Origin of the sequence: Myxococcus sp. MxC21-1 (genome assembly GCF_032612255.1) — a bacterium.
Taxonomy (GTDB): domain Bacteria; phylum Myxococcota; class Myxococcia; order Myxococcales; family Myxococcaceae; genus Myxococcus; species Myxococcus virescens.
In genome coordinates this window covers 683,228-740,410 of sequence record NZ_CP123278.1, presented here as the reverse complement: position 1 = coordinate 740,410, position 57,183 = coordinate 683,228, and the positions used below count along the sequence as shown (strand labels likewise).

Genomic DNA, 57,183 nt, shown 5'->3' with positions numbered 1-57,183 from the left:
GGCCCACTCCCCATCGTGGGGTGCCCAACGGCCTCACGCCACCCCATCCGCGGCGGAATGCCCACCGCATCACGTCCTGAAACGTCAGCCCCGGGGGGTATGCTTCATCCCATCGCCGCTCCGGATGCGGCACGGAGGGTCGGTCATGGCGGACATCGCGGACGGGGAGCAGGTCTCGGTTCAGGGCTCGGGTTCCAAGCCCTACATCCTCAAGAACACCGGCGGTGTGTATTCGTGCTCATGCCCGGCCTGGCGCAACCAGTCGGTGGCCATCGAGCGGCGCACCTGCAAGCACCTGCGCCGCGTGCGCGGAGACGCCGCGGAGAACGCGCGCATCGGCGGTGACGCGTCCGGCGCGCCCGCGGCCCTCGCGTCCGACGAGGAGCACGTCGGCCAGTGACGACACCAAGGCCCCGCCCCTGCTGCTGGCCCAGTCGTGGGAGAACGACGTGGACCTCACCGGCTGGTGGATGAGCGAGAAGCTGGACGGCGTGCGCGCGTACTGGGACGGGAAGCAGTTCTGGTCGCGGCTGGGCAACGCGTTCCTCGCGCCGGAGTGGTTCACCGCGGGGCTGCCGGACTTCCCGCTCGACGGTGAGCTGTTCGGCGGGCGCAAGCGCTTCCAGCGCACGGTGAGCATCGTCCGCCGACAGGACCGCAGCGACGATTGGAAGGAGCTGGCCTTCGTCGCCTTCGACGCGCCCGGCGTGGAAGGCACATTCGAGGCGCGGCTGGAGCGCTGCCGGCAGTGGATGGAGGAGGCGAAGCCCGCGTATGCGCAGTGGCACGCCCACGCGCGCTGTAACGGCACGCCGCACCTGCGCGCGGAGCTGGCGCGCGTGGAGTCGCTGGGTGGAGAAGGCCTCATGCTGCGCCAGCCCGGCTCTCGCTACGAGGCGGGCCGCTCCCACACGCTGCTCAAGGTGAAGAGCTTCAAGGACGACGAAGCGCGCGTGGTGGGACACGTGGCGGGCGCGGGCCGCCACAAGGGCCGCCTGGGCGCGCTGGAGGTGGAGCTGCGCAACGGCACGCGCTTCAGCGTGGGCACGGGCCTGTCGGACGCGGAGCGCGCAGCGCCGCCCCCGTGGGAGCCATCATCACCTTCCGCTACCAGGAGCTGTCCAACGACGGCGTGCCACGCTTCCCGTCGTACGTGGGTGTGCGCGTCGACGCCGCCCCCTTCGCCGCGAGCTGAGGCCAGCCGTCCCACGGCAGGAGTCACCGGTCCGCTGGTCGACGGAGCGGCGCCGCATTGCCACCTGACAGACGGTGCGTGCCCGGGGTGATGCGCGCCCGGGCGCCGCCCTGGTGTCTGCTTCAGGGAACCATGCACTGCGAGCTCTGTCTGACCGAGCATCCCCACGATGTGGCGTGTGGCGGCGAGCCCTGGACGCAGGTGTATCTGTCCACGGGCGACGCGGAAGCCCCTCCCGCGGACCTCACGGGCCAGACGTTGGGAAGTTACCGGCTGGTCCGCCGGCTGGGCGCGGGAGGGATGGGCACCGTCTACCTGGGCGAGCAGACGCGCATTGGCGCACGGGTGGCGGTGAAGGTGCTGCACCCCCACCTGGGCCGGGACGAAAGCCTGCGCGCGCGCTTCTACGCGGAGGCACGCACGGTCAACGTGGTGGGCCATCCGAACATCGTCCACATCTTCGACATCAACGAGGCGCCCGGCGGCATCCACTACTTCGTCATGGAGTACCTGGAAGGCGTGCCCATGTCGCACCTGCCCCGGCCCATGGTGCCCGCCGCGTTGGTGTCGCTGCTGGCGCAGGCGTGTGACGCGCTGGACGCGGCGCACCGGTGCGGCGTGGTGCACCGGGACTTGAAGCCGGACAACCTCTTCGTAGTGCGGCACGCGGGTGAGCCGCCGTCGCTGCGCGTGCTGGACTTCGGCGTGGCCAAGGCGCGCCGCCCCCACCCGGGTGAGGATGAGACGGCGGCGGGCATCGTCCTGGGCACGCCGGCGTACATGGCGCCCGAGCAGTCCGCGGGGCAGCCGGTGGACGGACGCGCGGACATCTACGCGCTGGCGGTGACGGCCTACTACCTGTCCACGGGGCAGCTCCCCTTCGAGCGGGGGCAGATGGTGGAGCTGGCGCTGGGCACGGGCCCGGTGGGCGCGCCGCCGCCGCACCTGCTGGTGCCCGGGGTGCCGCCCGCCTTGTCGGAGGTGCTGCTGCGCGCGCTGTCGCGCCGCTGCGAGGACCGCTACGCCACCGCGCTGGAGTTCAAGGAGGCCCTGCTGCTGGCCGCCGCCCAGCCATTGACGGACGCCCTGTCCCCCCAGACGCCGCCGCCGCGCAGCCACACGCCGGTGCCGTCCCTGGCGTGGCTGGACATGGAGGACCCGGCGACGGAGCCCAACGCGCTCACCCCACCCCTGACGTGGGTGGCGCGGGTGCGGCGCCGCTCCGGCGCGGGCGACGTGGAGGTGCTGTGCACGGAGCTGAGCCGGGGCGGACTCTTCATGTGCTGCGCGGACCCCTTCCCACGCCTGTTCAACCGACTGGAGTTCACCCTGCTGCTGGCCGGCGAGCTGGTGGAGTGCGCGGGCGAGGTGGTGCGCCACGTGGACGCCGCCCAGGCGCAAACGTGGGGCATGTTGTCCACGGGCGTGGGCGTGCAGTTCATCAACCCATCCGCCCGGCTGTGCGAGCTCATCCGCCGCGTGCAGCCCCACCGGCTGACCACGCCCGCGTCCACGTTGATGCGCGCGGAGGTGGTGCTGTGACGCGGGCCGCGCGTCACTTCACCGTGAAGGGCCGTGAGGCACCGGAGTAGGGCCGCACGTTGCCGTCCCAGCCCGACTTCCAGTTGCCTTCGTGGACGAGCCGGTACGTGCCCGGCACCGTGTCGTCGGGGATGCCCCACGTCACGGTGACGTGGGAGCACGCCAACGTGGGCACGCAGTTCTCGCGCCGCCACTGGTAGCGCGTGGCCGGGTCCGCGTCGGTGGCCACGTCCGTCCAGGTGCCGTCCGGCTCGCGCCGCTGCACGCGCAGGAAGGTGCCCTCCAGGCGCAAGTCATTCTTGGGATGCCCCCCAGAAGGTGGCGCTCGCCGTGTCGCCGCGCGAGTACGTGGGCCGCGCGTCGGTGACGACCTCGCCGAAGTCCACCCACAAGAGCTTGTCGTCGAACACCACGCCGGGTTGCAGGCTGAGCTGCTCCTTGCGCAGGTCCCTGGGCGTGGGCCCGGGAGGCACACCGGCGCCGTCCCGCAGCGACGTGGCCAGCAGGTGGAAGTTCTGCTGGAGGGCCGCGAGCGTCCACGGGCCAAAGTGCGTGGAAGCCCCTTCGTAGTCCTGGCGCGCGTACTCCTCGCGGGTGGTCACGTAGCCCGAATAGGCATTGGACAGGCCCGCGATGACGACGTCCGTCACGCCCGCGGGCGCCAGCGCCGTCTCCACGGTGTCGCGCAGGCGGCGTCCGGCCATGGTCGTCAGCTCGAAGGGCACCGCCACCAGCGCCAGGTTGCCGATGGTGACCAGTTGCAGGGGCAGCACCTCCGGCGTCCACGGGAAGGGCCGCATGCTGCCCGTCTCCAGGACGATGGGCTTCTCCGCCTGGCACGGCGTGGTGGCGAGCGAGCAGCTGAACTGCCCCCAGGCATTCTGGCCGGCGGCGCAGGTGACGCCCTCCACGCCGACGCCCGGCCCGTCCTCCGCCCCCGCCAGCATGGACACGCCGATGGCGGCCGGGCAGGTGGCTCGCGGCGCGCCGTCCGCGAAGGCGGGCGCCACGTCCACCGCGTCCATCTTCACGTAGACGTGCCGGTAGTCCACGCCGCCCGTGAGCGGCGTCTTCGCCTCCGCCCACAGCTTCGCGGCGAAGTCGTACTGCTTGCGGCCGGAGAGGTCCGTGTCGTCGAAGTCATTGGCACCGCCGCCGTTCGTGCCTCCCAGGATGTTGGGCGTCACGTCGCCCTCGTTCGCGTTGGCGAAGGCGGCGACGAACGTGTCCCCGGCCCCCTGCGCCTGCTCGGCGAGGTACGAGGCCAGGCCCTTGTTGTCGCCACTGATGAGCGTGTTGCCGTTGCCCATGGACGTGGCGTGCACCGCGAACCAGTTGATGAGCCCCACGTCGGTGCCATCCGCGCGGGTGAGACGCAGCAGCGTCATCCGCGTGTCCACGTCGTGCGCGTAGCGGGCGCGCTCCTCGGCCGGGTTGAGCAGGTAGGCGTTGGGAGAGCGGTTGCGGCTGGCCCCGAACAACTCCCCCGACGACAGGCGCAACGTGCCCTCGGCGAGCCGCTCATGCGCCCGGACGATGGACGCGACGATGCCGGAGACGATGGCCTCGAAGTTCTGCGGCGAGAAGCCCAGCGTGGTGAGGTTGTAGAAGGTGTAGTGCGAATAGCCCCCGGGCCCGGAGTGGGTGTGGGTGGCGCTCAGCAGCACGTTGTCGTCGGTGTACAGGTCGCCATAACGCGCGCGCAGCCGCTCCACGACCTGCTGCTTCACCGCCTGGAACACCATGCCCAGGTCCGCGCTGACGAAGGCCACCCGCTTGCCGTTGCAGGGCGAGGCGATGACGAACGCGCGCGAGCGCAGCCGCTGGTGGATGCCGGTGGTCTGCTGCTCCAGCATGCCGTAGCCCATCATCCCCACCTCGGCGGCGGGACCGGTGATGTCGGCGCTGCCCGCGCCCAGCAGGAAGTCCCGCGCGTCTTCGCACGCGCCCGTCAGGCCGGACGCGGAGGACTCCGGATGAGGGGAGGTCCGCCAGGGCTGGCTGGCCGCCTGGGCGCCCGTCGCGAGCACGAGCGAGAGCGCCAGCAGATGCCGGACGAAGTGGGTGCGCATGGCCTGCCTCCAAGGCGCCAGGGGACATCCCCCGGGGTGGAAGTGGATAACGCTTCAGGGCGGGCGTGCAGTACCGGAAGAACGAGCCGTCGAGAGAGCTACAGTTCGCGCGAGGGCCGGAGGTGACACCGGCCGTCTCAGCGCTCACGCGCCCGGCCGGTTCGCCGGGGCCTTGGGCGGCGCGGCGCTGAGCGCCACGCGGAAGGTGGTGCCGGCGCCCACCGACGACTCCACGGAGATGTGGCCGCCCAGCGCCGTCACAATCGTGTCACAGATGGACAGCCCCAGGCCGGTGCCCAGGCCAGAGGACTTGGTGGTGAAGAAGGGGTCGAAGATGCGGCGCAGGTGCTCCGGGGGGATGCCCTGGCCCGTGTCGCTCACCACCACCATCACCCGGCCGCCCACCTCCGTGCGGGTGGTGAGGCGGATTTCGTTCGCCTCCGAATCGCCCTCTTCGATGGCGTGCGCGGCGTTGATGAGGAGGTTGAGGAACACCTGGAACAGCTTGCCCTCGTTGCCACGGACGAGCGGCACCTCTCCGTAGTCCTTCACCAGCCGGGCGCGGGCGCGCACCACGCTGGCGGCCATCTGCGTCACGGATTCGAGCACCGCGTGGACGTCCACCGACTCTTCCTTGCCGTCCTCCACGCGGGAGAAGACGCGCAGCTGGCGGACAATCTGGCGCATGCGCTCGGCGCCCTCGCGGGCGTCGTCGAGCACCTGCCGCAGCTCCACCATGTCCTCCGGGGAGAGCATCCGTGGACGCACGCCGCCCACGGCGCTGTGGAGGAAGTCCAGGTTGGACAGCACGTAGGCCAGGGGGTTGTTCAGCTCGTGGGCGATGCCGGCGGCCAGGAGGCCCATGGAGGCCATGCGGTCGGTCAGCATGAGCTGCGCCTGGGTGCGCTTGCGCTCGGTGAAGTCTCGCGCCACGGTGATGCGCGCGGGCGAGCCGTCCAGCACCACGGCCAGCGTCACCAGGTCCGCCACCACCACCTCGCCGTCGCTGCGCACCAGCGGCATCTCCACCACGCGCGCCGCGCTCTTGCCCTCCAGCGCCTGGCTCAGGTGGAGCTGCGCGGCCCCCGGTCCTCGGGGCGGACCAGGTCCAGCATGTGGCGGCCCACCAACTCCGAGGCGTCGCGGAAGCCCAGGTACTGCACCAGCGCCGGGTTGACGGAGAGCAGCACGCCGTCGCCCACGTGCACCAGCACCGGGTCCGGGAAGGCCTCGATGAGCAGGTGGACGCCGGCCTCGGTGCGCCGCAGCGTCGTCTCCGTGCGCATGCGCAGCGCGTTGGCCGAGCGCTGCTCCAGCGCCAGGGACAGCGCGCCCGCCGCGCCCGACAGCAGGTTCACCTCGATGGGGCCCCAGGACTCGGGTTCGCGGCAGTTGTCGAAGCCGATGACGCCGAAGAGCTGCCCGTGGACGTGCATGGGCAGCAGCAGCACGGAGCGGACGCCCTGCGCCTCCAGCATGGGCGCCAGCAGCTCCGAGAAGTCGCGCGGCTGGCCCTGCACCGGCTCGCCGCGCTGCAGCTTTTCGGACTGGTGGGGCCGCAGGGCCGCGTCGAAGGGCAGGCCGTGCATGTTGGGGTCCTCCAGGTTGGGAGGAATCCCCGGCTCGCACCACTCCGCGCGCTGCGACGCCAGCAGCGCGCCGTCCTCGGCGAAGTGCATCTCGAAGACATAGACGCGGCTGGCGGCGGACACGTGGCCCAGCGGCTCGACGACGGCGCCGTAGAGGTCGTCCGGCAGCTCGTGCCCCATCATCCGCCGCTGCACCTGCACCATGGCTTCCAGGTAGCGCTCGCGGGTGGTGACGGCCTCCTCGGCGGTGCGCCGCGACGTCACGTCCAGGAGCGTCCCCATCACCTCGCCCGGCAAGGTGGCCAGGGCCCGGGCGGACAGCTCCACCCAGCGGATGCCCTGGCCGCCGCCCGTGTCCACGCGCACTTCCTGACGCGAAACGGGGGTGCCGGGCGTGTACGCCAGCAAGGCCTGGGCGCGCTCGCGGTCCTCCGGGTGGATGGCCTCCAGGAGCGCGCGGCCCCGCCACGCGGACACGGGCGTCCCGGTGAGCCGCTCCCAGGCACCGCCCAGCACCGTGAGCCGCCCCTGCGCGTCGAGCTGGAACACCACCTCATGCAGCAGCTCGGACAGGTGCCGGAAGCGCTCGGACTCCACCTGGCTCCCGGCGTGTGACGCCTGCGACTTCATGGGAGGGAGCAGCTCACACGCCATGTCGGCGGGAGCCGTCCCTGAAGCCTTCCCGGGAGCGTCCATGACCGCCGCGTCCCGTTGCTCGTCTGCCACGTGCTGGCCTCCCTCGCGCCTCATCGGAGAGGGGCCGGAGTCCTGACAGCACCTACGGCTGCCGGGAGCGAATCCAGACCCTGCGGTTCCCCTCCCGGAGCGACGTCGACCCGAAGCATATTGGGTCTCAATAACTGGAAGTCAATGAATGCGGGAGAAGTTCACGCTCCGTCTTCGGGCTCCCATCCACCCGGAGCACCTGAGCGGGGCCGCTGCCGCCGGTCCCCTACGACGCGGGCCGGCACGCCCGCGACAATGGCCCACGCCGGCACATCCCGGGTGACGACGGCCCCCATGGCCACCACGGCGTGGTCCCCCACGGTGACACCGTCCGTGATGCCGGCATTGGCCCCCACCCACACGTCCGCGCCGATGACGAGCCCCCGCGAGGTGACGGGTTGCTCGCGCACGGGCCGGTCCGGGGCAATGCCGTGGTCGAAGCCGTAGAGGGTGGCCCCGGTGGCGATGCGGGTGCCCTCGCCGATGCGGATGCCCGCGGCGCCGCCGTCCAGGCTCGCCCGGGCGTTGATGCTCACCCGGGGCCCGAGTGTCACAGGGCCGTGGAGGAAGACATCCGCGGCGATGCTGCACCCGGGGCCGATGGAGACGGTGCGTCCGGGTTCGGCGAAGATGCGCGCCTCCGGGGCGATGAAGCACCCCTCCGCGATTTCCACCGTCTCCAGTTCGCGCAGCAGCGCCTGCACCTCGCGCTGCCAGGCATCCGCCCATTCGCGGTGGCGGGGCTTGAGGACGAAGTAGAGCCACGGCATCCAGGAGAGCCGGCGCTTGTGCTGCTCACGGCGAAGCGCGTCCAGGTCCACGCCCCTTCCCTATCATGCTCCGGTGGCCAGCCGGGTGGGTTCCCAGGTGAAGCGGCAGCGCTCGCGCTCCCGGGCAATGGCCTCCACGTCTCCGGCCTCGGGCTCCAGGCGCGACACCATGTCGCTCGCCTCCCATGCGTAGGGCTGACCGTTGAGCAGGACATGGCCGTCCACCACCGACTGGGAGACCTCCAGGAGGGGCAACTGTCCCAGGTCGCGCAGCAGCGCCTCGAAGCGCCCCTGCCGCGCCGGGTCGAGGAAACGAAAGCGCGAGCGCGCCAGCGCCGCCGGTGGAACCACATGGGACGGAAGGCCACGCCGGCCAGGACGAGACGCCGGGCCATCACGAGCAACATCTCCGTCGCCTCGCGCGCCGGCCCAGGCCCGGCACGTCCTGGCCGGGGAGCCGCGAGCGCCCCTCTCTGAAGCGGGCGCGCGGGTGGCGCAGGCTGAGCCAGTTGACGAAGAGGAAGGGCTCCCCGCCAGCACGCGGCGCTCCACGACGCAGTCCACCAGCTGGTGCTCCTGGCCCGCGGCCCAGCCGTGCACCTCCATCCGGTCCCCCTCTCCCACGGAGCCCACCTCCACGCGCAGCCGGCTGTAGCCGAGCCGCTCCACGTAGGAGAGGATTCCGTAGCGGAAGAAGGCGTACTCGAGCGCCTGCGCCGTGTAGTAGCCGAGGATGCGCGGCTGGCGCTGGCCGCCGCTCAGGCCGAGGGCGCCCTCCAGGTCCTCCTGGGTGATGGGCTCGTCCAGCGGCGTCGCGCCCTCGCGCGTCAGTGAGCGGGCGATGCGCCGATACCGCGCGCTCAGCGGGTCGTAGCGCGCCCTGATGCGGCGACGGCCCTGCCCCGCGAGGACGAGCACGGTGCCCGCGAACACCTTCCACGCGTCGCGGTGATAGCCCCCGCCTGGAAGCCAGACGCTGGGGATGCCACGCAGGGCACGCGCCAGGGCCCGGTCCCTGCGACGGGCGCCGTCCAGGGACAGGCCCACGCGGCCGAAGCGGTCTCCCGCGAGCACGTCGCTGCCCGCGATGACGAAGGCCACGTCCGGCCGGGGCATGCGCTCCAGGAGTCCGTCGAGCAGGGCGGTACGTCCTGTCGTCCGTGTGCTCGGGGACGCGCGTCTCATCCACTTCGGGCGACAACGCGCCCCAGTCGCTGCCGGACAGCGAGCCAATCCAGGCCCGCTTCTGTCCCGCCAGACACTCCGCCGTGCCATCCGGCGGGTGGGCATCCAGGTCGAGCACCACGGCCTGCCCGTCGAAGCCCTCCGCGTGGAGGGCGGCGAGCGCAATCGCGATGTCATTCACCGCGCAGAAACCGCCGCCGCGCGCCGGACCGGCGTGGTGGAAGCCGCCCGCCATGTTCACCACCGGGCCCTTGCGCGCCACCGCGAGCCGCGCCGCGCCCAGCGTGCCGCCGCACACCCGCCGCAGGTTGGACAGCAGCGCGTCCACCGGCACGTCGGCGGGGTCGGTGGCGAAGATGCGCGCCAGCGTCTCCGGCTGGCCGAGCGACTCCAGGTAGGCGGCGTCATGCACGCGCGACAGCTCGGCGAGGCTCACCGGCTGCGGGTGGTGCACGTCCTGGGTGCGCAGCGCGCGGGCCTCCAGGAGATACCGGTGGTGAAGTCCACCCCGCGCGGCTCGATGCCCGCGGAGGACTCGATGCCGGTGAGGGGCAGCCGGTAGGACTCGTCGTAGAAGGCGGGCACCGGCGCGCCGCCCCAGCTCCATCGCGACAGCCAGTCCCGCAGGCTCATGGGCCCCTGTCTCTCACGGCGCCCAGCCTGGGACCAGGGTCCCACAGGACGCCCAGGCACCACGGCACCGTGGAGCTTCGCGCAGTGAACGGCGCCAGGGGGTGGACGGCATGACGCGGCCCGCCGCGCTTCACGCCACCGGGCGCCGGGCCTCCGCGCGCAGCGCGGGACTCCGCCGGCGGAGCGTCCGCGCGCAGAACGCCATGAGCAGCGCCCACGCCAATCCGGCCACCCAGCCGCCCAGCACGTCCGTGGGGTAGTGCACGCCCAGGTAGACGCGCGTCAGCCCCACGAGGAACGACAGCAGCAGCGCCACGGTGAGGACGTAGAGCTTGAGTCGCTTGCGCTCGGCGAGCTGAGCCAGCAATGCGCCCAGCGTGAGGTACACGGTGGCCGACAGCATGGCGTGCCCGCTGGGGAAGCTCTGGCTGACCACCTCGGTGAGGTGCGGCACCACGGACGGCCGAGGCCGGGCGAAGAACTGCTTCAGCAAGACATTGAGGCCCGCGCCTCCCAGCGTCGCGCCCAGCACGAGCAGCAGCGTCCGGTAGCGCCTCACCAGCAGGAGGAAGCCACACACCGCCAGGGTGGCGAGCGTCAGCACGGGAACGCCGCCCAGCGCCGTCACGTCCTCCGCCGTGCGCCGCAACCACCAGGGCCCGCGAGGCCGCGCCGGGTCCTCGGGGTTGCGCAGCGCCAACAGCATGCGTTCATCGAGCTGCTGCGTCTCGCCCTCGGCCACCTCGTCCGACAGGGCGATGAAGCTCAGACAGCAGACCAGCACCAGCACCAGCAGCCCCAATGGCCGCGTCACCGCCACGTCCCATCCCGACATCCACTGCCAGAGCCTCCGCCACATGGCGGTGACTGTATGCACTCCGGCGTCCGGCGGGACGTCTCCCGCGCGGAACGTTGGCTATCCGGGAAGACGGATGCGGTCGCTGCCCGCGCTGCCGAAGGCCGCGCCGAGGACGCAGAAGAAGTGCAGAACGAAGCCCGGGATGAAGAAGAACCAGTAGCCGGCCCCCACCATCAGGAACCACAGGACGGCGCGCAGGAACTGGCCCTTGTAGAGCTGTCCCAGGCCGGGAATGACCAAGGACAGCACCCCGGCGATGAGGAAGTTGAAGCGGCGCTCGCGGATGATGTCAGCCATGGCAGTCTCCAGTCCTGACCCCCATATAAAGGAGGGGCCGGGGCCACGAAAGCCCTGGAGTGAACGGCTGGACGCTCGGGCCACGAGCGGCACGGTCTCCCCGCGCCTGGCTGCTATCACAGGGCCCCAAGGAGGCACTTCCATGGCCATTTCCACCATCGACCCGGCGACCGGCAAGACGCTGCGCACCTTCACGCCCCTCTCCGCCGAGGAACTGGAGGCGAAGCTCCAGACCGCCGCCGACACGTTCCGCGCCTACCGCGAGACGACCTTCGCCGACCGCGTCACCTGGCTGCGGCGCGCGGCCGACCTGCTGGAGGCCGAGGCCGACCGCTACGGCCGCATCATGACGCAGGAGATGGGCAAGCCCTTCGACGCCGCCAAGGCCGAGGCGAAGAAGTGCGCGACGGCCTGCCGCTACTACGTGGACAAGGGCGAATCCCTCCTGCGCGACAGGCTCGTCGACATGGGCACCGGCCGCGCCTTCGTGCGCTACCAGCCCCTGGGGCCCGTGCTGGCCATCATGCCGTGGAACTTCCCCTTCTGGCAGGTGGTCCGCTTCGCCGCGCCCGCGCTGATGGCGGGGAACGTGGGCCTGCTCAAGCACGCCCACAACGTACCCCAGTGCGCACTGGCCCTGGAGGAACTCTTCCTTCAGGCGGGCTTCCCACGCGGCGCCTTCCAGACGCTGCTCATCGAGACCGCCGACGTCCATCGCGTCATCGAGGACCGCCGCGTGCGCGCGGTGACGCTCACCGGCAGCGAGGGCGCGGGCCGGGCCGTGGGCGCCGCCGCGGGCAAGGCCATCAAGAAGGTGGTGCTGGAGCTGGGCGGCAGTGACCCGTTCATCGTCATGCCCAGCGCGGACCTGGAGAAGGCGGTGGAGACGGCGGTGTCCGCGCGCCTCATCAACAACGGCCAGTCCTGCATCGCCGCCAAGCGCTTCATCGTGGCCGACGCCATCTACCCCGAGTTCGAGCGCCGCTTCGTGGAGCGGATGAAGCGCGTCACGGTGGGCGACCCCATGGATGCGAAGACGGACCTGGGTCCCCTGGCGACGCGCGGCATCCTCGACGGGCTCCATGCCCAGGTGGAGGCGAGCGTGAAGGCCGGCGCGAGGCTGCTCCTGGGCGGCAAGCCCCTGGAGGGTCCGGGGAACTTCTACCCGGCCACCGTCCTGGCCGAGCCCCCGCCCCAGGCCCCCGCCTTCCACGACGAGCTCTTCGGCCCCGTGGCCACGCTGCTGCGCGCGCATGACGTGGACCACGCCCTGGAGCTGGCCAACGCGACGCCGTTCGGCCTGGGCGCCAGCGTGTGGACGCAGGACGAAGCCGAGCAGCGGCGCTTCATCGACGGCATCGAAGCGGGCATGGTGTTCGTCAACGCGCTGGTGGCGTCGGACGCCAGGCTTCCGTTTGGCGGCGTGAAGCACTCCGGCCACGGGCGCGAGCTGGCGGACGTGGGCATCCACGAGTTCGTCAACATCAAGTCCGTCCGCATCGCCGCGGCGGAGGAGACGAAGCAGCAGCCTCCGCCCCGCGGCGCCATCAGCGAGTAGACGCCCCTTCAGCGGAACGGCCGGGGCGTGGCCTCACCGCGCCCCACTCGCAGGAGCCGCCCCTGACGGAAGCGCAGCTCCGCGCGAACGAACCGTTTTGCATGATATGCAACAGTTGCATGGAGATCTTCCGTCTCGCGGATACGGTTGAGTTGAATAACGCATGGCTTGTCGGCCTGAGCGTGACACTGATGCTGTTCGCGCTCTGGGCCCTTCTGGTGGCCTCCAGTGCGCTGCTGTACCAGGGCATCCGGCTGGTGGGCCTGAAGGTGCTGGAGCAGGCGGCAGACGCCCTTCGCAAGCGCGCCCGGCTGAGCGCCGCCCTCCTGTCCTTCGTGGTGGTGGTCGCCGGCATCGCGGTGCTGGGCTTTTCCCTGTGGGCGAAGAAGGACCTGGCTCCCTACTTCAATGCCTTGCTTGGGGGGGTGACGGCGGAAGGGCTGGCGAACGTAGGGCGCGGAGCGGGGCTGCTGGTGCTGTTGATGGCGGCCTTCCTGGTGCTGGAACGCGCGGCGAGCCAGCTCTTGGTGCGGATCGAACGCAGGTTGAACGAATGGGAGTTGCCCCCGGAGCAAAGGGCACATGCCCAGAAGGCAATGGAGCTGGGGCCCGGCTTCATCAAACTGCTGCTGGCCTACTTCGCGGTGGGCCTGGCGCTCGCCTCGCTGCAACTCCCGGCCGTGCTCGACTGGCTCATTGGCACCACCCTCTTCGTGCTGCTGGCCATCAGCGGCGGGCGGCTGGCGGTGTCCCTGCTGCACCTGGCGTCAGAGCGGCTGGTCGGGACCTGGGCGGCGAAGAGCACGGCCACGAAGTACGAGGAGTACTTCCTGGCCCTCGGCCGGCTGCTCCCGGTGGGACAGAAGAGCCTGGAGGCCATCGTCTACATCTCGGTGGCGACGCTCGTCATCCGCCGGTTCCAGGGCCTGGAGTTCTTTGCGCCATACGGGCCGGTGCTCATCCGCGTCATCGCCCTGTTCTTCGCCGCCAGCGTCGTCGTGGAGTTCGTCCGGCTGCTCATCGCGCGGGCATTCAAGGTGGACGGCCCCAACCCGGATGACGCGACCCGGCGGCGCAACACCTTCGTCGCCCTCATCCAGAGCGCCTCCAAATACCTGGTCTACTTCCTGGTGGGGATGATGGCGCTCAGCGACATTGGCGTGGACCCCACTCCCATCCTCGCTGGCGCCGGCATCGTCGGCCTCACCGTGGGCCTGGGCTCGCAGGCCATCGTCACGGACATGGTCAACGGCGTCTTCCTGCTCTTCGAAGACCAGATATTGAACGGCGACTACATCCGCATCAACGATACAGAGGGCGTGGTGGAGGAGATAACGCCTCGCATCACCCGCATTCGCGACCGCTTCGGGCGCCTTCACATCCTCCGCAATGGCGAGGTCAAGAATGTCATCAACTACAGCCGCGGCTGGACGCTGGCCATCGTGGACATGGCCGTGGCCTACGAAAGCGACCTGAAGAAGGTGATGGATGTGATTCGCCAGGTGTGCGAGCAGGTGCCCATGCTGTCGCAGGGGAAGGTGTCCGAAATCCCCAAGCTCCTGGGTATCGAGAGCATGGACGAGAGCTGGATGACCATGCGCATCGAAGCCAAGGTGCAGCCAGGGACACACTTCGACGTGAAGCGGCTTCTCAACCGGCTGCTGATCGAGGCCTTCACCGCCAATGGCCTGGAATTCCCCTACCCCAAGGGGGTGGAATACGAGGGGGGCCCGTTGCTTCCCGCCACCTCCGAGGCACCGCAGGAGGAGCCCCAGGCGCTCGCCGCCTCACACCGGTAGCGATAGCGGTGCCTCCCCAGGATTCGAGTTGCTTCGTCTTCAGCCGCAATCCCTCTCACCCCTTGGAGTCCGTCCCATGAAGAAGGCTTTCCTCATCGCCCTGTCCCTGTCCCTGCCCGCGTTCGCCTCGTCCGACTTCGATTCGGAGGACCTGTCGGTGGACGTGGACCCGGAGGAGCTCGTGAGCCAGGAGGCCGCCGACGCCAGCCGGCCGCCGCTGCTCCAGTTCTGCTGGAACCTCCACTACACGTCGTGCTCCGGCCCGGGTACGACGCAGCAGTGTACGGATGGCATCTGGTCCGACTACGTCTGCACCTGCCGCACCCTGGGCACGCGCAACGTCTGGGTCTGCCCGGAGGTCCGCTGAGTGCCGGGGGCGAGGACTGGGCCTGATATTCTCGCCCCTCTCGCAGTCCGTCTTCACACCTGATTCTCGCATCCGGCACGGGTCCATCCGCGCGGCAATGCGCATGGCCTGCGTCGCCACCGTGGCGACCGCTGAAGACAAGCAACCGTTCACCGGTTGCTGCCAGATTGAAGGGACTGGCGTGGCGTGCTGGAACTCCTGACGGACACACCGCGCACGTACCGCCGGGGCCGACCGTCCCCCTCGCTCACCGCGAACCGCGTCCCACGTGGACGCGCCGGACAGCACACCGGCGTGGCCCACGCCCCAGCGCCAGGCGTCTACCGCGTCCGCGTCCGGCCACCACCGCCGGGCGCGGCGTGGACCTCCTCCAGCGCCTGCGTCACCGCTTCCACTTCCGCACCGAGCTGCTCCACGCTCTGCCGCAGCCCCAGCCCGGCGATGTCCTCTCCCGCGGTGTCCGCCGAGCGCACCCGCAGCACCTGCGCGTAGAGGCTCTCCAGGGTGTAGTAGAGGCGCATGTGCTCCGCCTCGAGCCGCGCCGCCGCGGTGGCCAGCTCCGCGCGCTGACGCCGCTGCGACTCCAGCGCGGCCAGCGCTCCGGCCAGCCGCTCCCGCACCACTGCGTCCTCTTCCGAAGCCACCCGCGCGGCCAGTGCGTCCCGCTCGGCGTCCAGTCGCTGGGCCTCATCCGGTGGCGCCAGCGCCCGCAGCTCCCGCTCACGGCGCACCAGTGCATGACAGCCCTGTCGCAGGGCCTCCACTGTGCGCTCCGGCGCATGCACCAGCTCGCGCAGCACCGCGGGCCCCTCGCGCAGGGCCTCCATCAGCCGGGCGCAGAGGGCGTCCACCTTCGCCACCCGGGCGTCCACCTCCACCTCCGAGGCACCCGCGGGCGTTGGCGTTCGCACGTCGCGCTCGCGGCCCTCGTCACGCCGGGGACGCTCCAGGTGCTTCAAAGAAGCCAGGAAGAAGCCCAGGGCCACGAAGACCAGCCACCACAACCGGCGGGGCTGCGCCAGGGCCATCAACACACACGTTATCGACGCCGCGACGAAGGCGGCGCCCCGCACGGGGTTGCGAGAGCGGTTGGACAGCACCTCCCGTTCGGCGCGGCGGGCGGCGCGCTTCGCCTCCCGCCGCCACTGCTTCTCCCACTTCCGGCGAATCTTCCGGGGCGGCATCTGCCCGGTGCGGCGCACCCAGGCCTCCACCGCCGCATCCTCACGCGCACGGCCCTCCGAAAGCGCGTCTTCCAACCTGAGCAGGCGTTCATGTTGGAGACGGGAAGGTGGGGAAACCGGAGGTTGGGGACGTCCGCGAGGCACGGGGTGACGATAACGACGGCACGTCCCCGCTGGGAGGGAATGCGCGCCATTCGTCGCCTGCTGCATATGCACGGTGCAACAAACGGAAATGCTCAACCGTTTGCATTCGCCCTGGGAAACTCCGTAGAGAATGTGCGCTGGCGGGGGCGAAAAAAAGGGGCAGGTGCCGTGGAGTTACCGGAGGCGAAGGGGGAGAGCGCCGGGTGGGAACCCGAGACCATCCGCGCCCTGCGAGGTGAGCAGAGCCGCGCGGCGTTTGCCCGCCTGCTGGGCGTCACCCCTCTCACCGTCTACCGCTGGGAGCTGCCGAGCGAAGCCCCCAGGCCCGCCGTCCGCGAGGCCGCGTGGCCGTGGCGCTCCGCCAGCTCGCCGCGCGAGGCGAGGCCCCCACGCCCGTCGTCTCCGCGTCCCAGCGGCAGGAGCTGCATCCCGAGGAGCTGGCACGCATCCTCCCCAGCGTCACCCACCTGACGCGGGCCGAGTGGCGAGCCGCCGAAGAGGAGCTGCTGTCACTGTTGGCTTCGGGCCTGCTGCGCACCCCGGGCGCGCAGGCCATGGCCGCGGTGGGACTGGCCTATCTCCAGCGCTGGGGCCGCGAGGACAGCCGGGGCGCCTTCACCACGCTGCTGCCCCACCTGGGGTTCGCGGACGCCGGCATTCTTCCCGAAGAGGTGGAGCTGCGCGTGCTCGCCATGGCGGCCAACCTCTACGCGTCACCGGACGGGAAGCTGTTCGACGCGAACAAGTCCGCCGCGTACGTGGCGCGCGCGGAGGCGCTGCTGGCCAACCACGACGACCCAGAGGTGCGCTGCCAGCTGCGCATGGCCGAGGTCGCCTGCGGCTTCTACCTGGGCGAGGCGGAGCGCATCACCCACGGGTCCGGGCGGCTGGAGGATGCGCTCGTGCGGGTGAAGGATCCGGCCCTGCGACTGCTCGCCGAGGACGCCTGCGCCCACGAGGCGGCCCTGCGCGGCGAGGCCACCCTGGCCACGCGCCGCTTCCGCGAGGTGGCGCAGGGCGCGGCGCGGATGGGCTACGCCTTCCTGGAGGCGCGCAACCTGGCCTTCCTGGCCCAGCGCCGGCTGGACGAGGCCTGCGAGCCATCCGAGGCGCTCCAATTGGTGCGCCGCGCGCGGGAGGCCGCGTATGGCGGGCGCATGGTCCGCGGCTTCTCCTTCATCTTCGCCGCGCGCGCGGAGGCCGAAGCCCTGCTGCGGCTGGCGCGCTTCGCGGAAGCCGAGGCCGTGCTGGATGAAGCGGACGCGGTGGTGGAGGAGCTGCGCTGGACGCCGCTGTACCTGACGGTGACGCGCGCGCGGCTGTACCTGCTCAGTGGCCGGGCCCCGGGTCTCCGCAAGCTGGCGCGGCACCGGCGGCCTACGACGGCACCATCCAGCGGGCCCTCACCGGGGCCTATGCCCAGTTCGCGGAGTCGCTGGGCGACCTCGCGGAGGGCAACGCGCATCGCGCGGCGGAGGGCTTCGCCGCGGCCGGACAGCGCGCCATGGAGCTGGGCGGCTGGCCCTACCTGCGCCGCGAATGCCTGCTGTACGAGACGTATGCGCGCGTCTACGCATGCCAGCGGGACGAGGGCCTGGTGCTGCTGCGGCGTGCGCGCGCCTTCCTGGAGCGCATGCCCTCCGCGTGGCACTCCGCCCTGCTCCACCGCTTCGAGGCCTTGCTGCACGTCCTGGACGGGCGCACCGCCGAGGCCCGGTCGCTGCTGGAAGCCGCGCTGGGCACCTTCAGCCTCACCGGCGACCTGTGCATGTCCGTCTACACGCGCCACCTGCTGGCGCTGCTGGCGCGGATGGAGGGCGACCCTGCCGCCGGCGAGCTGCTGGCCGCCAGCGAGGCGGAGCTGCGCCGCGTGGGCATGGTGGTGCACCCGCAGCACTTCGTGCACCACGTCGCCCGCGAGCCCCACGCCACCGCCCGCGAAGCCGAGGGCGCGCCCCGCCTGGGCGCGGAGGCCCTGGTGGTGCCCTTCGAGCGGCTGTCGGTGCGCGGCATGGGCGCGCCCTCATCCAGCGCGAGCTGCTGGCCGTGGTGGAGGGGCTCTTCCCCCACGGCGCGCCCCGGCTGGAGGAGCTGGACTCGCAGGGCCGGGCCACGGCGCTGGGCGGCGACACCTCCGTGCCCGCCACCGAGGCCGTGGAGTTCGGGGACGGCTGTGGCCGGCGGCTCCGCCTGGGCGTCGCGGGTCACCTGCCTCCGGACGGCCGCGCGCTGCTGACGGCGCTGTCCCGGCTGGGCGGCTTCGCGCTGGAGGTCGCCACCCTGCGCGGCTTCGCCCAGGTCGACGTGCCCGCGCTCGCCAGTGAGGACACGGACGTGCGGGACGCGGACGTGCCGGGCTTCATCGCCGCCTCGTCCGCCATGCGGCGGCTGCGCTCGGAGCTGGCGAGCCTGTCTTCCAGTCGCGCCACCGTCATCGTCACCGGCGAGTCCGGCTCCGGCAAGGAGGTGGTGGCGCGGGCGCTGCACGCCTTGTCCACGCGCTCGCAGCGGCCCTATGTGGCCTTCAACTGCGCCGCGGTGCCCCGGGACCTCTTCGAAGGACAGCTCTTCGGCTACCGGCGCGGCGCGTACACCGGCGCGGCCACGGACCACCCCGGCGTCATTCGCGCCGCGCACGGCGGCACCCTCTTCCTGGACGAGATTGGCGAGCTCCCCCTGGAGGTGCAGCCCAAGCTGCTGCGCTTCCTGGAGAACGGCGAAGTCTTCCCGCTGGGAGAGATGCGGCCGGTGGAGGTGGACGTCCGGGTGGTGGCGGCCACGCACCGGGATTTGGGCCAGTTGGTCCGGGAGGGCCGCTTCCGCGAGGACCTCTACTACCGCCTCCAGGTGGTGCCGGTGCGCGTGCCCCCGCTGCGCGAGCGGCGCGAGGACGTGGTGGCGCTGGCCCGGCACTTCGTCCGGCAGCTCACGCCCGAGGGCATGGAGCCGCCGCAGCTGGGGCCGGATGCCATCGCCGCGCTGATGTCACACCCGTGGCCCGGCAACGTGCGCGAGCTGCGCAACGTGATTGAGCGGTCCATGGCCTACGGGCCGTTCCCCGCGGTGCTGGGCGCGGAGCAGATGCGCATCGCGGGCTGAAGCCAGAAGCGTGGCCTCAGCCCGCGATGCGCTCCACCCTGTTTCCCCACACCCCTGTGGGAAGCGACTCCAGAGAGGCGTGCGTCCACGTCTCTGGAAGAACACACCCACGGGTCGAAGAGGGGGGAAACTCCAACCCGGGGTGCCGAGGCCACCGAAGCGGCCTCATGCGAAAGATGTGTGTCTCCAGCGCCCACCGCGGCACCAGATGCACTGTGGGGGGGTGTTAAGCACCCGGCGTGCCAGTGCCCGGGAGGCGGATTGACTCAAATGGAAATCATCCGCGCGCCCGGACAGGGGGCGGGCATATCCAATGGATGCAGGACAGCATCCATCTGAATCATTCCGGATACACTGGATGTCCAGCCGGCCCGACAGCCGAGCAGCCGCGCTGATGGCCGGGGTGAGCGCCCAAGAGACGTGTGGGACAGCGGCGGGGGGTGGAAGTGGGTTAAGGGGAGCGTGATGACCCACGCTGCCTCGTCCCGCCGGTTCCAGGCCTTCAGCCTGGGGGTGCTTGCCTTCACGCTGGTCGTGATTCTGTGGGGTGCCTTCGTGCGCGCCACGGGCTCGGGTGCCGGCTGTGGAGACCACTGGCCGGTGTGCAACGGCGAGGTCATCCCCCGGGCCCCCAGCGTCCAGACGCTCATCGAATACACGCACCGGCTGACGAGCGGCCTGGCGATGATTCTGGCGGTGGCGCTCTACGTCTGGGCCCGGAGGGGGCACGCCAAGGGCCACCCGGTGCGGAGCGCGGCGGCCTGGGCCCTGTTCTTCATGATGACGGAGGCGCTCGTCGGCGCGGGCATCGTGCTGTTGAAGTACGTGGCGGACAACGCCTCCGTGGGCCGGGCCCTGTGGATGGGCGTGCACCTGGTGAACACCTTCCTGCTGGTGGGTGCGCAGACGCTGGTCATCTGGTTCTCCCGGGGACGCGCCCCCCTGAGCCTTCGGGGACAGGGGCTGCCGGGCGCGCTGATGGGCCTGAGCATCCTGGGGCTGCTGGTGCTGGGCGTGAGTGGCGCCATCGCGGCGCTGGGGGACACCCTGTTCCCGTCCACCACGCTGGCGGAGGGCTTGCGCCAGGATATTTCGGAGACGGCGCACATCCTCATCAAGCTGCGGGTGCTGCACCCGCTGCTCGCGGTGAGCGTGGGCGCGTTCCTGGTGCTGGCGTCGCGGTGGGTGGCGCGGGTGCGGCCATCAGAGGACGTGCGGCGCGCGGCCTCCGCCATCACCGTGCTCTACGCGGTGCAGCTGGGCGCGGGCGTCACCAACCTGCTGCTGCTGGCGCCGGTGTGGATGCAGTTGGTGCACCTGCTGCTGGCGGACTTCGTGTGGATGGCGGTGGTGGTGCTGTGCGCGGCGGGCCTGGCGGCGGATGCGCCCAGGGTGGTGGCGGAAGCCTCGCCTGCTTCGAGCGCCGAGCCCGTCTGACGGCGTTCGCCGTTATCGGACGCAAGGGCGGAGGGCACCCCGCCCCGAAGTACTCATCCAGGGTGATACGCGCAGGGTGACGAACCCGATACATGCGGCCGTCATGTCCAATCGGAACACCCGTCTTTCCCTTGCGTACGCGCTCGCGGCACTTGCACTGGGATGCTCCAGCAGCGCCACTGGCATTTCCAGCCGTCGCGACATGGCCCCTCAAGACGCGTTCGCTCAAGCCGCCTGTCTGGACAGCGCGACATGTTGCATTCAGCGATTCGGTCCGGATGCGTGTGGCCTCTCCGCCACCGAGGCCGCTGTGCTCATGGCGGGCTCCCAGGTCGCGGCGGAGGCCGACGCGCCGGACGTCGCTGACGCCCACAACACCAACCTGCCCGAGTGGAAGCGCCGCTGCATCGCGACCTACGCCGAGTGCAAGGACGACGACTGGCAGGGCTCCTGCTACGCCTGCTTCCGCTACTGCGAGGGCCAGCAGGAATGGCCCATCAACAAGTGCCGCCCCCGCCGGGGCAAGAGGTAACAGGGCATGGCGGATGAATTCGAGTGGGAGCCAGTACGAGCCCTCGCGCGGCGCGTGCGGGACGGTGAACGTCTGACGCTCACGGCGGAGGTGAGGGAAATGCTGGAACGCACCGCGCCGGAGGTAGGCATCGGCAAAGCCGACGCGGCAGCAGCCCTTGCCACGGCCGAAAAGGCCGAGGCCCTTCTGCTGGAATGTGCGCGCCGCATCAAGGAAGGCTCCGACCGCATTGTCGACGCGCTTTACCGTGCCAAGCGTCACCGAAAAGCCGGGGACTTCGACAGCGCCCGCCAGGAAATGCGGGAGGTGCTCGCCATCGAAGTGGTGCCCCTCTATCGCGAGATAGCAGAAGGCCAGCTCGAAGACATGACAGAGGAGCCATGACAACGACAGGAGCACGACGGCTGCCGTGCGGCAGCTCTCGTTACGGTTCGTCGAGAGCGTCCAACTGGACCTGGGCAAGCTCGCGGTAGAACGGACCGACCTCAACATCAAGGAGGTCCAGGAGAGGCTCGCGTTCCCTCGCGAGCGGCAACCGATTCTTCTGGCTCGACGAGCAAGACTAACGCGTCGAACGCGCCGCCGTGCCCAACCGAAGCCCTCGAGGCACCACCACACGCTCCACGACGTCGAACAGGCCACTGGCGAGCAGTGCCAGCGCGGCAGCGGGGGCCGCGCCCTCCAGGATGAGCCGCACATCATCCAACCGGATGCCCGTGAGAATCGGCTGGCCGTAGCCCCCTGCCCCCACCAGCGCGCCCAGCGTGGCGGTCCCCACGTTGATGACCGCGGCCGTCTGGATGCCCGCGAGGATGGATGGCGCCGCCATGGGCAATTCGATGCGCCACAGCCGCGCCAGCGCGGGCAGGCCCAGCGCCTCCGCGGACTCGCGAACCTCGGGTGGGATTCCGGCCAACCCCGCCGCTGTGTTCCGGACAATGGGCAACAGGCTGTAGAGGAACAACGCGGCAATCGCCGGACGTGAGCCGATTCCCAGCAGCGGAATCATCACCACCAGCAGCGCCAGCGACGGCACCGTCTGGATGACCCCCGTCAGCCCCAGCACCCCGCGCCCCAGCCGAGGCCGCCGCGCGGCCAGCACGCCCAAGGGCACCGCGAGCGCCATCGCCGCCAGCAGCGACACACCCACCAAGAACAGGTGCTCCCGCGTCCGCTTCCACACGCGCGCGGCCAATCCGTCCCCGCGCACCTCCGAAGTGACCCCCAGCGCCGTGGCGAGGAAACCCGACGCCACGCGGCCCTCCGACACGCGCTCCAGCCGGGCCGCGCGTTGAGCTTCACCATGTCCTCCTCGGACACGCGGCCCTCCAGACGCAGCATCGCGGCCAGGGCCTCGGGCGCCCGCGCCTCCAGGTCGTCGCGATACAGCAGCACCGCGTCATACGCGGGGAAGTGGCGCAGGTCGTCCTCCAGCACACGCAACCCATACGCCTCAATCTCCGCATCCGTGGAGTACAGGTCCGTGAGCTGGAGCGACCCGCTCTCCATGCCCCGGTACGCCAAATCATGGTCCAGCCCGCGCACGTCCCGCTGCGGCAGCCGGTAGCTGTCTCGCAAGGCGGGCCAGCCATCCGCGCGGTCCATGAACTCGTTGCTGAAACCGAAGCGCAGCGAAGGATGGGCACGCAAATCAGAGATGCGGCGGATGCCCAGCCGCTCGGCCTCCGCTTCCTTCATGCCCAGCGCATACGTGTTGTTGAAGCCCAGCGGCTCGCTCATCCGAAGCCCAGACTCAGCCAGGGCCGCACGCAGCGCCGCGTCGTCCGGCAGGTCGCGCCCGGACAGCAACTCCTGTCGCAACGTGCCCGTGTACTCGGGGTACACGTCGAGCTCGCCCCGGCGCAGCGCCTCCCAGAGCACGGCGGTACCGCCCAGCTCCCGCCGGTGCGTGACCCGCGCACCGGTGCTCCGCGCGAGCTGCGCCGCCGCTTCCCCCAAGATGACGGACTCGGTGAACTTCTTGGAGCCCACGCGCACCCGGGGCACGCCGTCCCCAGACGAGGACGCCCCGCCACACGCCCCCACGAGCAGCAACACCAGGAGCCCCACCCTCACGCCGCGCCTCCCAGCCCACCGCCAGGCAGAGGCCGCTGCGCCTGGATGAACCGGGTGACGAAGTCATCCGTCGGCCGCGCCTCCAAATCCGCGAGCTGTCCCTGCTGCACCACGCGGCCCTCCCGCATGAGCAGGATGCTGTCCCCCAGGAAGCCCGCCTCCGCCAGGTCATGCGTCACCAGCACCACCGTCTTGCGCAGCCGGGCGAAGATGCCGCGCAGGTCACCTTGCAGCTCGTGACGGACCAGCGGATCCAACGCGCCCAGGGGCTCGTCCAGCAGCAACACGTCCGGGTCCAACATCAACGCGCGCATCAGCGCCACCCGCTGGCGCTGGCCACCGGAGAGCTGCGAGGGATAGCGCGCCAGCGCGTCCGTGGGAAAGCGCGTCAGCTCCACCAAGGCCTCCAGCCGCTCGCGCGCCTTCGCCGCGGGCCAGCGCAGGTGGCTCGCCATGAGGGTGACGTTCTCCTCGCCCGTGAGATGCGGAAAGAGGCCGCCACCCTGGAGCGCGTACCCCACGCGATGGCGCACCGCGAGCAGCGCATCGCCTCCCGTGGGCAGCGGCTTGCCATCGAAGAGGACGCGCCCGGTGTCACACGGCAGCAACCCGTTGAGCAGGCGCAGCAGCGTGGACTTGCCACAGCCGCTCGGCCCCAGCAGCACCGTGGTGCGTCCTGTCGGCAGGCTCAAGCTGAGCGGATGCAAGGCCTGCGTGGCCCCGTAGCATTTGGAGACGTCCTGGAGCTCGTACACGAGATGTCGTCCTTCGCTGCATCAAGGCAGGGTGAACGCGCCGTTGCAGACGGCGGGATACGGCGGCTCGGAGGCCCGGTGGCTGCACGCGGCGAAGAGCGCCCGGTCCTCCCACGTCACGGCCGCGGCCCACACGAGCAGCGGCCCCTCGGAAGAAGGCACCATGAAGCGCGCGCATCGCGTGTCCAGGTTCTCCAGTCGGCAGGGCACCTCCTCGACGGGCCCCGCTCCCGGCAGCGCTTCCTCCACCACCGTGGCACCGGGCCCCAACCGTTCGGTGATTCGCGCCTGGGCCTCCGTCAGTGCCTGCTCGGGCGTCAGGTCCTCGCGCTCGGTCAGCCACACCGTCACGCCGTCGCAGCGGTACAGCCGCGAGTCGGCCCGGTCCGGCACCGGCGTGCACCCCTCGAATAATGCGCGGGCTTCGGGGAGGAAGGGGCCCACGGGCGTCGCGCCCTCGGGGGCCACGGGCGACACACGAGGCGCGGGCGCGGCGCACGAGCACAGGGCCCCGGCCGGTACACCCACAGCAGCCTCGCGGCGGTCCTCATGCCGCCGGAGTTAGGCGCCCCCTCTGCGTCACGTCAACCCGGCAGGCCGGGCGAATGGATGGCGCGTTCACTCGAATGACTCTTTCAGCCCTTGAGCCCGCTGCAGATGACGGTCCGCGAGGTTGCCCGTCCTGTCGAGCATGAGGGTGAACGCCCCATCGTTCTTGTACGTCGCCTGCGCCTGCTTCACGAGCCGCAGGCCTTCCTCCTGGTCCTCGATGACGCGCTTCAGGAAGGCCTCGTCGAAGTCCTGGCCCTGCGCCTTGCGGAGCACGTCCAGGTGCTGCTGGGCATACGCCACGGCCTGCTCCAGGCGGGCGTCCGCGCGCTGCATGGGCAGACTCGGTCCCGGGATGAGGCCCCCGTCCTTGCTCCCCGAGCCGCCAATCCCCGCGGTGGTCCGGGGCTGCGTGAGGTCCGCCACCACCATGTCCATGGACGGCGAGCTTCCCCACGCCTTCAAGTCCTGCAGGTGCCGGCGGTGGTCCTCCACCAGCCGCAACGCGAACTGCCGCACCTGCGGGTTGGCCGACTTCTCCAACGCCAGGTTGCCCGCCGCGATGGTCTTCGCGTCGAAGAGGGCGAGCTGTCCCAGGAGCAGGTCCCGCGCTGACAAGACGTTTCGCGTCTGCCCCTGCTGGGGCGCCTCCGCCCGGGCGGTGAGCCCCAGCAGGGGGCAGGTGCCCCACAGGGCCGCAAGGACCGCCACGCCGCCTGCTCTGCCAAGCCTTCCAGTCATGTCCACCTCCCGACGAAGCGATGTCCGAAGGTGGGGGCCGCGTGGCGCCCACGGCAAACACGGCCTGCCCGGCGGGGCCTCCCCATGGGGCCCCGTGAACACGAGACTCAGTCCTGGCGCTTGGCCGCTACCACGACGTTGGCGCCAGCGGGCCCGGACAGCGGCACCACGCCGAGCGTGACGGCGGCGCCATCCTGGACGTTCGCGTGGGTCGCCTCGGCGCGCAGCAGCGGCAGGCCATGCGGCTGCTTCTGGAGGAACGCGATGAGCTTCTCACGAACCATGCAGCGCAAGTCCCACGCCTTGCCCGAATCCGGCGCGCTCACCAACGCGCGCAGCTTGATGGTGCGCTCGGTGCACTCCGTCACCTGAAGGCCCGCCACCTTGCCGTCCCACAGGCCCACGCCGTCCGTCTCGCAGATGCGCCGCAGCTCGGCGCGAACCGCTGGCACGTCCGTGCGGAAGTCCACGAACACCTCCGCGGTGCCCATGATGTCCGGCGACACCTTGCTCCAGTTCTGGAAGGGCTTGTCGAGGAAGTGGCTCATCGGCACCACCAGCCGGCGCAAATCCCACACCTTCACGACGATGTACGTGAGGGTGATTTCCTCCACCCAGCCCCACTCGCCCTCCACGATGACGGTGTCGCCAATGCGCACCGGCTGGGTGATGGAGAGCTGGATGCCCGCCAGCAGGGTGGAGATGGACTTCTGCGCGGCGAGGCCCAGCACCAGGCCGGCGATGCCCGCGGAGGCCAGCAGCGACACACCCACGTTGCGCACCGCCTCGAACTGGAGCAGCAGCAGCGAGCCCGCCACCAGCACCACGGTGCACTCGATGACCCGGCGCATGACGGCCAGTTGCGTGCGCAGCCCGCGCACGCGCGCCACGTCCTGGCTCTCCGTGCCCACGCGGTGCTCCAGGAAGCCCGCCGCCAGCTTCACGAAGCGCATGAGGAACCACGCCAGCGACGCGATGACGAGCGAGCGCGCCACCAGGTCCACCACCTGCTGCGCGGGCGGAGGCAACAGCAGCATCCGCGTGCCGGAGGCCACCACCAGCGCCGCCACCGGGTGCCGCAAGGGCCCCTTCCCCGCCGCCACCAACTGGTCGTCCCACCCCGACTGCGTGATGCCCGTCGCCCGCGAGCCCACCCGCAGCGCCACCGCCTCCACCAGCCGGCCCGCCAGCCACGCCGCCACCAGCAGCACACCCAGGCCCAGCCACTGCCACAGCTCCAGCACCCACACCGGCCGCACGAAGAGCAGCGGCGGCAGCTTCTCCAGCACGGGTGAGCCGTACACGGTGAAAAGCGTGTCGATGGCGCGCACCGTGTCCTCGCTGAAGACCCAGACGGCCCCCTCCGGGCGCTCCATACGCTGCAGGCGGATGTCCACCGCACCGCGCGGCAGCGGAATCTGCCCCAGCGAGTCGTAGACGGGGTCGGCCGGGTCACCTTCCGGCTTCTGGCTGATGTTCGAGTAGTCCAGCCACAGCATCCGGTCCATCACGAACACCAGCCGCCGCGCCAGCCGCAGCCCCTCTTCCGCCTGCTGCTCCGGAGGCAGGTGGGACAGTGACAGGTAGTGGGGCGCGCGCGCCGCGTCCCGCGCGTGGGCCGCGTCCAGGAAGCCCGCCGCTGTCGCCATGGGCGTGCGGCGATCCACATCCACTGGGGGCTCGCCCAGCCCTCCATTCAGCGCGAACCCCGGCAGGGGCAGCAGCAACATCAGGAGCAGGGCGAAGCCACGGCGCATGTCGTTTCCTTCTAGATCCGGAGGGAGATGATTTGAACACCAACAATCACGAACGACACGGGCTGTCCAGGCCCCACGTCACGGCGCGTCACGGAGGAGTGCCTGTCCGGCGGGCGGGCGGACACGCGCTGCTACGCTGGGCGCCATGGCGAGGATTCTCATGGCGGCCCACCCCACGGCGGGTCACACCAACGCACTGCGCGCCATTGGTGGGCGCTTGCGTGAGCTCGGCCACGACCGGCCATCGCGACGGTCGTGGCGCCGGCGCGCTTTCCCGGCCTGATGCCAGAGCCGCTGCGCTTCGCCGCCCAGCTTCCGGAAGCCCTGCGCCAGGACGGGCTCAGGCTGGTGCCCCTGCGCCCCTCTCCGGCCGCGCTCTGGTACGGCGCGCGCATCACCCGGGCCCGGGGACTCGACGAGCTGGGGTGGGCGCTCCGGCTGTTCACCACCGGCATGGAGGGGCACGCACGGCGCATCGCCGAGGAAATCGAAGCCTCTGGGACGGACGTCGTGCTGGCGGACTACCTCATGCCCGCGGCCCTGCTCGCGGCCCGGAGGACGCGGCGCCCCTATGTGGCGCTGTATCACTCCGCCCTTCCGTTCCCCGTGGAGGGCGCGGCGCCTTTTGGGAGTGGGCTCGAGGACGACGCCCCCCGCGATGCCGCATGGACCCAGGCCGAGCAACGGGGGCTCGCGCTGCTGCGCTGGTTCGATGCGCGTGTCGCCCGTGCCGCGAAGCGCCTGCGCGTCCCCTTGAAGACGAGCGGACTGCTCGCGGCGCCCATCTCCGACGACCTCAACCTGATGGCGACGACGCCGGCGCTGGAGCCCGGCCTCGAGCCGCTGTCCGGCCCGGTGGAGATGACCGGCCCGTGCCTGCCCCGGCCCGCGCCCGCGAGCCTGGATGACCCCGCGCTCACCGCCATCCGGCCCGGCCGCACGCACGTCTACGTGTCACTGGGCACGGTGTTCAACGACCAGCCGCACATCTTCCACGCCATCCTGGACGGGCTGGCGCGGCATGACGTGGACGTGGTGGTCAGCGCGGGCGCCAGCTTCGAGCGGCTCCAGGCCCGCGCGGGACCGCGCACGCTGGTGTTCCGCCGCGTCCCCCAGGTGCCCCTGCTTCAGAAGGTGGACCTGGTGGTGACGCATGGCGGGAACAACACCGTTCAGGAAGCGCTCGCGGCCGGGCGGCCCATGGTCGTCGTGCCCTTCGGCGGCGACCAGCTCGCGAACGCGCGGCGCGTGGAGCGGCTGGGCGTGGGCCGCGCCGTGCCGCCCTCCGCGCTGAGCGCCGACGCCATCACCCACGCGCTCACCCAGGTGTCCCAGCCAGAGGTGGCCACCAAGGCCCGCGCCCTGGCCGCGACGCTGGAGGGGGTGGACGGCACCGAACGCGCGGCCCAGGCCGTGCTGCGGCTCCTCCCGACATGACACGGGGCGGAGCGTCCCCTCCGCGCGCTCCGCCCCGCATCCGTCCCCGCTCGCCTCAGGGCGTGCAGGCGCCGTGCGTCACGCTGGTGCACGGGTCGCTGGCGCCACACCGCGTCCAGCGCGCGCAGCGAAGCGCGTTGTAATCCTCGAACGCCTGCACGCTCGTGGTGCGCCGGCCCTGGCTCTGCGACTCCAGGCACAGCTCGTAGTCGGTGATGGGCGTGTTGGGGATTTCATAGACGGTCTCATCCGCGGCCAGCATCCCGCTGGCACTGGCGCACTGGAGCGCGTTCGCGGGCGAGCTCGCGCGGACCTCCACCACGCGCCGGGCGCACAGGTTCGTGTCCTGGATGCCCACCGTGTACACCGTGCCATTCGGGTCGCAGGTGTGCGCCGCCACGGACTGGCAGCTCCCGCTGACACACACGGCGTTCGCGCGGCAGAACTGGCTGTTCCCCGACGAGACACAGCACGCCTCGCCCACTTCGCCGCAGTTGCGGCAGCGCTCGCCCGCGGCCTCCATGACACACGTCAACGTGCCACTGCAGGACGTGGTGCCCGCGTTGACGCAGCAAGCGCCGCCTTCGTTGCCACACGGCTCACACGTGCCGCTGCGGCAGACCAGCCCGGCGTTGCAACTGGCGGAGTCCGTCCTGCAGGCACAGCCGTTGGTTCCATACTGGCTGGGGGAACACGACGATGAGCTGCTCTGGCAACCGCCGCAGCCCGCCAGGAGGGCCATGAACACCATCATCAGCCCCCGAAGAAGGGGAAGGTTCGATTTCACGAGGAAGGTCCTTGTTTGTGGAAGAGTGGAAGTCGTGCTGGCCGGGACGCGGCTCACGGGCTCAGCACCAGGTGGACGCGCTGCCCCTGTCCATCCAGGGCCTGCACCAGCACGCTGAAGTCGTCAGCGAGCGCGAGCGCCCTCAGGACGCGGTAGCCGGCCTTCTTCAACTCCTCCGGCAGCACCTCATCCAACCGCGTGGCCGTCTTCCCGTCGGGTGACGCGAGGAAGGACACCTGCGTCTTGCCGTCCTCGGCGGTGGCGGTCCCCAGCACCCAGCCTCCGTCGTTGATGGCCACGGCCTTCGCGGACACGGCGCCCTTGGGCATCGGCAGCCACCGGGCCTCCTCCTGCCGCGACCAGATGAAAGGACGGGGGCGCTTGTCCGAATCGAGTGCGGTGCCCACGAACACCCCCACGTCGTTCAGCGCGGTGACCTCGGACTCGTTGTCCAGCAGCACCTGCACGTCCTTGCCGTAGACGCGCGCGGCGCGGAGCCCCTTCTCCGTCTCCAGCGTCACCGCCACCTCCCCCAGCGCGTTGAAGAGGACGCGGCTCGGGAGCAGCTCGGACAGGCCGGGGTGCATGGCGGGCCCCACCTCGTCCACGCGGTAGATGCTCTTGCCGTCGTTCGGGTCACGCACCAGCAGCGTGCCGTGTGCGTTGGCCGTCACGGCCTCCCAGCCTTCCAGCCACTGCTCCGCGCCCGCCTTCACGTCCTCCGAACGGAGCAGGAACGCGTTGGGGCCCTTGGAGGTGTATGCCGTGCCGAAGATGTCCCCCGTCGAGTTGACGCCCGCCACGCGCACCTGCTCCGCGCCGAGCACCTCGTTCAGCCAGTACGCCTCGCCCTTGCCCGTCAGCAGGACGTCCGACTCCGCCTCCTTGTACCGGGCAATCACCGCCCCACCGTTGAGCAGGTGCGCGGGGGCGTAGAGCGAATCGATGAGGTACCAGCGCACGAAGGGGAAGACATGCACCAGGCACGGGCGCACGCCCACCTTCACGCTCTTCCGGACGCCGCCCGACGCGCCGTAGACGACGGTGGGCCCCGTCCAGTAGGGCGGCAGGCGCAGCGTGAAGCGCGCGGAGCGCTGGCCCTCGGGGACGCGCACGGGCAGCACGCCCACGCTCGCGTCCACGCTCATCAGGTCCACCAGGATGCCGCCGGTGGGCGCGGGGCTGCTGAGCACCACGTCGCCGGACAGCTCGCTGGGCCCCGAGGACGGGCAACGGCTGCTGGGGGTGACGACCGCCATCGACGACAGCCGGGGGCGCGGGACGCCGCCATATGCGACGAACTGCTTCACCTGGACGTCCTCCGTGAAGTCGATGTCGAAGATGAAGGTCTTGTAGCCGCTCACCTTCGCGCTGGAGCCAGGCGCAAGGGTCAGCTCCACGTTGTGGGGGCAGGCGGCGCTGTCACAGAAGGGGTCATCCGCGCCACGCACCTGCCGGGCGTAGGCCTTGAGCGTCCCCCGCACCCGCGTCACGTAGGTGGAGTCCCCCAGGTTGTAGCGGCTGGGCAAGGTGTCATCGAAGGTCCAGGTGATGACGTTCCCAGAGCGCGAGCCATACATGTGCAGCACCAGGTCCGAGTTGAGACCGAACTGCCGCGCCGGCACGTTGAGGTTCAGCGTGTTCGCCGCCTTCGGCAGCAGCCAGTAGCCGGTGGCGTAGTCATTGCCTTTCACGCGGATGCGCGCGGCGTTGAGCCGGATGTTCGTGCCGCGCCACACGTCGTCCACGACGTCCGCGTGGGCGGCCTGCGCCAGGAAGAAGCCAAGCAGGGCCAGGGGCAACAGCCCGTTGAGACTGCGTTTCATGAGGACCTCGACTGCGGTGGGTGGGTTGAAGCGAAGGGGCTCAGCCGCCGCGGCTGGCCGAGGCCTGGGCCATCAGCGCCATGACGCGGGCCCGGGTGGCGGGCTGCTGGCCGGGACGGACCGAGAGGGCCTGGAGCATCCGGAGGACGGCGGCGCTGTCGTCCATGCGAGGGGTGAGGACGTTGAGCAGCGCGGCCTCGCCCCCGGCGCCAGCTGCCCCGCCACGACCCAGCCGCTCAGGCGCTCCAGCTCGGGTGCGCCCAGGGTGCGCGCATTCAGCGCGTCCAGCAGCGCGCCTTGCACGGCACGCGCTGGCTCGGACATCAACGCGTCCAGCAACATGCGCGTGGCGGCCTCCTGGGGCGCGGTGCGCAGGGCCCCCGCGGCGGCGGAGCGCACCTCGGGCGCCTCGTCACGCAAATGGGGCGACGCCAGGTCCATGACGCGCGCCGTGCCGCTGTTGCCCAGCGCGCGCAGGGAGTGCTCCAGCGACTCGGCGTTGTCCGCGCGCGCCAGAGCGTCCTCCAGCGGGCGCAGGAACTCGGTCACCTCGGGGCTGCCCGCGGGCAGGCGGGAGACGACGGCGCCCAGGGCGTAGGCGGACGCGCGCTCGGCGCCGACGTCACCGGCGGTCCGGGCCTCCGTATTCATCCGCGCCAGCAGCCGGCCCGTCTCGGGCTCCGGCTCGCGGAGGAGGCCCGCGCGCTGCACCATCAGCCCATGCGCGCCGGCATGCTCGCGGGCCTCCGGGGAGACAATCAGCTCGCGCAGCGTGGCCTGGGCCTCGGCGTGCCCCGCGCCGGCCAGCAGGTCCAGCATCAGCTCGCGCATCGCGGGAGACCTGCCCTTCTGGAGGAACAGTTGCCCCAGCTCACCGGCCCGGTGGGGCTCCAGCTCGAGCGCGGCGATGGCCCGCCGCGCGAAGGTGCCCAGCTCGGGGATGGCGCCGGGGTCGGTGGCGGACGCCAGCACCTGGAGCGCCGCGTCCACCGTCATGCCGTCGGCCTGGCTGGTCGTCAGCGCCAGCTTCTCGTCGCCCTCGAAGGCCACCTGCGACGGCGCGCGGACAATGGGCTTGTCCTCCGTGGCCGGCGGCAGCGGCTTCTGCTGACGCGTGGAGAACGCGAGGCGCAGGCGGACGCGCCGCGACATCAGCGAACGGCCATCGGTGTGCGTGGCGTCCAGGATTTCGTCGTGGGACACCCCGGCCAGGAAGCCCTCCGGGTCCCGGTCGAAGTGCGTGAGGGAGCTCAGCGACTGCCGGAAGGCTGGCGCCGTGGCGGCGGCCCGCAGGGACTGGTAGCGCGCGCGGCGGCGCGTCAGGCGCGCGTCCTCGCCGTCGAACTGGAAGCGCGCCTCCACCTCGCCCGTCTGCGTGGACTCGACGGCGCTCCACTCGGCGGCGTCGCGCAGCTCCGTGGGGAACAACTCCGCCGCCAGCGTCTGCGCGACCTGGCGGAACAGGGGCGGCTCCGCGTCGGAGAACCGGACGGCCACGAGCGCGCCCCGCGCGTCCAGCTCCAGCCACGCTGAAGCCGTCTGAGGCAGGTGCGCCTGCACGGCCGCGGCGTCGGGGAAGAGCGCCTGGCCGGAGAGCGTCGCGTCGTGCCGGTCCAGCCGCTTCACCGCCAGCCGCACGCGCGCCCCCTTCGCGCGGACCTCCAGGGCCTGGAGCGTCAGCTCACCCTCCAGGCCCAGCGTGCCATCCATCGTCTGGGGCGCCTCCCCTGCTGCGGAACAGGGAGCGCCACGCGCTGCAGGTCGTTCCAGACGAAGTGGTACGTGCGCTCCTCCCCCACGGTCCACCGGTAGAGCGGCAGCCGGGAGGCGCTCACGGGCGCGGCGGCCACCACGGCTTCCGGCGCGGCGGGGTGGAAGTAGGACCAGACGGGCACCGCGCCCACGAACAGCAGGGTGGTGGTCAGCGCGGCCGTGCGGACGGCGAGCCTCGAGCGACGCATGAAGGACTCCAGACAATGAGGGAGGAGCGCCGCCGCGGCGGCGGATGGGCACACCGCGGCGGCGAAGGGCCCCGGCTCGCGTCAGGCACGAGCCAGGGGGTGCGACGGACTAGTAGACGCGGACCAGCGGCAGCGACTTGGACTCGTTGTAGATGTTCCAGGTGTTGCCGAAGCCGCTCCAGCTCACGATGGTCGTCTCGCCCTTCAGGAAGAGCAGCTCACCGAAGAGCTTGATGCTGCCGTCCAGGAAGCGCAGCTCGACGTCGAGCTTCGACGACGCCCGCAGGAACAGCGTGTTCGGGTTCGTCGGGTGCGAGGGCGAGCTCAGGTAGAGGCCGATGTCGCCGTAGAGCGGCACGTTGACGCGAGCGATGACCAGCTCGCCCCTCACGCCCACCTGGAGGCCCGGAACCCCGATGCCCACGGACGCGAAGCCCTTGACCGAGGCGAACGGGGTGATGGTCCCGTACAGGTCCACGCCCAGCAGGTCTTCGGAGCAGTTGCGGGTGACGGCGCCGCCAATGTTCATCTTCACGCCCGCCTCCGCGGACAGGCCGCCCTGCACGGTGACGGGGACGAACACGACGACAAAGGTCGTGGAGGCCTTCGCGGCGTCACTGTCGAAGACGGGCTTGCCCTCATAGAAGGTGAAGCGCAGCGGGTAGTGCTTGTCGTGGCTGTAGAGGGAGGTGCCCAGCACGCGCGCATCCAGCTTGAGGCGGACGCCATTGCCTTCCGTGCCAGCCTCGCCGCTCACGTGCGCCATCTCGTGCCGGGTGGGGCCGAACACGTTCGCATAGGCGTTGAACTCGCCGTAGAGCCGCACGTCGCTGTCACACCAGGCGCCCAGGGCCTTGGTGCGCAGGCCCGAGCCCGGCTGGACGTACTCCCAGCCGGCCACGTAGTCGTAGCCGCCACCGAAGGTGTCGCCGCCCGCGTAGCCGCTGTCGCTGGCCTCTCCCCCGTGCCGCACCGCGCCCGTGGAGGGGTTCGTCGGCTCGTTCAGCCCGTGGATGTGGGCGCCGTAGATGGCGAGGTACTGCGCCAGCAACGACGAGGAGAGCGTGTAGTCCTTCCGGTCCAGGCCCTTCACCTGGAGCTTGTCCGCGTTGCGCACGAAGCTCTCCGGACCGAAGTCGTTGCCCGTCAGGAAGAGGCACGCCTGCAGGTCGGCCTCGCGGCGCGGGGCCATGGCGGCCTCCAGCATCGTCTTGTACCGGCGGGGGCTCCAGTCACACACCGTGGGGCCCTGGGGGTCGAGGCAGCCGTCCTTCTGCGCCTTGACCAGCGACTCCTCGATGGCCTGGTCCAACCCGTACAGCCGCTCCGCGGTCAGCTTGTCCAGCTCCACCGTCTGGTGGTCGCGCGAGCGGAGGACCTTCGAGGCCTGCGCCCACTCCGCGTAGACGGCGTCGCGCTGACGCAGCAGCGCGGTGAAGGACTCCTGCTCCACCTGGTAGTGGTCGAGCACGTCATCCGCGATGTGGCTGAACTGCTCGGCCTGCTTCTGGTGCCAATCGTCCGACGGAGCGACCCAGTTGCGCGCCTCCAGGTTGTTGGCCAGCTTCGCCGCCTCGGACTTGAAGACATAGCCGTCGGTGCCCTTCGGGTAACGTCCGGGCGTGAAGCGGAAGTACGCGTTCTTCGCCGTGCGCTGCCCGTCCCAGATGGGCGCCAGCTTCTCCTGGTCCCGGCTGTAGAGCACGCGATGCGCGATGCCCTCCTTGCCGAAGGCGCCGTTGAAGAAGGCGCGGGAGTCGTCGCCGTACCGGCCCGCCTGCCGCTCGAAGCGGCTGAAGTCGAGGTACTTCTCGTCAACGAACTCCTGGCAGGACGTCACCTGGGTGCCGTCCTTCTCCCAGCTCTGAATCCGAGACAGGTAGGCCTGCTCCTCCTTCGTCAGGTTCTCCAGGCCCTTGCGGTAGAGAATCTGCCCCTTGAGCACCTGCCCCATGATGCTCTGGTCCATGCCCTGGAAGCGCGTGTCCTTCGGGACGTGGGGCGCGTAGGCCACCGTGTCCACCCCACCCCCCAGCTCCTCGGGCAGCAGCGCCACGCGCTTGGGAGCAGCCTCCCAACCGGCCTTCCACTCCGACTCCACGACCCCCTGGCAGTACGCGTCGTGGACGCTGCCGCAGCTGCTGGCGCGGTAGTCGGCGTCCACGCACTGCTGCAACGTGGGCTTGGGACAGTCCTGCGCGAAGCTCGCGGGCGCGGCCAGCACCGTCGCGGACAAGCCCGCCCAACGCAGCTGGCGGCGTAGCTGTTTCGTGTGTTTCCGCTGATTCATGTAACGCGTCGTCCTTGTTGAGGGACCGGCTCCGGGCTCGGCCCGGCGGAGGCCCAGAGCACGGCGCGTGCCGGAGGCGCTCCACCCGCGCTCCAGAGGGAGGCCACGGGGAACGCGAGGACACGCGAGCAACAAGGGGAGGCGAGGTGTTGTCTGCGAAGCTACGGGCGCGGGTGGCGGCAGGGCCACCCGCGCCCTCACGTCAAAGCGGTGCTACTGGATGGAGTAGGCCACCGTGCCGCTGCAGCTGCCGCTGGAGTAGCAGCCAACGCGCATCTGGTACGTGCCCGCCGCGGGCGCGGTGAAGGACACGTAGGACAGCAGGCTGCAGGAGTCATCGTTGGCCGCCACCTGGGTGTTCGTCGCCGTGTTGTACAGGCGCAGGTAGGTGTCGCCCGTGGCCGTGGCCTGCGGCAGCGAGCAGGTGCCGAAGGACAGCGTCTGGCCAGCCGCCAGCGTCACGCTGACGTTGGTGGTGTTCTGCTGCGCGCTGTTGGTGTTGGTCGCGGAGAAGGTGAAGGTCTTGACCGGCGGGGGCGGGGGCGGCTCGGTGGTGCCGCACAGGCGCATGCTGCCCGCGACGGCGCAGTACGCGTCGATGGCGGGACGCACGTAGGTGATGGACTCGCCACCGCAGCCCGTGTCGGTGCACTGGTTCACGACGTTGCAGCCGCCCTGGCTGACGTAGTCCGTCACGCCCCGGACCAGGATGCCGGCCACGGTGACGTTGTTGTTCTCGTACACGCCCGAGCCCGAGTTGCCACCGAAGGTGTCGGTGTTGGCGACGAAGTAGTCCAGCGTGCCGGCGCGGGCGTCTCGCACCCAGCCACCGTCGTCAATCTTGAACGGGATGCCGCTGCCGGAACCAATCACGGACACGCCCGTGTTCAGCGGCAGGGCGGTGTTGCCCGGACGGACGGGCGCCGGCTCGAAGCGCGGCGTGGCGGGACGGTCCAGCCGGACGACGGCGAAGTCCAGGTTGCGGCCGCCCACCGTGCCCTGCTGGCGCGCGACGATGGACTGGCAGGAGAAGATGTCGGCCGTGGTCACCGTCTGCAGCGTCGTCGCCGACGTGCGGTAGAAGTTGAAGACGAAGCGCGTGTTGGCGCAGGCGGACGCGCTGGTGATGCAGTGCCCCGCGGTGAGCACCAGGTCATCATCGATGAGCGTCCCCGAGCAGAAGGCCGGCGTCGGGTCATTCAGGAAGCGCTGCGTGGAGCAGAGGTTGTAGGCGCTCTGCAGCGTGCTGGCATTGAAGGTGACGTTGTTGGGATTGGAGACGTTGAAGTCCGACGGATTCATCAGCGCCACGGTGGACTTCTCGGCCCGGGTCCGCAGCACGGACGCCGGATAGGCATAGACGTCCGTGCGGTTGTCGGGGCCATAGACGACGGGATGCTCCTGCGAACCCGTCTCGGGGGACTTCTCACCGGAGGGCTCTCCTTCGGGCGCCGGGCCGCAGGCCGCGACAGAGAGGGTACACAGCAGCGCGCCGAACAGCTTTCTGCGAGAGGCGGTACGGGTGATGCGCATGGGCGACCACTCCTAACGATGAGTGCCCGCCGGGAAGGACGGGCCAAGCCACTCTACGCCCGGCCCTGACACAATTTCATGCAATTCAGTTTTAAACTGTTTAACCAGATAGACGCATCAAAATTTTCTTGTCTATCTTCACTGTCCGTATGCGTCATCGAGTATCACGTCGCTGCCCGACCCCGCGGCCTTGGCGGCTTCGACATCCAAGCCCTCGCCATGGCCACGGCCACGGCCCTCGAACATCAGTGATTCGCCATTGAATGACGCGGTGCGAGGGCACGACGGCAGCTTCAAACCGGAGCGCAGCAAGTCACACGGCACCGAGCGCGCGGTGTCGAACGTCGCGTCGCCATCCGTCTCCGCGCGCAGGTAGTGCACCCGCCCCGCCTTGAAGTGCAGCGACACCAGCCCGCGCCCCAACAGCCGCTCCACCTCCGCGCGGGGCCGCGCCTGCCGCCAGGGCTCCTCCCCGCCCTGGGAGAAGGTCAGCCACTTGCGCCACTTCAGCGGCGCCAGTCCCAGGGCCTTCGCGTCCTCGGACCGAACGCGCACGGTGCCGCGGAAGGCCTGACAGTGCGTGGTGTCACAGACGGGGCGCCCCGGGTGACGGCTGTGGCCATGTTGCTCGTTGTGGGCCACCACCCGCGCCAGCGCCACGCGAGCCTCGCCCGTCAGCGTCACGTCCTCGGCGGACACCACGCCCGCAGCGTATTGCAGGCGCGTGGTGCGGAAGACGAAGTCGGAGCCGCGCCGCGCCTTCATGGCGCTGGGGGTGGTGGGAACGCCCGGCGGCGGCCGGTACGGCGGCGGCTCGGAGGTGATGAAGACGCCCGCGTAGTCACGGCCCTCGGCGGGACCACCGGGAAAACGCACGCGCCAGGGCGCGCCCAGACACACGGCCGCGCCACGCTGGGTGAGGGATGCCAGGGGTGCCCAGGTCTCCGCGCCCGCGCGCGGCACACCCTCCACCAGTGCGAAACCCGCGCCGGAGCACCGCGCCTCGACGTCCCCCGGTGGAAGCAGCCCCAGCACCTGCACGCGCGCGGCCTCCAGGCCCGCCTGCTTGCGCGCGCGCCAGCGCCTTGGGCACTTCCTCCGCGAACTGGCGGGGCATGGCGCCGGGCCGCACCACCACCGCCACCAAATCCGGGTCCACGGCGGCAATCCAACCGAACTGGGGCCGGCTCGCCGCGTCGCGCACAGTGCCCGTCTTGGTCGCCACGCCCACCAGTGACTTCGATGCGGGCAAATCCGCCAGCGTGCCGCGCGCGGCATTGTCCGCCAGCAGCGCCACCACATCTGGCCGAGCCTCCGCCAGCAGCCGGTACGCCTGCGCCACGCCCCAGGGCGACACGGCCAGCGTGGAGCGAAGCCCCGTCGCCTCCGCCATGTCCTCCGGCAGGCCCGTCAGTCCCACCGAGGCCAGCACCGGCCCCCACGCGCCGAAGGCCCGGGGCGCAGAACCCCGCGCCTCCCAGTCCAGGAAGTAGCCGTTGCACGAACGCAACAGCGCGGTGCGCGCGTCCACCTTCGCCGGCAACCCCGCGCCGCAGCCCCACTCCGGCACGCCCGGGCGCGGTGGCAGCGCCGGGTGCTCCGCGCCCGCCGCGTACAGGAAGGGCTTGAGCACCGAGCCGTACGGCAGCGCGCGCCGCACGTCGCCCTCCGACAGCAACACCTCTCCCGAATGGCGGCTCACCACCACCGTCGCGGGCCGGGCCTCGCGCACGCCCACGCCTGCCAGTTCGTCGATGGACAGCGGCGACGCCCACCGCGCGCCGTCCTGGCACTGCCGAAGCCTGCGCGACAGCGCCGGAGGAAAGCCCGGGGACTCGCTCAGCAGCCGCGCCAGCGCGCGGCGGGCCCGGGGCGTGTCCACCTCCGGCGCCCCGGCCAGCACCGACGCCGCGCGGGACAACGACAGATAGGGCCCCTCCTTCCACGAGGGCAGCTCGCCACTCACCGCCACGGAGAAGGCTTCGTGGAAGAGGCGGTCCTCGCTGGACTGGGGACACGCCCACCACAGGAACTGGTGTGCCAGCTCGTGCCGGAGCGCCAGCCGCAGCCGCTCATCCAGCACGCCCGGCGTGTTCTGCCGAAGCTCCACCAGCCCCGGGCGCCCCTGGCCGTTGCGCTGGGGCGTCAGCGCCGCGCCCTTCTGGAGGACGATGGAGGCCGGGGCTTCGCCGGCGCGCCTCCGGCCTCCTGGACGTAACGCGCCTCCAGCGCACTCCAGGCGGCCTCGGCCTCGCGGCGCAGCCCGGCCTCGGGTGTCACGTCGCCGCGAGTGACGAAGGTGGGGGTGGCCGCCAGCAGCACGGCCACCGTGACGGCCAACCCCATGGACTACAGGTCGCCCAGGTGCTTCTTGGAGGGCACCACCTTCAGCGAGTCCGCGGCCGTCCGCCCGTGGATGCTGGCGGCGTACATGTCCTCGATGTGCGCGGGCGGCGCGGAGAAGGTGCCGGCGAACTGCGCGCGCAGCACGTAGCCCACGGTGCGCGGGCTGTCGCTCCACCAGGCCGGCTCCTCGAAGAAGAACGTCGCCCGCTCCGGGTTGAGCACGCGGCGCTTGAGCGCCTCGGGCACCAGCGGCAGCGAGTGCGGCGGCCCCCGGAAGGCCTTGTCCTCCTGGAGCGGCACGAAGCCCGCGGGCACCGCGTCCTCCACCACGTAGTACGCCGAGCGCACGCGGTTGTCGCCGCGCGCGTCCAGCGTCAGCTCCACGTAGACCTCCTCGCCCTGGGACACGGTGTCGCCCGCGCCCAGCCGCACCTGCCCGCCCTCGCGCAGCACGTAGTAGGCGCGCTGGATGGACATGCCCTCCGCCTTCGGCTGCACGGCGGACAGCGGCGTGCGCGTGGTGGCGCGCAGCGTGGCCACGCCGTCGAAGCCGCCCACGTCCACGGTGCGCGTGCCCGGCGCCAGCACCGCCACCAGGCCCAGGCCGCGCGGGGCGAACTTCACCGGCGTCTTCACGCCCTTCACCTCGGGCGCCTTCATGCCCTGCATCGCCTTCGCGTCGCGCTCCAGCAGCCACAGCGAGTGCAGCAGCGTGGTGCTCCGGTCGAAGGTGGACAGGTCGGGCTCGGACAGCAGCTCCAGGATGCGGCGGCGCGCGCGGGTGATGTCCAACGTGCCGAACGAGGCCGCATGCGCGGCGATGGCCGTCATGCCCACGCGCCGCAGCGGGAAGCGGAAGAAGGCCTCCGACTGCTCCAGCGGCTGGCCCGGCGTAAGGGCGGCCAGCGTGGCGTAGCCCTGCGCGCTGCGCGCGACCAGCGCGTTGATTTGAGTCTGGAGCGCGGGCTCCTTGATGACGCCGGCCTTCTCCGCGGCCAGCACCGCCAGGGCCAGCGGGTACAGATCCCCGCCCTCCGCGCCCTGCACCAGCGCCCGCACGCGCGCGGCCTGCTTGGAGCCCTCCAGCCGCGCCAGCACGTAGGCGCGCGTGGCGTCGTACTCGGGCGGCAGGCCCTCCTGCGCCTCCAGCCAGCGGGCGCTCTCCACCAGGCGCGGGTCGGCGCGGTCCACCAGCCCCGCCTCGGCCGCGTAGGCCAGACCATCCAGCGCGATGAGCGTCTGCGGCAGGCTCGGCGTCTCATAGCCACCGAACCAGGTGAAGCCGCCACCCTTCACCGACATGTCGAGGATGCGCGCGGTGCCCTGCACGGAGCGGCTGCGCGCCTCCGCCAGCAGCGCCTGTGTGTCCGTGTCCAGCTTCGCCAGCGCGCCCGCCTTCTGGAGCACCTGGTACACCGCCACGTTGGGCACGGTGGTGGACACCAACTGCTCCAGGCAGCCGTAGGGGTACGTGAGCAGCTCGCGCACGTTGGACAGCGCCGCGTCGACGATGGACGGCTGGAGCACCAGCTCCACGCGCGCCAGCGTCGCTTCCTGAGGCGCGGGCACCTCCAGCGCACCGCCGCCCCAGGCGCTCACCTTCACCTCGTCCTCCACCGCCGCCGGGCCCACGTCGAAGCGCTTGAGGTCCCTCAGCGAGTCCTTGCCGCCCGCAACATTCACGGTGAGCTGCGCGGCGCCCGTGGACGCGGCCTTCAGCGTCAGCGGCACCACCTGCTCACCGCCCTTCGCCAGCTCCACCTTGTGCTCGAACTGGTCCGCCTTCAGCGCGCCCAGCGACGCCAGCTTCACGTCCAGCAACTGGCTGGCCGGCGACTTCTCCCCGCCGACAGGCGCACCGAGGCGACCGCCTCGTCGCCTTCACGGAGGAACTGCGGCAGCGCGGCGTAGAGGTTGAGACCGCCGCGCGTGGCGAACTCGGAGGTGCCCTCGCCGAAGCGGCCGGAGGTGTCCGCCGCCACCGCCGTCACCACCCACAGCGTCTGGTTGGAGGAAGCGTGAAGCGCACCGTGGCGCGGCCATCCCGGTCCGTCACCACCGCCGGGTCCCAGTGCGCGGTGTCGCGCTCCAGGTCCTTCGTCTGGCGGCTGGGCGGCTTGATGGAGGCGAAGGCGTGGTCCGGCAGCCCTGCCATCTTCCGCGCCAGCGCCTCGCCGTAGCCGTAGCCCTGGAACTCCGACGAGAAGAAGTTGGACACGTTGTTGCGCGCCGGCGGGTAGAAGAAGTCCAGCACCTTGGGCCGGAACTCGCTCTGGATGGCGTAGACGGCCTTGTCCACCACGCCCACGGACAGCTGCGCCACCACGCCGCGGCCCTCGTGGTCCACCACGCGCACGTCGATGCTCTGCTCGGTGAGCGGCGTGGCCTCCGCGCGGCGGGGCTGCAGCTCCACCGTGAGGGTGCGCTCGCGCGGAATCACCCGGAAGGCCACCGTGCGCTCCTCCCAGCGGCCCGTGGCCGTGGGGTACGCGACGGACGCGTACACCGCGCTGCCGAAGCGCTTCTCCACGTTGAAGCTGTGCACCAGCGTGCGGCCCGTCAGCTCCACCACCTGCGTGTCGTAGAGCGAGGCGCCCGACAGCGTCACCCACACCGGGCCCGCGTCACGGCCACCCGAGCACCAGCTGTCCGGCATCAGCGCCACCAGCTTCGCGGTGTCTCCCGGCGCCAGCGTCCCGGACAGCGAGGCCAGCGTCAGGTTGGGCACGCGCGCCACCGGCTCGTCCGCGCCGCCGATGACGAGCAGCGACTCCTCGCCCTGCCACGTCTCCCCGTTCTTGTCCTTCACCACCACGCGCGCCAGCACGGTGCCCACGTCCGAGGTGGGGACCTTCTCGCGGTGCGTGCCATCCGCCGCCGTGGAGAAGGAGCGCTTGCCCAGGCTCTTCTCCGCGCCATCCGCCTTGCGCAGCACGAACTCCACCTCGCCCTGCGTCACGCCGTAGGGCTTGCCCGACAGCGTGGTGGCGCGAATCGCCAGCGTCGCGTCGCCGCTCTTGGGCACCACCGCGTCGGAGTAGCGCGCCAGGCCCAGGACCTCCACCTTCGACAGGAAGAAGGCGGACGTGGCGTTGGCGAAGGTCTCCTGGTCATCGCGCGCGCGCACGGTGAGCGAGTACCGGTACGGCAGCCGCTCCTCGCCCGCGGCCAGCGCCGGCACGGCCACATCGATTTCAGCCTCGCCGTTGGCGTCGAAGGCGCTGGCGCTGGACCACGGGTCCTCATACGCGCCGCGCGCCTCCACGGAGGAGTACAGCCGCTCCGGCACGCTCAGCTTGCCCTCCGTGGTGGAGGCGCTGCCGTACGTCACGTCGCTGCCCTGACCGCCCTTGCCCGCGTCATCCACCCAGGCGGGCGCGTCCAGCAGGCTGCGGTAGAGGAACACCTCGTACTTCGTGGCGTCGGGCGTGCCACCGGCATAGCGGCGGGCACGCACCTTCGCGCGCAGCGTCTGGCCGGGCACCACCGTCTCCGACGCGGGCTCCATCTCCAGGTAGAACGTCGGCTTCACGTAGTCCTGCACGCGGGCCTCGCCCTGGTGCGGGTGCCCGTCCACCTCCGCCTCCACGCGCAGCACGCCGGTGCCCAGGTCGTCCGGCACCTTCAGCGTGCCGTGGAAGGCGCCGAACTCGTCCACCGAGGCGCGCGTGGTGAGCGCGCGGCCCTCCTGCGAGACGAGCTTCACCTGCACCTGGCGCTTCTTCGGCGTGAAGAGGCGCGCCAGGAAGGTGTCCGGCTGCCGCACCACGCCACGGAACTTCACCTCGTGGCCCGGCTTGTAGATGGGCCGGTCGCTGTAGATGAACACGTCCGGCGCCACCGCCAGCGCGGAGTAGAAGTCCGTGTCGACGATGGCCGTGTCCCCACCCGCCGTCGCCGTGGCGATGACGCGCGGCTCCGACACCTCCAGCGTCACCTCGCCCTTCGCGTTCGTCTTCCCCACCGGGCCCTTGCCCTTGGGCAGATACACCTGCACCTCGGCGCCCTCGCGCGGCTTCTGGTCCCGGCCCGCCACGCGCACCAGCACCTGGCCATCCGTCTGCTTGAGCTGCACCGTCAAGTCACTGACGACCAGCACCACCTGTCCCTCCACGCGGCCCTGCACCAACTGGAGCACGTAGGTGCCCGCGGGCAGCGGCGCCAGCGTGACGCGGCGCTCCTGGAAGCCGCTGGGGCCACTGGCGTTGAAGCCGGGGACGTTGAAGTCCCGCTCGGCGCCGCCCAGGTCCAGATTCAGCCACTGGCTGCGCGTCACCGTGAAGCCGGGCGGCACGCCCACCAGGCGCTCCGGTCCCTCGGCCACCTTCGCCAGCGGCTCGCCGGAGCCCGACGCTTGCGGCGCGCGGGGCAGCACCTCTCCCACCTCGTCGCGGAAGGCGGGGTTGAGCGTGTCGAGCAGGAACATGCCCGGCGTGCGGACCGCGTTGAAGCCACGGCTGAGCGCGCGGCCCGGGTTCTTCAGCGTGGGCGGCGTCTGGTACGCGCGACGCAAATCTCCCTGGGCGCGGATGAAGGCGTCCAGGTTCTCCGGCTTGAGGACGCGCAGCTCGACGGGGCCCTTGTCCTCGAAGGCGACGTCCACCGCCACCGGCTCCTGGGTGCCATAGGAGCGCGGGACGGTGATGTAGAGCGGCTTGGCCAGGGCCACGCCGGACAGCATGAGCGCGGACAGAGCCGCCAGTCGGATGAGGCACTTCATGACCCGAAACCTCCAGGAACCAGCGAATCGCCCTGCACGGTGCCGCGCAGGCCCAGGTACGGCAGCGACTCCAGGTCGCTCCGCGCCGCTTCGATTTCCGGGGGCGCCGCGCTCGGCATGGGCGCGTTGCGGCTGACCCGGAACTCGGACAGGTAACCATCCATGGTGAGCCCGCTGAGCAGCCGGCCCGTGTTCACCCCGAAAGCCACCGAGGTGGGCGCGCGCAGCCCCGCCACCACCGGGCCCACGGCGTTGAGCATGTTGGGCTGCTGACCCGCGCACGCCTTGCGCAGGCGCTCCAGCTCCGCGTCGTTGGACGCCAGCACCACGTGGTTGCAGTGGGTGCCGCGCACCAGCCGGTTGTAGCCACCGGAGAACAGGCCCTCCAGCGCGGCAGCGTCGTCGGTGCGGCCCCACAGCACGGCCAGCTCCACGGGCAGCTTCGCATCACCGCGCGGCGTCCACACCAGCGCCACCTGACGCGTGCGCGTGGGGCCCTTGCCGCCGCCCTTCGCCCAGTACGCCTTGAGCGTCTCGGGGTCCAACGACTCCGGCAGCTTGAGCTGGAAGGCCAGCAGCACCGGCGTGTCCTCCGGCACCAGCTTCAGCAGGTCGTCGGACAGAGGCGCGGCGTCCAGGCGCGCGGGGCCGTCCAGCAGCTCGCCCGCGATGCCCCGGCCCACCAGCCGTCCCGCCTCCACGCCGAACTGGAGCCGCGTGCCCGGGGCCAGCCCCACCACGCTCGACAAGAGCTGCACCTCGCGGCCATAGGCCTCCGGGTCGTAACCCAACTCCACGTCCACGCCGTCCTTCGCCTTCAGCGCCGGCAGCTCCGCGCACAGGCCGTGGAGCACCGCCACCGGGTGGCGCGCGAGCACCAGCCTGTCTTTGAGCCGGCCCGCCCACAGCGTCTGCTCCGCCACCAGCCAGCGCTTCATCTCGAAGGTGCCTTCCGAACCGCCGCCCGGGCAGTGCGGCGCCGTCATGCCGCCGCGGCTGGCCACACCGTCCAGCGCCTCGTACGCGGACGTCGCGGCGCGGCCCGGCTTGGGGAGGATGAAGGCCGGCGTGCTGGAGCGCGCGTCACCGGCGAACCACGTCACGCGGAAGGGCGCGTCCAACAACTGCCCCGCGAAGAGGTCCAGCACCGCGCCCTTGAAGCCCGCCCGGAGGTCCTCGCCGGTGGAGCCGAAGAAGGCGGCCCACGCACCGACGAAGCCCTGGCCCAGCGGCTTCTGGAGCTGGTCGCGCAGCCACACGTTGGCCGCCAGCGCATCCCGCACCTTGCCCGGGTGGTGCACGTCCACCCAGAGGGCGGAAGGCGCGGCCGTGCCGGGCACCTCCAGCGCCGTCATCGCGGGCTCGGGCATGCCTTCCACGCCGGCGCCCGCGCTGGGCGGGCCCTTGCGCTCGCCACCGAGCAGGTTCGTGACCGTGCCACCGCCGTCGCCGGACTGCCCGCTGCGCCGGCCCAGGAAGAAGGCTCCGGCCACGGCGCCGCCCACGAGGACGGTAACCACGCCGATGAGCAGCGCCTTGGGCGGGCCACTCTTGGGAGACGTCATGACATCCACTCCTTGAAACGGAAGAAGCCGAGGAAGGAAGCGTTCTGCGGCACCGGGCGCCACTCCAGCGGCGCCTCGGTGGCCGGTGGTGGAGGACGCCGGTGCGCACCGCGGCGCCCTTCTCCCCGGGTGGTAGACGACGCGCGCGGGCGCATGGGCCCGGTCCTCCGGGCGCACCACCAGCATCAGATGGAAGATGGGGCCCGCGTCCTGCTCCTGGCGAAAGGCGAGCAGGTCGCCGGTGCGCAGCGACTCGCGGGTGGCGTCGTCACGGCCCAGGAACTGGAAGCTGTGCTGGAGCAGCACCTCCGCGTCCGCGAAGTCGGACGGGCGGCCCCGGCCGTCACGCCACAGCGGCGTGGACAGGCGCTCCGCGGCGACCTGCTTGTACGCGGAACGGAAGGCGAAGCGGATGAGGCCCGCGCAGTCACGCTGGTCCGGATGCCACGCGGCGTCCTGCTTGCGGACCTGGGCCAGCGCCACGCGCGCCACCCACCGGCGGAGCAGCACGTCGCGCGTCTCGGGCGCCGTGGGTGCCTCCGCGTCGTGCGGCTTCACATCCGAGCCCGACGGCGCCGACACGAGCGGCCGCACCCCGACCGTTCCGTTCGCCAGAGGCGCGGGCGCATGGAGCAGCAAGAGCACGGGAAGGACGCGGCGCATGGACATGGAGACCCCGGACGACGGAGGCGTCAGTACTCGCCTTCGCCGCCGCCATCCCCATTGGACTGGAGCGCCTTGAGGGCTTCATCCAGGTTCTTCGGCCACGCGGCGTGCTTCGGACGCGGGTCCTGCGAGGGCACGAACACCTCGGCCTGCCCATCCCCGAGCATGTTCACCCAGGCCAGCACGCGGGTGGTGCCCGGCGTGGCCAGGGGGATGCGCACCATGCGGCGAATCTCGTTCGGCGTGCCTTCGAAGAGCGACAGGTTCAGCGTGGCCACGGTGTGGGCCTTGTCACCGCTGGGCCAGTAGTTGGTGGCCACCAGATACACGCCCTTGGGCGGCGAGCGGTGGATGTAGAGGTACGGGCCATACGCGGGCTGGTCGAAGTCACCGCCCTGCGAGTTGAGGAAGAAGGTGCCACCGGAGGGGCTCGCGGTGTCGGCCCAGTACACGTGCGCCATCTTCCGCACGTCCAGGGTGCCGTCCTTGGCGCTGGCGTCGGTGGGCTCGTACAGGTGCAGGTCGGTGTAGACGCCGTCGGTGTCGCTGGTGAGCACCACCTTGAAGGGCACCGGCGGAATCTGCGCGTAGCTGGTGGCCTGCGTGCGCGCGGTGCCGGCCTGGTTGGTGGCCATCACCGTGACGACGTTCTTGCCGCTGGCGGCGGGGAACTTGCGGCTGAAGCGCCCGCGGTACGTGCGCATCAGGTAGCGGTCGCCGTTGATGGACACCACCACCGGGTCAATGGTGGTGTCGCTGACGGTGCCCTCGATGAGCATCATCCGGTCCACCGTCCATCCACCCGACGGCGCGGACAAGGTGACGACAGGGAGCGTCTTGCCCTTGCCAATGGGCACGCCCTGTTGACGGGGATTGGATGCGGGCGTCTGCGCCAGCAGCACGGCGAGGAGGACAGGCAGCATCACGCGTCCTTGATGAAAGGAGGTCCGCGAGCGTTCGCGGGCGGACAGACTGCGGCAGCAGTACCCTCCTTTTCAAGTCGCCTGCCAGCCTCCCGGGCGGCCTTTCCCTGGCAAGCCACGCCGGACCTGTGGGCGGCGAGCCACGCCTGGCTGCCTGCCCGTGTGGCGGCGGCCACACTTTCCCCACGTTCGAGAGGCGCCGCACGCGGTGGGAACCCAGACCCACCGCGTGGCGGCAATCCCTCAGGACGCCGTCGGGATCTGCGCCTCGGCTGCTGCCGGCGCGGCCTGCGCTTCCTTCTTCTCCTCGTCCGCTTCCTCCGCCTTCTCCCCAGCGCCACTGCTGGCGCCCGCCGGCTTGCCCGCACCCGGGGCTCCCGGAGGAGGCGTCCGCTTGGCGGCGGTGGCGGCCTGACGAACCAGCTCGCGGGCCTTCTGCGCCACCTTCGGCGTGGGCGCGAGGATCATGAACATCAGACGCCCTTCCATCCGGGGCATCTGCTCCACGACGGCCACGTCCTTCAGGTCCTTGGCCACGTCGTCGAGGATGGCCGTGCCCTGCTCCTTGTGCGTGATTTCACGCCCACGGAACTGGATGACGACCTTCGCCTTGTTCCCGTCCTCGATGAACCGGCGGGTATTTCGGACCTTGAACTCGTAGTCGTGCTCTTCCGTCTTCGGACGGAGCTTCACTTCCTTGAGCAGGACCGTGACCTGGGCACGCTTCGCTTCCGAGGCCTTCTTCTTCTCCTCGTACTTGAACTTGCCGTAGTCCATGATCTTGCAGACCGGAGGACTGGCCATGGGGCTGATTTCAACGAGGTCCAGCCCCTCGGTCCGGGCACGGTCCAGGGCCGCCTCGAGAGGCATGACCCCGAGCTGGCTACCGTCAGACCCGACGACGCGGACCTCACGGGCACGGATGCGACGATTGGTTCTCTGGTCGCGGCTCCCGCCGCGGCTGCTTCTCTGTTCGCGAATGATGGTGACTCTCCTCCGAATTGGGTTTCAGGCCTGCCCACCTAAAGGTGTGGCAGGCAGGTCCGCGACAACAAGGGACCGTACACACATGTGAAGCGCCCCGCCCTGCTTGGGACCCACGCCTGGCAGTGTAACCCGCGGGCGCAGGAGTACACCCCAGTGCCCGCTCGCCCGGCAGGAAGGGGAGCCCTGGGTGAACTTTCCTCTTTGGGAGACGGTAACGCCAGAGATAACGCCCGACCCGTCCACCTGCCGTGGAACCATGCCCCCAATGTACCCCCCAGGGACCACCTGAGGGTGACACCCCCGCTCGACCCGGGGGGCTGGGAATTGCCGGGTGGGAAACAAACGGGCGTGGACGGAACGTTTCTTCCAGCCCGGACCCGGACCCGGAGTCACGGCTGGAGGCCCACGCCCCGCTCCGTCCACTCGCTCCCCAGGGCGGTGCGCAGGTCGTCCACCGGCGGGGGCAGCCGCTCCCAGACGGCCGGATGCTCCGGAGGCACCTGCTCCGTGCTGGCGGAACGGGCCCGGTAGAGCTGCCCGTCATGCATCACCAGGCGGCCGGCCGCGTAGGTGACCGGGGGCGTCCCGGGAGCCAGGGTGGCCCGGGCCGTCCACAGCTCCAGCGCGCGGGTGGGCGTGCCCGCGTCGCCGCCGCCGTCCGGAAGCACGGTGCCGCTGTCCGCCGGCCCCGCCTCCGAGGCATCCGAACACGCCGTGGCAACAAGAGCGAGGAAGGCGAGGACCACGACACGTCGGTGCATGGGTGGTGCGCCTGAGAGAAGGTGCGCTTCGGTGGGTGTCTCCCGTGAGAGAATCGGCCGTCTCCGCATCGGAGTTACACCATGAGTCCAACCCCTTCGCCCATCTCCGCCGTGATTGCAGGACTGCTCGAAACGCTGGCCCGGGAGGACCGCTCCGTGGCCACGCCGCCCGCAGCGCGAACTTTCGATGAAGCCGCGCGGGCGCTCTACGCCATCGCCGGGCAGACGCGGGCCGCGCACTTCTCGGTGTGGGCGGACACGCTCGAAGACGAGCAGGACGCCGCGGGCATCAGCCTCTTCTTCCATGACGTCCCCGACACGTCAGCACCACCGGGGCTGCTCGGCGCGGAGAAGCGCGTGGTGCGGCACGCCCTGGACCTGTCGCTCCACGGGCCCCTCACGGAGGCCATGGCGGCGCTCGCGAAACGCGGCGCCGATGCCCGGCGGCCCGACCGGGGCAGCGTGCCATTCCCCTACGACGCCAGCAGCCCGGAGGTGGAGTTCCGGGTCGTCTTCCAGCCGGGCGCGCTGGGCCCGTGGGTCATCTCCGTGGCCCGGGACCAACGGACACGGGACGCGTTCCCCTCGTTCGCCTCGCTGCCCCTGTCCGCCGAGGAGTCCGACTTCCTGTCGGAGCGCTTCCTCCGGCTCGACTCACTCTTCCAGGGGCAGCTGGTGCTCTTCACCGGCGCGCGTGGCTCGGGGCGGACGACGTCGCTCCACGCGGCCATCGAGGCACTCCCGGACGGTGTGCGCGGACTGGCCGCGTTGGAGACGCCCCGCGCCACGGACCTCCGCTTCAGCATCGTCCAGCCCGGAGGTGAGATGACGATGCCTGGCACACTCCGCGCGTTCCTGAGGCAGGACCCGGACCTGGTCTTCGCGGACGAGGTCCGCACGGACGAGGAACTGCAGCTGCTCATCAACGCGTCGCTGACAGGGCACGGAACGGCGGGCGTGCTCGAGGCACAGACGCCCGAGGCCGCGCTCCAGCGGGTGCGCGCCGCGATTCCCAACGTTCCCGTGTCGCCGCTCCTCGTGCATCACACCGTGGACGCGCAGTCCGGCGCACGCACGGTGGCGCTGTACCGCGTGGTGGAGGATGGGACGCCCCCGCGCGCATCGAGCGCTGGCGGCCCGACTGAACGCCATGCGTCCGCTGGCCCACGCAGGCGGCCAGCGGCGCTCGCACGGAACGCGGCGGATGTGCGAAACCCGGGGGATGAAGCGTCACGCCCCGGCCACGGAACGCAATCGCGAGCCCCTGCTCGCTGTCCTCCGCGAAGTCCTTCCCGCCTCTGGCAGGGTGCTGGAGGTGGCCAGCGGCACCGGCCAACACGCGGCGTGGTTCGCCCGAGCGCTCCCCCACCTCCTCTGGCAGCCCACCGACGTGGACGCGGAGTCGCTGGAGAGCATCGAGGCGTGGCGCACCGAGGAAGGCCCGCCCAACCTGCTACCGCCGCGCCGACTCGACGCGAGCGCGGAGTCCTGGCCGGAGACGGCCGCGGACGTCATCCTCAACGTGAACATGATTCACATCGCCCCCTGGACGGCCTGTCAGGGCTTGATGCGGGGCGCGGGCCGGGTGCTGCCTCCCGGCGGGCTGCTCGTCCTGTATGGCCCCTACTTTGTCGAGGGCCGCGAGACGGCCCCCAGCAACCTGGAGTTTGACGCCTCCCTCCGCGCCAGGAACCCGGCGTGGGGCGTGAGGTCGCTGGAGGCCGTCACCGCCGAGGCCGCCCTGCATGGCCTGGAGCGTGAGCGCGTGGTGGACATGCCCAGCAACAACCTCACCGTGGTGTTCCGCAAACCCCGTCCTCCGGTGTCCCCGCACTGAAGGCCGCCCGACACCGCGCCGGCGGAGTGCGGACCGCCGCACACGCCCGCGGCCCAGGAACCCTTCACGCCCGACACGCACGCCACTACCCCCATCCCGTGGCGAGACGCGGGCGGGAGAGGGGCACACCATGCCGGACGCACCAGCGAAGGCCCGCCCGCCGGAGGACGTGTTGTTCGCCTCGGCCTTCCGTGGCCACGAGACAGAGGCCGGAAGCCGTCAACGCACGCTGATGCTGGTCCTGGCCGTCATCGGTCTGCACGCCGCGGCGCTCATCGGCGCGGCCTCTTTCTGGCACGGCACGCCGCGACGGCTCGAAGGCGAAACCACCCGGGGAGAAGTCCTCGTGCTCCGCCTGACCGCCCTGCCACCTTCGGCCCCGGTGGGGGACGTCACCGGGCCAGCCTCCGCGCCTCTCCGGTCCCGGACCGCGCGCAGGCCTCGCCCCTCGCGCGCCCCCTCACCGCCGCGCCCCGTCGCGGCACCGCGCGCCTCCGAGCTCGCGGAGCCGCTGTCCGTCGGGCGCCCCGCCGGCATCCCAGCCCATGACCGTGACAGCCTGGCGGGCCGCGCCGTGGCGGGCATCACCCAGCGCGCCCTGGGGCCCGGCTTCCCGGGGTTGCTCGTGGAGCCGCCACCCGCCACCGCCCCCGACCACCGCGAGGACATGGCCCGGCGTTACTTCGAACAGATGTTCCGCGACCGCTTCGAGGACGTTCCCTACCCCCACGAGGCGCGGATGGCGGGCATCGAAGGGTCCTTGGTGCTGCGCATCTCCGTGGGCGTGCAGGGCCAGCTGGTGGCCCTGGGGGTGCTGGGCCCCTGTCCCCACCCCCTCCTGTGCGAAGCCGCGCAGGAGGCGGTGCGGCATGCCGCGCCCTTTCCACCGCCACCGCCGGAACTCGGCGACCGGGTCACCGTCGAGCTGCCCTTCAACTACCACCTGGAATGAGCGCGCGTTCGAAGCCGCGCTAACCGGCGCGCATCCACCCTTCGCGCTCCAGCAGTCCGGCCACGCGGGCGGCCAGCTCGTCGCGGATGCGGTGGACCAGGACGTCCGACTTGTCCTTGGGGTCTTCCAGCGGCCAGTCCTCGCGCTGGAGCCCCGGCACCTGGGGACAGGCCTCGCCACATCCCAGGGTGATGAGCCATTGCGCGTCCTGGGTCAGGTCGTCCGTGAGCAGGCGGGGCTTCACGTCCTGCAGGTCGATGCCGATGTCCCGCATGGCCGCGAGCACTTCGGGATGCACCTTGTCGCCAGGCTGCGTCCCCGCGGAGACGGCGCGCGCCTTCTGGGGGTCTACCATCACGTTGAAGAACGCCTCCGCCATCAGCGAGCGGCCAGCGTTGCGTACACAGGCGAAGATGACCTTGTTCATCAGACGTCCAACTCCATTCCTCACAGGTTCACGCGCCCCTCCCCGCGCGAAGTGACTTTCGACATGTTCAATGGCTTGCATATCTCACGGAGGGCTGGCCGCAAAGGGAGACGCCGGGCGGATGGAAGGCCACACACGCCTACCTTTGGCGGGCGCAATCCATTGCGCATGTGAAAAACGCCTGCAACTGCAACGCGGCGCACAACCCGGGTGCGCACGCCCGCGCGGAGGCAGGCATGCATCGGTTGACTCCCGCCCTGCGGAGCGTGCCGCCCTGGATGTGGATTGCCTTCAGGGCGTGGTGCGGGTGTTGCTCGCGGTGGACCTGGCCGAGCAGTCCGGCAACACGGCCCTCCGCTGGAACGCCAGGCGACCGCCGGTGACACAGGCGGGCTACGACAAGTCCTTCATCGTCAAGCTCAACACAGGGGCGGTGTGGGCCAGCCAGCCCGCACGGCGGAGGGAGGCACGCGCGGCGGCGGCGTCCCGGCCCGGCGCCCCCGTGGAACGGGAGGCCTGAGCCGGGAACGCCCCTGACACGGCGGAACGGCTACTCCAGGCCCGCGGCCTGACCGTCGGCGCCGGCGCCGCCCAGCACGAAGCCGTCGAAGGCCACGTTGGCCATCAGCTCCACGCGCTCCTTGTGCTTCTTCAGCAGCTCCACGTTGGCGGCGGCCGCCTTCTTGGATGCCTCGGACAGCGGCTGCTCCTCGTTCGCGCCGGGCTCCTCAATCGCGTCCAGCGTCTCCTGGAGCTGCGCCCGGGCCTCCTCCAACTGCGCGCGCTCCTCGTCAGCGAGCGAGTCGTCCGCCAGCCGCTTGTCGACCTCGGCCAGCTGCGTCACCATCATCTTCCGGCCCTGCTCCGCCGCGGCGCCAATCTGGTCCAGGCTGTCCGCCACCATGGAAGCGTAAACGGTGGTGGTGATGCTCTGGAACTCGGCGGGCGACATCCCCTGCGCCTTGAGGCCGGCGATGTATGCCTTGCGCACGTCCGCCATCAGCCCCATGAACAGGCCCGCGGCGTCCACGGCCGCGTTGAAGCCCGGCTTCTCGTCACCCTCGCCCGCGTGCTCGGCCTCGAACTCCTTGGACTTCGCCTCGAAGGCCTTGAAGGCCGGCAGCGCCGACTCGCGCACCGTCAGGTAGGCCAGCAGCCGCTGCTCGTCCAACGGCAGCACCTGCCCCTCCGGGGGCGCCTTGAATGGATTGCTGGCGTTGAGCTGTGTCAGCTCCTGCTCCTGGGCCTGCATCGCCTGCATGGCTTCGATGCTGCCGCCGAACTTGTTCTTGGCCCAGATGCCACCCGCCAGCATCAAGCCGATGCCCGCCAGGATGAAGACACCGCAGCCGATGCCCAGTCCGATGAGGACCTTCTTCATGAAACCCTCCAGGGAAGACGTGTCACCACGGACCCCGTGCTAGCCGGGCTGGGCCCCCTGGAGCAAGTGTCACGGTGTCACGGAGCGTCGACGTCCGGGCGAGCAGGCGGCATGGGCCGGCGGGGCAGGCGGGCCTGGAACGTGGTTCCCTCCTGCTCCGTGGAGTGGACGCGGACCACGCCGCCGTGGGCATCCACGATGTGCTTCACGATGAAGAGGCCCAGCCCCAGTCCGCCACCCCGGGCGCCCTTGCGCTCCGGGCGCTTCATCGGCTCGAACATGCGGGCCCGGAGCTCCGGCTCAATGGGCTCGCCCGCGTTGTGGACGGTCAGCAGCACGTCGTCGCGCAGTCCATGCGTGCGGATGCGCACCGGGCAGTGCTCCGGGCTGTAGCTGAGCGCGTTGTTGACCAGGTTGGTGATGACCTGGGCCAGCCGGTCCGCGTCCCACAGCCCGTAGCCGTCTCCCCGGCACTCCAGCTTCAGCGTCCGCTCCGGGCGGGTGAGCCGGACCTCCTCCACCACTTGCCGAGTCAGCTCGTGCAGGTCCAGCCACCGGGGCTCAATGGGAATGCCACCACCCAGCCGGGCCTGCGTGAAGTCGAGCAAATCCCTCAACATGCGCGTGGCGCGCTCCGCGCTGGAGAGGATGCGGCCCAGGCCCTTGCGGAGCCGTTCATCCAGGCCTTCTCGCCGCAGCAGCGCGGTGGCGGACATGCTGATGGCGGCCAGGGGGTTGCGCAGGTCGTGGCTGACGATGCCGATGAGGAGCTGCTCGAACTCGGCGCGCCGCTTCGCCTCCAGCTCCGTGGCCCGCCGCTCGGTGATGTCCTGCATGGCGCCCACCATGCGCACCGCGTGGCCCTCGGCGTCCCGGACCACCTGCCCCCGGTCGGCGATCACGGCCCAGGTGCCATCCCCGCGCAGGAAGCGGTACTCGTCCGCCCAATGGCTCGCGCCCTGGTCGATGACGGCCTGCATGTCCCGGGCAATCCGCTCGCGGTCCTCCGGGTGGATGTGCTCCGTCCACCACGCGAGGTCCCGCGGCGGGGCGCGCGAGGCCAGCCGGAACTGGGCGGCGGCCAGCTCACTCCACTCGACGGTCCCCGCGTCCAGGTCCCAGTCGTAGATGACGTCGCTGGTCGCCAGCGTGGCCAGCCGGTAGCGCATCTCCGACTGGCGCAGCACCTCCTCGGCGCGCCGCCGCTCGCTGATGTCCAGCGACACGCCCGCCACGCTGACCACGCTGCCGTCGGGCCCGATGACGGGGGAGACGCCCGTCATGAAATAGGAGCCCGCCATCTCCACCTCCAGGGTGAAGGACTGGCCCTCCTGGGCGCGCAGCGTGGCGGCCACGAGGTCCGGCCGGTCGCGGTACACGTCGAACGCGGAGCGTCCCACGTAGGCGCCTCGCTCCAATCCCAGCGCGCTCAGCCGCTCGCCCTCGAAGAGGGTGATGATGCCCTGCGCGTCCGTGGCCCAGAGGATGACGGGCAACTGGGTGATGATGCGGCGCAGGTGCTCGCGAGCCTCGTCCCGCTCGCGCTCCAGCCGCTTCGCCTCGGTGAAGTCGGTGGAGAAGCCACACACGCCAACGACGCGCCCCTCCGCGTCCGGCAGGGGGAACTTGAGGGACTGGAAGACGTGCAGCCCGTCGAGGAGCGGCACATGCTCATCAATGGTGAGTTGCTGGCCGGAGTCCAGCACCTGCCGGTCATTGCCGGTGAAGGTGCTGGCGACCTCCGCGGAGAACAGGTCGAAGTCGGTGCGCCCCATCACGTCGCGCCGGAGCTTGCCGGAGGCCCTCTCGAAACCGTGGTTCACGTAGAGGTACCGGCCCGCCGTGTCCTTGGCGTAGATGAGCGTCGGCGCGTGGTCGAGCAGCCCGTGCAGCCAGGCCCCCGTCGCCCGCGCGGTGCGCTCGTCCTCCAGCGAGGACTGACCCACCGCCTCCGCCAGCCCCGCGTCGAGCACCTGGGCCAGCGCGCGCAGCCCCGCGAGCTCGGGGACCCAGCCCACGGATTCCAGGCTCTCGAGGATGGCCTCGCGAAGCGCGCCATACTCGAGCACCAGCGAGCTGATGCCGAAGCCCGCCGGTAGCGCTCACGTCCATACTCACGGCCCAGGGTGCGAGCCTCCGCCAGTCGCGCCGCCACGGAGGGGTTCGGAGCAGCGCCCCGAGCCTCCCCACGAGCTGGTGGAGGGCCCCCGCCTCCGCGATTGCCAGCGGCGCGAGCGCTCCGAGCGCGGCGCCCACCCCCGCTATCAGGCGCCGGGTGATGTCCTCCCGCAGGACATCCAAGACGTCCGGCAGTGAGAGCGTCGGCGTGACGCTTGGACTCATGCGCGCGCCTTCGTGGTCGATGATTGCCCTGGCATGTCCTCACCAGCCCCCCAACCAGGAGCGCCCGCCCTCTCCATGCGGGCCACGCGTGGCTGTTATCATTGGGATACATCCCATCCCCCGGCGGGACTGCCCGTCTCCGAGTCGGGCTCGGATGATGCCTCGCGGGAGAGACAGCCACGGCGGTGCCTCGTCCGACAGGTGGCTCACCGCTGACAGGGGACGGGCACGCAGGCCCCCCAGACACCACGCCTCGCCAGCCGGGCCTGCGCCTCCAGTGCCTGGAACTCCGCGCGTCTCGAACGACCCGCGGGAGGAACGTGGAGCACGCAGGCATGGCCTCTCTCCACCAACAGCGTGTTCACCTCGCGCCCCTCCACGGACACGTAGGCGAGGAGCCGGCCGAAGCGGTCCTCGCACGCCTCGCCATAGGTCAGCACGACCCGCCTGCCCTCGACGAGTCCCCGGTTGAAGGCATGCGCCTCCGGACCGAAGCAGTCACCGCCCGCGCCCGTGCGCTCCGGTGCATCCGCGAGCAGGTAGCGAACACGTTCGCCGCCCTCCAGGACAACCGTGTCCCCATCCAGGACCTCCGCCACCCGTCCTGACGCGGGGCCACAAGGGACTTCCGCGTCCCCCCCACCACAAGCCGCCAGCCACCCGGCCAGTGCACATTTCATCAAAGCGCGCATGCGCGGTTCACCCCTCCTGGCGTGCCCCGGTCTCCCCGGCCATAGCGGGCCGACTCGGGGGCGGGACAGAAGCTCCCGGGCCAGTCATTGCGTTGAGGGTCACTGCGCCCGGGGTCGAGCTGTGAGGACACACCTGGGATGGCCGCGCCGGTCCACGACACGGCGTCGAGCACGCGTCCGTCCACCGAGAGCTCGAGCTTCCGGCTGCCCGTTGTATTCGCCAGGTTGAAGTTGAAGGTGCCGAGCACCGCGGGCAGCCCGCCATTGAGGGATGCGTCCTCACTTCGCGCCAGGACGGCGCGGCCTCCTGCCTTCACGGCCAGACACAGCGCCGAGTCGAACGTCGAGCGGCCTCCGCTCTCGTTGGACAGCGACACACCATTGAGGTCCACGTCGCGCAGCGCGAGCACCTCCACCCACTCCCCCATGGCGTCCGCGACCGCCTGTGGGTCCGCCATGAATTCGGTGAGGACGAGCGAGCCCCCATCGGGCCCCCTGCGCGCACGCGTCCTTCCGGTGGTCCGGTCAATACATCCGTCCTCGAGCGTCCCGGCATCCGCGCCGCCATCGGAGGTTCCACCGTCGCCAACGCCGCCCGGCGTGCCCCCGCCCCCTCACAGACACGATTCCCACGACCGGGCGTCCCCACGTTGCCGCGCGAGCCATAGGCGGCCGTGGCTGCGCACCATGCGGAGGGCGCGTCATTCCGGGCAGCATCCGCGAGCGGTGCGGACACCTGCGTGGCCACGCCATCCACCGCCAGACCGTAATCGACCGCGTCGAGCACCACGCCCCCGGCCTTCACCTGCAACCGGCCGCCCGCATTGCGCAGGTCCATGTTGAACGTCGCCATGGGCATAGGAAGCCCTCCGTTGAGGGTGGC

Annotated in this window: 46 protein-coding genes and 7 pseudogenes (1 of these 53 running past the window's edge); 16 read left to right on the top strand and 37 right to left on the bottom strand. The window is 71.0% G+C overall.

Features of this window, described 5'->3' with window-relative positions:
• Window positions 1-145: 145 nt before the first annotated feature.
• From QEG98_RS03560 to QEG98_RS03545, 3 genes and pseudogenes are all read left to right on the top strand, one after another.
• On the top strand, window positions 146-400 hold the full coding sequence (locus tag QEG98_RS03560; RefSeq protein ID WP_316565754.1) for a hypothetical protein: 255 nt from the start codon (window positions 146-148) through the stop codon (window positions 398-400).
• Window positions 342-1,195: pseudogene (locus QEG98_RS03555) on the top strand (DNA ligase). Before QEG98_RS03560 ends, QEG98_RS03555 begins: the two are co-directional and overlap by 59 nt.
• 132 nt (window positions 1,196-1,327) lie before the next feature.
• Window positions 1,328-2,737 (top strand): serine/threonine-protein kinase, encoded by a 1,410-nt coding sequence (locus QEG98_RS03545; RefSeq protein ID WP_316565753.1) that lies wholly within the window; start codon window positions 1,328-1,330, stop codon window positions 2,735-2,737.
• Between the two features lie 13 nt (window positions 2,738-2,750).
• On the opposite strand, the pseudogene QEG98_RS03540 reads toward QEG98_RS03545, so the two are convergent.
• The 7 genes and pseudogenes from QEG98_RS03540 to QEG98_RS03500 form a co-directional block, all read right to left on the bottom strand.
• Window positions 2,751-4,809: pseudogene (locus tag QEG98_RS03540) on the bottom strand (neutral/alkaline ceramidase).
• A gap of 144 nt (window positions 4,810-4,953) precedes the next feature.
• On the bottom strand, window positions 4,954-5,832 hold the full coding sequence (locus tag QEG98_RS03535; RefSeq protein WP_316567818.1) for a sensor histidine kinase: 879 nt from the start codon (window positions 5,830-5,832) through the stop codon (window positions 4,954-4,956).
• Window positions 5,833-5,873: 41 nt separating this feature from the next.
• On the bottom strand, window positions 5,874-7,028 hold the full coding sequence (locus QEG98_RS03530; RefSeq protein WP_316565752.1) for a PAS domain-containing protein: 1,155 nt from the start codon (window positions 7,026-7,028) through the stop codon (window positions 5,874-5,876).
• 257 nt (window positions 7,029-7,285) lie between these two features.
• On the bottom strand, window positions 7,286-7,945 hold the full coding sequence (locus QEG98_RS03525) for an acyltransferase (protein WP_316565751.1): 660 nt from the start codon (window positions 7,943-7,945) through the stop codon (window positions 7,286-7,288).
• A gap of 12 nt (window positions 7,946-7,957) precedes the next feature.
• Window positions 7,958-9,712: pseudogene (locus QEG98_RS41610) on the bottom strand (histone deacetylase).
• 130 nt (window positions 9,713-9,842) lie between these two features.
• A complete protein-coding gene (locus QEG98_RS03505) occupies window positions 9,843-10,571 on the bottom strand; it encodes a phosphatase PAP2 family protein (protein ID WP_316565749.1) in 729 nt (242 codons plus the stop codon).
• 57 nt (window positions 10,572-10,628) lie between these two features.
• The gene (locus QEG98_RS03500) at window positions 10,629-10,868 is read right to left on the bottom strand and encodes a hypothetical protein (RefSeq protein WP_020478281.1); all 240 of its coding nucleotides are present in this window, start codon (window positions 10,866-10,868) and stop codon (window positions 10,629-10,631) included.
• A 142-nt stretch (window positions 10,869-11,010) separates the two neighbouring features.
• Here QEG98_RS03500 and QEG98_RS03495 point away from each other — a divergent pair, with 142 nt between their 5' ends.
• The 3 genes from QEG98_RS03495 to QEG98_RS03485 all read left to right on the top strand — a co-directional run bounded on the left by QEG98_RS03495 (window position 11,011) and on the right by QEG98_RS03485 (window position 14,592).
• Entirely contained in the window at window positions 11,011-12,426 is a 1,416-nt protein-coding gene (locus QEG98_RS03495; protein WP_316565748.1) for an NAD-dependent succinate-semialdehyde dehydrogenase, read from the top strand.
• Between the two features lie 191 nt (window positions 12,427-12,617).
• A complete protein-coding gene (locus QEG98_RS03490; protein WP_316567817.1) occupies window positions 12,618-14,225 on the top strand; it encodes a mechanosensitive ion channel family protein in 1,608 nt (535 codons plus the stop codon).
• 76 nt (window positions 14,226-14,301) lie between these two features.
• Window positions 14,302-14,592: a hypothetical protein gene (locus tag QEG98_RS03485; protein WP_225909723.1), complete on the top strand. Its 291-nt coding sequence runs from the start codon at window positions 14,302-14,304 to the stop codon at window positions 14,590-14,592.
• Window positions 14,593-14,912: 320 nt separating this feature from the next.
• Here the strand turns inward: QEG98_RS03485 and QEG98_RS03480 are convergent, their stop codons facing one another.
• The 3 genes from QEG98_RS03480 to QEG98_RS03470 all read right to left on the bottom strand — a co-directional run bounded on the left by QEG98_RS03480 (window position 14,913) and on the right by QEG98_RS03470 (window position 17,290).
• Entirely contained in the window at window positions 14,913-15,851 is a 939-nt protein-coding gene (locus QEG98_RS03480) for a hypothetical protein (RefSeq protein WP_410477941.1), read from the bottom strand.
• A 359-nt stretch (window positions 15,852-16,210) separates the two neighbouring features.
• Entirely contained in the window at window positions 16,211-16,348 is a 138-nt protein-coding gene (locus QEG98_RS03475) for a hypothetical protein (RefSeq protein ID WP_316565746.1), read from the bottom strand.
• Between the two features lie 285 nt (window positions 16,349-16,633).
• A complete protein-coding gene (locus QEG98_RS03470; RefSeq protein ID WP_316565745.1) occupies window positions 16,634-17,290 on the bottom strand; it encodes a hypothetical protein in 657 nt (218 codons plus the stop codon).
• Between the two features lie 134 nt (window positions 17,291-17,424).
• Between QEG98_RS03470 and QEG98_RS03465 the strand changes: the two genes are divergently transcribed.
• The 5 genes from QEG98_RS03465 to QEG98_RS03445 all read left to right on the top strand — a co-directional run bounded on the left by QEG98_RS03465 (window position 17,425) and on the right by QEG98_RS03445 (window position 21,372).
• Entirely contained in the window at window positions 17,425-18,156 is a 732-nt protein-coding gene (locus QEG98_RS03465; RefSeq protein WP_316565744.1) for a hypothetical protein, read from the top strand.
• Window positions 18,157-18,299: 143 nt separating this feature from the next.
• Window positions 18,300-19,019: a sigma-54 dependent transcriptional regulator gene (locus QEG98_RS03460; protein ID WP_316567816.1), complete on the top strand. Its 720-nt coding sequence runs from the start codon at window positions 18,300-18,302 to the stop codon at window positions 19,017-19,019.
• Between the two features lie 465 nt (window positions 19,020-19,484).
• The gene (locus QEG98_RS03455) at window positions 19,485-20,456 is read left to right on the top strand and encodes a COX15/CtaA family protein (protein ID WP_316567815.1); all 972 of its coding nucleotides are present in this window, start codon (window positions 19,485-19,487) and stop codon (window positions 20,454-20,456) included.
• Window positions 20,457-20,658: 202 nt separating this feature from the next.
• Window positions 20,659-20,988, top strand: a complete 330-nt coding sequence (locus tag QEG98_RS03450) for a hypothetical protein (RefSeq protein WP_316565743.1) — start codon at window positions 20,659-20,661, stop codon at window positions 20,986-20,988.
• A gap of 6 nt (window positions 20,989-20,994) precedes the next feature.
• Complete coding sequence (locus tag QEG98_RS03445) at window positions 20,995-21,372, top strand: DUSAM domain-containing protein (RefSeq protein WP_316565742.1); 378 nt, start codon at window positions 20,995-20,997, stop codon at window positions 21,370-21,372.
• A gap of 40 nt (window positions 21,373-21,412) precedes the next feature.
• Here the strand turns inward: QEG98_RS03445 and QEG98_RS41605 are convergent, their stop codons facing one another.
• The 6 genes and pseudogenes from QEG98_RS41605 to QEG98_RS03420 all read right to left on the bottom strand — a co-directional run bounded on the left by QEG98_RS41605 (window position 21,413) and on the right by QEG98_RS03420 (window position 26,866).
• Window positions 21,413-21,523: a DUF2379 family protein gene (locus tag QEG98_RS41605; RefSeq protein WP_410477940.1), complete on the bottom strand. Its 111-nt coding sequence runs from the start codon at window positions 21,521-21,523 to the stop codon at window positions 21,413-21,415.
• Window positions 21,524-21,550: 27 nt separating this feature from the next.
• Window positions 21,551-23,064, bottom strand: a pseudogene (locus tag QEG98_RS03440) (glycine betaine ABC transporter substrate-binding protein).
• Window positions 23,061-23,819 (bottom strand): ATP-binding cassette domain-containing protein, encoded by a 759-nt coding sequence (locus tag QEG98_RS03435; RefSeq protein ID WP_316565741.1) that lies wholly within the window; start codon window positions 23,817-23,819, stop codon window positions 23,061-23,063. The pseudogene QEG98_RS03440 and the gene QEG98_RS03435 overlap by 4 nt, the downstream one beginning before the upstream one ends.
• Before the next feature lie 21 nt (window positions 23,820-23,840).
• Complete coding sequence (locus tag QEG98_RS03430) at window positions 23,841-24,287, bottom strand: hypothetical protein (RefSeq protein WP_316565740.1); 447 nt, start codon at window positions 24,285-24,287, stop codon at window positions 23,841-23,843.
• Window positions 24,288-24,437: 150 nt separating this feature from the next.
• Complete coding sequence (locus QEG98_RS03425) at window positions 24,438-25,079, bottom strand: DUF4142 domain-containing protein (RefSeq protein WP_316565739.1); 642 nt, start codon at window positions 25,077-25,079, stop codon at window positions 24,438-24,440.
• Window positions 25,080-25,216: 137 nt separating this feature from the next.
• A complete protein-coding gene (locus tag QEG98_RS03420; protein ID WP_090486238.1) occupies window positions 25,217-26,866 on the bottom strand; it encodes a mechanosensitive ion channel family protein in 1,650 nt (549 codons plus the stop codon).
• Between the two features lie 255 nt (window positions 26,867-27,121).
• On the opposite strand from QEG98_RS03420, the gene QEG98_RS03415 reads away from it, so the two are divergent.
• Window positions 27,122-28,303, top strand: coding sequence for a glycosyltransferase (locus QEG98_RS03415; protein ID WP_316565738.1), 1,182 nt, complete (start codon window positions 27,122-27,124; stop codon window positions 28,301-28,303).
• 55 nt (window positions 28,304-28,358) lie between these two features.
• On the opposite strand, the gene QEG98_RS03410 is transcribed toward QEG98_RS03415, so the two are convergent.
• The 15 genes and pseudogenes from QEG98_RS03410 to QEG98_RS03340 all read right to left on the bottom strand — a co-directional run bounded on the left by QEG98_RS03410 (window position 28,359) and on the right by QEG98_RS03340 (window position 48,668).
• Window positions 28,359-29,090 (bottom strand): hypothetical protein, encoded by a 732-nt coding sequence (locus QEG98_RS03410; protein WP_228558090.1) that lies wholly within the window; start codon window positions 29,088-29,090, stop codon window positions 28,359-28,361.
• Between the two features lie 53 nt (window positions 29,091-29,143).
• Entirely contained in the window at window positions 29,144-30,916 is a 1,773-nt protein-coding gene (locus QEG98_RS03405) for a hypothetical protein (protein WP_316565737.1), read from the bottom strand.
• Window positions 30,917-30,988: 72 nt separating this feature from the next.
• Entirely contained in the window at window positions 30,989-32,626 is a 1,638-nt protein-coding gene (locus tag QEG98_RS03400; RefSeq protein WP_316565736.1) for a HEAT repeat domain-containing protein, read from the bottom strand.
• The gene (locus QEG98_RS03395; protein WP_316565735.1) at window positions 32,593-32,877 is read right to left on the bottom strand and encodes a hypothetical protein; all 285 of its coding nucleotides are present in this window, start codon (window positions 32,875-32,877) and stop codon (window positions 32,593-32,595) included. Before QEG98_RS03395 ends, QEG98_RS03400 begins: the two co-directional genes overlap by 34 nt.
• 109 nt (window positions 32,878-32,986) lie before the next feature.
• Window positions 32,987-35,167 carry a hypothetical protein gene (locus QEG98_RS03390; protein ID WP_316565734.1) on the bottom strand — a complete coding sequence of 727 codons (2,181 nt, stop codon included), beginning with the start codon at window positions 35,165-35,167 and terminating at the stop codon, window positions 32,987-32,989.
• Window positions 35,168-35,380: 213 nt separating this feature from the next.
• Entirely contained in the window at window positions 35,381-36,700 is a 1,320-nt protein-coding gene (locus tag QEG98_RS03385; protein ID WP_316565733.1) for a trypsin-like serine protease, read from the bottom strand.
• A 138-nt stretch (window positions 36,701-36,838) separates the two neighbouring features.
• Window positions 36,839-39,046: pseudogene (locus QEG98_RS03380) on the bottom strand (hypothetical protein).
• 3 nt (window positions 39,047-39,049) lie between these two features.
• A complete protein-coding gene (locus QEG98_RS03375; protein WP_316565732.1) occupies window positions 39,050-40,858 on the bottom strand; it encodes a hypothetical protein in 1,809 nt (602 codons plus the stop codon).
• Window positions 40,855-41,040: a hypothetical protein gene (locus QEG98_RS03370; RefSeq protein WP_316565731.1), complete on the bottom strand. Its 186-nt coding sequence runs from the start codon at window positions 41,038-41,040 to the stop codon at window positions 40,855-40,857. The genes QEG98_RS03375 and QEG98_RS03370 overlap by 4 nt, the downstream gene beginning before the upstream one ends.
• Complete coding sequence (locus tag QEG98_RS03365) at window positions 41,034-43,766, bottom strand: MG2 domain-containing protein (protein WP_316565730.1); 2,733 nt, start codon at window positions 43,764-43,766, stop codon at window positions 41,034-41,036. Before QEG98_RS03365 ends, QEG98_RS03370 begins: the two co-directional genes overlap by 7 nt.
• Entirely contained in the window at window positions 43,763-45,331 is a 1,569-nt protein-coding gene (locus QEG98_RS03360) for a hypothetical protein (RefSeq protein ID WP_316565729.1), read from the bottom strand. The genes QEG98_RS03365 and QEG98_RS03360 overlap by 4 nt, the downstream gene beginning before the upstream one ends.
• A pseudogene (locus tag QEG98_RS03355) lies at window positions 45,328-45,994 on the bottom strand (DUF1175 family protein). Before QEG98_RS03355 ends, QEG98_RS03360 begins: the two are co-directional and overlap by 4 nt.
• 29 nt (window positions 45,995-46,023) lie before the next feature.
• A complete protein-coding gene (locus QEG98_RS03350) occupies window positions 46,024-46,920 on the bottom strand; it encodes a DUF2135 domain-containing protein (protein ID WP_090486267.1) in 897 nt (298 codons plus the stop codon).
• Window positions 46,921-47,163: 243 nt separating this feature from the next.
• Window positions 47,164-47,904 carry a translation initiation factor IF-3 gene (gene infC / locus QEG98_RS03345; protein ID WP_090486272.1) on the bottom strand — a complete coding sequence of 247 codons (741 nt, stop codon included), beginning with the start codon at window positions 47,902-47,904 and terminating at the stop codon, window positions 47,164-47,166.
• 392 nt (window positions 47,905-48,296) lie between these two features.
• Complete coding sequence (locus tag QEG98_RS03340) at window positions 48,297-48,668, bottom strand: hypothetical protein (RefSeq protein ID WP_316565728.1); 372 nt, start codon at window positions 48,666-48,668, stop codon at window positions 48,297-48,299.
• A gap of 81 nt (window positions 48,669-48,749) precedes the next feature.
• On the opposite strand from QEG98_RS03340, the pseudogene QEG98_RS03335 reads away from it, so the two are divergent.
• The 3 genes and pseudogenes from QEG98_RS03335 to QEG98_RS03325 form a co-directional block, all read left to right on the top strand.
• A pseudogene (locus QEG98_RS03335) lies at window positions 48,750-49,613 on the top strand (ATPase, T2SS/T4P/T4SS family); the annotation flags it as partial.
• Between the two features lie 157 nt (window positions 49,614-49,770).
• Window positions 49,771-50,505 carry a DUF938 domain-containing protein gene (locus QEG98_RS03330; RefSeq protein ID WP_316567814.1) on the top strand — a complete coding sequence of 245 codons (735 nt, stop codon included), beginning with the start codon at window positions 49,771-49,773 and terminating at the stop codon, window positions 50,503-50,505.
• A gap of 130 nt (window positions 50,506-50,635) precedes the next feature.
• Window positions 50,636-51,457 carry a TonB family protein gene (locus tag QEG98_RS03325; RefSeq protein ID WP_316565727.1) on the top strand — a complete coding sequence of 274 codons (822 nt, stop codon included), beginning with the start codon at window positions 50,636-50,638 and terminating at the stop codon, window positions 51,455-51,457.
• 19 nt (window positions 51,458-51,476) lie between these two features.
• Here QEG98_RS03325 and QEG98_RS03320 read toward each other — a convergent pair whose 3' ends face one another.
• Window positions 51,477-51,884, bottom strand: coding sequence for an arsenate reductase ArsC (locus QEG98_RS03320; protein ID WP_316565726.1), 408 nt, complete (start codon window positions 51,882-51,884; stop codon window positions 51,477-51,479).
• 280 nt (window positions 51,885-52,164) lie between these two features.
• On the opposite strand from QEG98_RS03320, the gene QEG98_RS03315 reads away from it, so the two are divergent.
• Entirely contained in the window at window positions 52,165-52,404 is a 240-nt protein-coding gene (locus tag QEG98_RS03315) for a hypothetical protein (protein ID WP_316565725.1), read from the top strand.
• 30 nt (window positions 52,405-52,434) lie between these two features.
• On the opposite strand, the gene QEG98_RS03310 is transcribed toward QEG98_RS03315, so the two are convergent.
• The 5 genes from QEG98_RS03310 to QEG98_RS03290 all read right to left on the bottom strand — a co-directional run.
• Window positions 52,435-53,265, bottom strand: coding sequence for a hypothetical protein (locus tag QEG98_RS03310; RefSeq protein ID WP_316565724.1), 831 nt, complete (start codon window positions 53,263-53,265; stop codon window positions 52,435-52,437).
• A 77-nt stretch (window positions 53,266-53,342) separates the two neighbouring features.
• Window positions 53,343-55,334 carry a PAS domain-containing protein gene (locus tag QEG98_RS03305; RefSeq protein WP_316565723.1) on the bottom strand — a complete coding sequence of 664 codons (1,992 nt, stop codon included), beginning with the start codon at window positions 55,332-55,334 and terminating at the stop codon, window positions 53,343-53,345.
• Window positions 55,335-55,814: 480 nt separating this feature from the next.
• Window positions 55,815-56,288, bottom strand: coding sequence for a thermonuclease family protein (locus QEG98_RS03300; protein WP_316567813.1), 474 nt, complete (start codon window positions 56,286-56,288; stop codon window positions 55,815-55,817).
• Complete coding sequence (locus QEG98_RS03295) at window positions 56,288-56,692, bottom strand: hypothetical protein (protein WP_316565722.1); 405 nt, start codon at window positions 56,690-56,692, stop codon at window positions 56,288-56,290. The genes QEG98_RS03300 and QEG98_RS03295 overlap by 1 nt, the downstream gene beginning before the upstream one ends.
• Window positions 56,614-57,183 carry the 3' portion of a lamin tail domain-containing protein gene (locus QEG98_RS03290; RefSeq protein WP_316565721.1) on the bottom strand. Its footprint extends 945 nt past the window's final position, so 570 of the gene's 1,515 nt are visible here — the last part of the coding sequence; the start codon falls outside the window, past its right edge — the gene reads right to left on this strand; it ends in the stop codon at window positions 56,614-56,616. The genes QEG98_RS03295 and QEG98_RS03290 overlap by 79 nt, the downstream gene beginning before the upstream one ends.

Excerpts from the sequence above, each read along its gene's own strand:
- QEG98_RS03390 (WP_316565734.1), bottom strand. The coding sequence starts at position 35,167 with ATGAATCAGCGGAAACACACGAAACAGCTACGCCGCCAGCTGCGTTGG.
- QEG98_RS03365 (WP_316565730.1), bottom strand. The coding sequence starts at position 43,766 with ATGAAGTGCCTCATCCGACTGGCGGCTCTGTCCGCGCTCATGCTGTCC.
- QEG98_RS03495 (WP_316565748.1), top strand. The coding sequence starts at position 11,011 with ATGGCCATTTCCACCATCGACCCGGCGACCGGCAAGACGCTGCGCACC.
- QEG98_RS03445 (WP_316565742.1), top strand. The coding sequence starts at position 20,995 with ATGGCGGATGAATTCGAGTGGGAGCCAGTACGAGCCCTCGCGCGGCGC.
- QEG98_RS03475 (WP_316565746.1), bottom strand. The coding sequence starts at position 16,348 with ATGCAGCTCCTGCCGCTGGGACGCGGAGACGACGGGCGTGGGGGCCTC.
- QEG98_RS03405 (WP_316565737.1), bottom strand. The coding sequence starts at position 30,916 with ATGAAACGCAGTCTCAACGGGCTGTTGCCCCTGGCCCTGCTTGGCTTC.
- QEG98_RS03420 (WP_090486238.1), bottom strand. The coding sequence starts at position 26,866 with ATGCGCCGTGGCTTCGCCCTGCTCCTGATGTTGCTGCTGCCCCTGCCG.
- QEG98_RS03485 (WP_225909723.1), top strand. The coding sequence starts at position 14,302 with ATGAAGAAGGCTTTCCTCATCGCCCTGTCCCTGTCCCTGCCCGCGTTC.
- QEG98_RS03340 (WP_316565728.1), bottom strand. The coding sequence starts at position 48,668 with ATGCACCGACGTGTCGTGGTCCTCGCCTTCCTCGCTCTTGTTGCCACG.
- QEG98_RS03320 (WP_316565726.1), bottom strand. The coding sequence starts at position 51,884 with ATGAACAAGGTCATCTTCGCCTGTGTACGCAACGCTGGCCGCTCGCTG.
- QEG98_RS03450 (WP_316565743.1), top strand. The coding sequence starts at position 20,659 with ATGGCCCCTCAAGACGCGTTCGCTCAAGCCGCCTGTCTGGACAGCGCG.
- QEG98_RS03395 (WP_316565735.1), bottom strand. The coding sequence starts at position 32,877 with ATGCGTCGCTCGAGGCTCGCCGTCCGCACGGCCGCGCTGACCACCACC.
- QEG98_RS03310 (WP_316565724.1), bottom strand. The coding sequence starts at position 53,265 with ATGAAGAAGGTCCTCATCGGACTGGGCATCGGCTGCGGTGTCTTCATC.
- QEG98_RS03530 (WP_316565752.1), bottom strand. The coding sequence starts at position 7,028 with ATGAAGTCGCAGGCGTCACACGCCGGGAGCCAGGTGGAGTCCGAGCGC.
- QEG98_RS03535 (WP_316567818.1), bottom strand. The coding sequence starts at position 5,832 with ATGCCGCTGGTGCGCAGCGACGGCGAGGTGGTGGTGGCGGACCTGGTG.
- QEG98_RS03490 (WP_316567817.1), top strand. The coding sequence starts at position 12,618 with ATGCTGTTCGCGCTCTGGGCCCTTCTGGTGGCCTCCAGTGCGCTGCTG.
- QEG98_RS03400 (WP_316565736.1), bottom strand. The coding sequence starts at position 32,626 with ATGGATGGCACGCTGGGCCTGGAGGGTGAGCTGACGCTCCAGGCCCTG.
- QEG98_RS03465 (WP_316565744.1), top strand. The coding sequence starts at position 17,425 with ATGGAGCTGGGCGGCTGGCCCTACCTGCGCCGCGAATGCCTGCTGTAC.
- QEG98_RS03500 (WP_020478281.1), bottom strand. The coding sequence starts at position 10,868 with ATGGCTGACATCATCCGCGAGCGCCGCTTCAACTTCCTCATCGCCGGG.
- QEG98_RS03330 (WP_316567814.1), top strand. The coding sequence starts at position 49,771 with ATGGGACGCCCCCGCGCGCATCGAGCGCTGGCGGCCCGACTGAACGCC.
- QEG98_RS03300 (WP_316567813.1), bottom strand. The coding sequence starts at position 56,288 with ATGAAATGTGCACTGGCCGGGTGGCTGGCGGCTTGTGGTGGGGGGGAC.
- QEG98_RS03545 (WP_316565753.1), top strand. The coding sequence starts at position 1,328 with ATGCACTGCGAGCTCTGTCTGACCGAGCATCCCCACGATGTGGCGTGT.
- QEG98_RS03325 (WP_316565727.1), top strand. The coding sequence starts at position 50,636 with ATGCCGGACGCACCAGCGAAGGCCCGCCCGCCGGAGGACGTGTTGTTC.
- QEG98_RS03460 (WP_316567816.1), top strand. The coding sequence starts at position 18,300 with ATGCGGCGGCTGCGCTCGGAGCTGGCGAGCCTGTCTTCCAGTCGCGCC.
- QEG98_RS03360 (WP_316565729.1), bottom strand. The coding sequence starts at position 45,331 with ATGACGTCTCCCAAGAGTGGCCCGCCCAAGGCGCTGCTCATCGGCGTG.
- QEG98_RS03385 (WP_316565733.1), bottom strand. The coding sequence starts at position 36,700 with ATGCGCATCACCCGTACCGCCTCTCGCAGAAAGCTGTTCGGCGCGCTG.
- QEG98_RS03455 (WP_316567815.1), top strand. The coding sequence starts at position 19,485 with ATGACCCACGCTGCCTCGTCCCGCCGGTTCCAGGCCTTCAGCCTGGGG.
- QEG98_RS03560 (WP_316565754.1), top strand. The coding sequence starts at position 146 with ATGGCGGACATCGCGGACGGGGAGCAGGTCTCGGTTCAGGGCTCGGGT.
- QEG98_RS03350 (WP_090486267.1), bottom strand. The coding sequence starts at position 46,920 with ATGCTGCCTGTCCTCCTCGCCGTGCTGCTGGCGCAGACGCCCGCATCC.
- QEG98_RS03505 (WP_316565749.1), bottom strand. The coding sequence starts at position 10,571 with ATGTGGCGGAGGCTCTGGCAGTGGATGTCGGGATGGGACGTGGCGGTG.